This is a genomic window from Paraburkholderia sp. Ac-20340, from assembly GCF_017104965.1.
Classification (GTDB): Bacteria; Pseudomonadota; Gammaproteobacteria; order Burkholderiales; family Burkholderiaceae; genus Paraburkholderia.
Genome location: NZ_JAAGPR010000001.1, coordinates 277,684 through 335,354, shown reverse-complemented (window position 1 = coordinate 335,354; position 57,671 = coordinate 277,684). Strand labels below are relative to the sequence as shown.

Below are 57,671 nucleotides of genomic sequence, written 5' to 3'. Positions count from 1 at the left end.
CCGCACGCGCGGGCCAGCGCGTCTGGGCCGCCATGACCGCCATGCAGCGATCGCGCATCCTGCGCCGCGCCGTCGAATTGCTGCGCGAGCGCAACGACGAACTCGCCGAGCTCGAAATGCGCGATACCGGCAAGCCCATCGCGGAAACGCGTAGCGTCGATATCGTCACGGGCGCCGACGTGATCGAGTATTACGCGGGCCTCGTGCCCGCACTCGAAGGCCAGCAGATTCCGCTGCGCGAAAGCTCGTTCGTCTACACGCGGCGCGAACCGCTGGGCGTGACGGCCGGTATCGGCGCATGGAATTACCCGCTGCAGATCGCCTGCTGGAAATCCGCGCCTGCACTCGCAGCCGGCAATGCAATGATTTTCAAACCCAGTGAAATCACCCCGCTTTCTGCCTCGCGTCTCGCGCAGATCTATATCGAAGCGGGTGTGCCGCCTGGCGTATTCAATGTCGTACAGGGCGATGCACGCGTGGGCGCGCTGCTGAGCACGCATCCCGCCATCGAGAAAATTTCGTTCACAGGCGGCGTGGAAACGGGCAAGAAAGTGATGGCGGCCGCGGGCGCATCGTCGCTCAAGGAAGTGACGATGGAACTGGGCGGCAAGTCACCGCTGATCGTTTTCGACGATGCCGATCTCGATCGCGCCGCCGATATCGCCGTCACCGCCAACTTCTTCAGCGCGGGCCAGGTCTGCACCAACGGCACGCGCGTATTCGTGCATCGCGCCGTGCGCGAGGCCTTCGAAGCACGCGTCATCGAGCGCGTGGCGCGCATTCGCGTGGGGCAGCCCAGCGACCCCGCCACCAACTTCGGGCCGCTTGCCAGTGCGGCGCAACTCGAAAAAGTGCTGCGCTATATCGAGAGCGGCAAGCGCGAAGGAGCGCGGTTGCTCGCAGGCGGTGCACGTCGGATCGAAGGCGACTTCGCGCGCGGCCAGTTCGTGCAGCCCACGGTCTTTACCGATTGCCGCGACGACATGCAGATCGTACGCGAGGAGATTTTCGGCCCAGTCATGAGCATTCTCGTATTCGATGAGGAACGCGAAGTAATCGAGCGAGCGAACGATACGCTCTACGGTCTGGCCGCTGGCGTCGTGACGGAAAACCTGGCGCGCGCGCATCGCGCGATTCATCGTCTGGAAGCGGGTATTTGCTGGATCAATACGTGGGGCGAGTCGCCCGCCGAAATGCCGGTGGGCGGCTACAAGCAATCGGGCGTGGGACGCGAAAACGGCCTCACCACGCTCGAGCACTACACGCGCATCAAATCCGTTCAGGTCGAGCTGGGACCGTATCAGCCCGTCTTCTAAAAAGCGCCGCAGAGAGGGAACCGCATATGGCCTCGCAGGAGTACGACTACATCATCATCGGCGCGGGATCGGCGGGCAATGTGCTCGCCACGCGCCTCACCGAAGATCCAGACGTCAAGGTGCTGTTGCTGGAAGCGGGCGGCCCCGACTATCGCTTCGACTTTCGCACGCAGATGCCCGCTGCGCTCGCCTATCCTTTGCAGGGACGGCGCTATAACTGGGCCTACGAAACCGACCCCGAGCCGCATATGGACAACCGCCGCATGGAATGCGGACGTGGCAAGGGTCTGGGCGGTTCGTCGTTGATCAACGGCATGTGTTATATCCGCGGCAATGCACTCGATTACGACGGTTGGGCCGCTATCGAAGGTCTGCAAAACTGGAGCTATCTGGACTGTCTGCCGTATTTCCGCAAAGCGGAAACGCGCGACGTGGGCGCGAACGATTATCACGGCGGCGAAGGTCCCGTGCATGTGACGACCAGCAAGCCCGGCGTGAATCCACTGTTCGAAGCGATGATCGAAGCGGGCGTCGAAGCGGGCTATCCGCGCACCGACGATCTCAACGGCTATCGTCAGGAAGGCTTCGGCCCCATGGATCGCACGGTGACGGCGAAAGGCCGGCGCGCCAGCACGGCGCGCGGCTATCTCGATCAGGCGCGCCATCGGCCGAATCTTGACATCGTCACACATGCCGTGACCGATCGCATTCTCTTTAGCGGCAAGCGTGCGCGCGGCGTGGTGTTCATGGACGGCCCCGCGCGCGTCACGCGTCATGCGCGACGCGAAGTGCTGCTCTGCGCGGGCGCGATTGCGTCGCCGCAAATCCTGCAGCGCTCGGGCGTGGGTCCCGGCGAGTGGCTGCGCGAACTCGACATTCCCGTCGTGCTCGATCTCCCGGGCGTGGGCCGCAATCTTCAGGACCACCTGGAAATGTACATGCAGTACGAGTGCAAGGAGCCGGTCTCGCTCTACCCTGCATTGAAACTGCGCAATCAACCCGCTATCGGTCTTGAATGGATGTTGCGCGGCACCGGCATCGGCGCGAGCAATCACTTCGAAGCGGGTGGCTTTATCCGCACACGCGACGATGATCCGTGGCCGAATATCCAGTATCACTTTCTGCCGGTCGCCATCAATTACAACGGCAGCAATGCAATCGAAATGCACGGCTTCCAGGCGCACGTGGGATCGATGCGCTCGCCCAGTCGCGGCCGTGTGAAACTGCGTTCGCGTGATCCGCGCCAGCATCCGTCGATTCTCTTCAACTATATGGCCGAGCCGCTCGACTGGCGCGAATTCCGCGACGCCATTCGCATTACGCGCGAGATCATTGCGCAGCCTGCGCTCGATCGCTTCCGTGGCCGCGAATTAAATCCCGGCGCGGATCTGAAAACCGATGCACAGATCGACGCCTTCGTGCGCAGCCGCGCTGAAACGGCTTATCACCCTTCCTGCTCGTGCCCGATGGGTTATGACAATATGGCGGTGGTGGATGCCGAAGGCCGCGTGCACGGTATCGACGGTCTGCGCGTGGTGGATGCGTCGATCATGCCGCTGATCACCACGGGCAATCTGAATGCGCCGACCATCATGATGGCCGAGAAAATTGCCGATCGTATTCGCGGGCGCGCCGCGCTTGCACGGGTGGAAACGCCTTACTACGTCGCCAACGGTGCGCCTGCGCGCGGCGGTGTGGTGCCGCAGAATCCGGTGGCAAAGCGCAGCGGTCAGCCGGCGACAGTCTGAAACTCGCGCCAACAAAAAAAGCCCCGGCTCTGTCTGTCATGCAGAACCGGGGCTGCGCGTATTCGAACACGCGGTCGCTTAAGGCATGAGTTTGGTCAGACCGGCTATTTGCACAACCGAATCCTCCTTCGGTGTTGCAACCCAGTCCAGCGCACTAAATACGAAAATATCGTAGCCGAAGTCCCAGATCGCTTTAGCCAACATGAGCGCATCGTTCTTTCCATATTCGATATAGATTGGCGGACGGAATGTATCGATGATTTTGCTGGCTCCGCGCAGCACGTCGATCTCCATCCCTTCCACGTCGATCTTCATGAAGTCCACGCGTGGCAAATTCAGGCTATCGAGCGTAATGATGGGAACGGTCTCTTCAGCGGCATCCCATTGCGGCGCTTGCCCGATGAATTCCTTTTGCTGCCCATTGCCAAACTCAATACCGCTAAAGCTGGAAGGTACCGAATAATCAATACGCGGCACCTTCAGTGTGCCCTGTTGCGCACCAACGGCCGCGAGATGGCAATGCACATTCTGGAAATTGTTCATTGCCACATTGCCCGCCAGCATCTGGAACAAAATCCGCTGCGGCTCGAACGTGTGCACGATGCCGCGCTTCGATTCGCATGCCCGCGCGAACTCCAGCGTATGCACACCGATATTCGCGCCCACATCGAGCACCACGCACTCCGGCGGCAATACCTCCACGATCTCGCGCATCAAGCCAATCTCGCGCGGGTCATAGCCGCCTTCTTCCAGCAGCGCCACGCCGGTTCCAAACGCAAAGGACGCCTCGTTACGATTGACCAGCATGAGACCATGCGGCGTGGGCACCAGTACATTGTTCAATTTCTTCAATTCGACCTCCATTTTCCGCATTTATTGTTTCTATTCGACGGCACGCATTAACGATTTCGCTGTACTGCTTATCGATATCGGAACGGGTACAGGAAAAGGCCGTTGAGTATAGGTGCGGAAAAACAGAGGGCGTCTGACGTGGCGCAGAGAAAGCGAAAATTACCAGCCAATGCAAAAAATAAAAAAGCGAGTTCGACGATCCGTCAGAACTCGCAGAGGTCACCCCAACTCAAGCGCTACGCGCTAACCACTCGACTTAACCCACTCTTGCCGCGAAATAATGCGAAGCGGCGATTGTCGCTGCGGCCAGCGCGAGTGCACCATACGGCGCCAGCGACTTCCAGCGGCTGCGCACCGTCACCGCCAGTTCCATATCGTGCGCGCTGCCAGCCGGAAAGCGGCCGCGATCCTGCCAGTAGTGGCGATAGGCAAACACCGGCACGATCAGCAGCACCGCAAAAAGCCCATCGCGCAAGGTGTTTTCGCCTTGCAGATTCGCGCCTGCGCCCACGAACACGAGATTCGCGTAACCGCACACCGCACCGGCTGCGAGCAGCCAGGTCGGGCAACGAAACGGCCGATGCCACGACGGACGGTCCATGCGATGAATCCAGCCCGACTGCAGATTCAGGAAGACGAACAGCATGTAGCAGACGTTCGAGATCGACAGCACCGTCATGTAATCGGACATCGCCAGCAAGACGAGATTGAAGCCAAGGTCCGTCCACATCGCCGCAGTGGGCGCGCCATGCTCGTTCACGCGCGACAGATAACGCGGCAGCCAGCCATCGACCGAAGCTTGATACAGCGTGCGCGACGAACCCATCATCGACGTCATCACGATCAGCAGGATCGACAGCATCAGCATGACGACCATCACATTGCCGACCCACGCGCCGCCGCCGACGATAGACGCCATCGCCGTGCCCACGCCCGTACCGTCGCCGATACGCGGGTCCAGCATCGCCTGCGTGCCGAGCGCCCCCTGAAACGCGAGCGGCACGAGCGTCATGACCACGAGACACAAGGCGCCCGACCAGAAGATCGCGCGCGCCGTATCGCGGCGCGGGTCGCGGAATTCGCGCGTATAGCAGACCGCGGTTTCGAAGCCATACGAAGCCCAACCGGCCATGAACATTGCGCCCAGCGCCATCACCACGCCCTGCCCGTTCCATGCGCCGAAAAGCGATGCGGTGAGATTGCCGCGTGCATCGTGACCCAGCGGCAGCAGCGGAAACAGATGAGTCGCAGGCACATCGCCGGTCACGAACGGAACGATGCCGACGATCAGCAGCGGCGTAAGCGACGCAATGCCAAGAATCTTTTGCGTGCGCGCCGCTTTCGAAGCGCCGCTATGTTGCAGACGGAACGTGATCAGCAAGAACGCGGCGGCAATCAGAAACGTCGCGTTGATACGCAAGGTCAGACCGTGTTGAATAAAGCCGAGATTGGCAATCGTCCAGTGCCACTGACGCACGGTGGCTTCGGGCGGAAACAGCGTGGCCAGCGCATAATTCGCCGCGAGTCCACAACCGAGCGCGAGCATGGGCGACCAGGCAAGCCAGTTGCACCACACGGAAACGGGCGCCACCATCTTGCTGTAACGCACCCAGCCAATCGCGCCATAAACCGAAGCGCCACCCGACTTATGCGGGAAAAGGCCTGAAATTTCGGCGTAAGTCGCGCTCTGGATCAGGCCCATCGTAATCGACGCGATCCAGATCGCCCATGCGGGCTGACCGATGGTCGCGCATACGCCGCCTAGCGTGAATAGCACGCCAGCGGGCACGCCGCTTGTGACCCAGAAGGCGTCTTTCCAGGTGAGTCCGCGCCGCAAACCCGAACCGGGGCTTTCGCTTGCGCGTCCCTGCTCTGCACTGCCTGCTCCTATTCCAGCCTGCTCCATCTATCTCCTCCTTTGTTCAACGCTACTCGAACAAAATTACCGGGCCTATCGGGATTTCCGGCGTAGCGCGGCGCATACACCGAAAATCCGCAGACAAATGGCGTGACTTCGCACACCTCATGCCCGCTGCCATTCGAAGCCTTGTTCAAAGCCTTATTCAAAGCCTTGAATCACGACATCAATGCGTGCCCAGATAGGCACGCACGGCGGGCAATCCCGGCTTGCCGTCGAAGGTCGTCACGCCAGCGAGCCATTTGTCGAGCATCTGCGGATTGCTCTTGAGCCAGGCGGCGGCGGCCTTGTCCGGGTCTTCCTTATTCATGATCGGCACCATCAGATGGTTTTCGATCGACGTCGTGAACTGGAGATTGGAAACGAACTTCGAAACGTTCGGACAACGCGCGCTATAGTCGGGCGGCACGGCCGTGAGCACGCGCGCCTCGCCATAATTCGGGCCGAACACGGCGTCGCCGCCCGTGAGATAGTCGATCTTCATCTGCACGTTCATCGGATGCGGTTCCCAGCCGAGGAACACGATCCATTGCTTGTCGCGAATCGCACGATTGACCTGCACGAGCATGCCTGCCTCGCTCGATTCGACGAGCTTGAATTTGCCCAGGCCATATTGATTGCCGCTGATCATTTTCTGGATCAACGCATTGCCGTCGTTACCCGGTTCGATGCCGTAGATATGGCCTTGCAGCTTGTCGGCGAACTTCGCGATGTCCTGGAACGAATGCAGACCGCCCTGATAAACATAATCGGGCACGGCCAGCGTGTATTTGGCGCCGGTGAGATTGGGCGTATTGAGCACCTTGATCGTACCGGCCTTGACGAACGGCTCGATGATCGGGTCCATGGTCGGCGACCAGTAGCCGAGGAACACATCGATCTGCTTCGACTTGAGGCCGGCGAAGGTGATGGGCACGGAAGCGAGCGTGGTCGTGGGCGCGTAGCCCAGGCCCGCGAGAATGGTCGAGGCCAGCCCGGTGGTCGCGGCAATATCGGTCCAGCCGACATCGGCGAAACGCACGCTCCTGCACATGGCCGGATCGGCCGCGAAGGCGCTGGAGCCTGCGAGCGCCGCCAGCACGGCGGCGCACATCGGGACTTTCCTGAATCGTGCCATTTCTTCTTCTCCTCGGGTTTCATCGGGGTCGATCGATGCTTAATCGTCGCGCGGCAATAAGCGCGCGAACGTAGCAAACGCGACGACGACTTGCGCTGAAACGACAAGTCATGAAACGAAGCATGAAAGAAGCGGGAAGGCTTCGAAAGCCTGTGGTACGGGTTACGGAACGCTGACGGTTCCGCTTGCTTTTCGTTTAGGGCTGGAGAGGCCGCGCGTGGCTGTGCGCGGCCTGTGATGCGGAGGGTTTGAAGCGCTTACTTGGTATCTTCGGCCTTTTGTTCGACTGGTTCGCTGGGGTATTTGAACTGGCCGTAGCGAATCATGAGCACGCCTAGTGCGATCAGCACGATCGCGCCTGCCGATGCGAGCAGGTGAAGTTCGGTATTCATACCGGCGCGCAGGATGAGGTCTCGTGCGATCGATACCATCGCGATGTAGAGCGGAAAGCGTACGGGCAGCTGGCCGGCTTTGAGGTATTGGCCGACCATCGCGAACACTTCCAGGTAGAGGAACATCAGCAGCAGATCGGTCAGCGATACGCCATCCGAATTCACCATGCGGTAGATGAGGTGGACCATTGCGGCCACTGTGCCGATGCCGATGATGAACAGGCCGAATAGTTCGGCAAGCTCCATCGCGCGTTCGAGGCGCACTTTGATCGCTTTTTGTAGCGCGTGTTCGTATTTCATATTCCCTGGGTTCCTTCGATTCAATCCGGTCAGACGGGTGGGTTTTATCGTAGCTTGGGAATGTGAATGTTGGGGTGGGTGGGGGAATGTTGTTGTAAGGATGGGACGGGGGGGGTGGTGGTTTCTTTTTAGGGTTTTTGGTGTGGTGGAATGTGGTTGGTGTTTTTTTGTTTTTGTTTTGGCATTTCTTTTTTTGTTTTGGCATTTCCTTGTGTTCGTGTCGGTCTATTAGCGTTGCCCCTGTGCGGGGCGGCACCTACTTTTCTTTGCAGCGGCAAAGAAAAGTAGGCAAAAGAAAGCCGCTACAAACGCCAGACTGACGCAGTCCACAACCAGCCTTACGCGGGGAATGGTATAGGGGCGTCTGCCATCTCGCACCTTCAAACTGAGTGACAAAGCCGTCATTCATCCCGTTGCTCGCTGCGCGTGCAACGGCCGGGTATGCGGGGGACCCCCCTGAAATTCAAGCGTTTTCGTGAACCCAGCAAACCTTCGGTTTGCGTTTTCGTTATGCCCCTCGGGGCGCGCAGCGTCCCCGGGTGGGCGGGCGCCTTGTCACTTAGTGGTAGGGTGCGAGGGATCGGATGCTCCTATACCTTTCCCCCTGAACGGCGGTTTGTGGACTGCGTCACACTGGCGGTGTGAGCGGCTTTCTTTTGCCTACTTTTCTTTGCCGCTGCAAAGAAAAGTAGGTGCCGCCCCGCACAGGGGCGACGCTAATAGACCGACACGAATTCAAGGAAATGCCAAAGAAAAAGAAAACAAAAAAAAGCTCAAAAACCCACTTCCCTCTGCAACACCGCGACAACAAACCGCACCCCACTCCCCATCAAACTCTCGCGCCCGGCCCCAAGAAAAACGGTCCCCTCCACATCCCTGGCAACCCCAACCGCCCCATCACACCTCCCAAACCGCACCTGCCAGGTCGCCTGCAAAGGCACAACACGATGGGTTTTAGCGTCCTGCTCAGCCGGAATCGCCCCCCCATAAACGCTAGCCACAGAAAGCTCATCCAGCGTCGCCAGATTAACCTTATCGACCGCTTCGACAACACAGCGCCTGGAAGCCATCTCAGCCACTCCAGCCACAAACACAGCCTTCTGCCCGGCCTTGAGCCGCCCCACATCGTTCTCGCCAACAAACGCGTCACCCTTAACGCCAACCGGCGCAATCACATCGTAAACACGCTCCCCACGCGCAAGCCACGCCCCAGGCACCGGCGGGTCGCCCGCCTCCTGCACCGTCCCATCAAAAGGCGCCCGCAGCGTCAACTGCGCTATCTCCGCCTGCAATCCCGCCACCGTCTGCCGCGCCGCATCCCACCGCCGCGCCAGCGCCGTCCCTTGCTGCTGCAAGCGCTCATCAAAAGGCTGCTGCGCCACTTCCCAACGCAATTGCGCTTCATCGGCCTGCGCGGCCTTGAGCTTGTAATCGAGGTCCGGCGAGACCAGCACCGCCAGCGTATCGCCCGCATGCACGCTCGCACCGTCACGCACCGGCGGCACAGCCGCATCCAGATAGCCAGGCTCGACCGTATACACGCCCTGCGCGCGCTGCGGCCCCAACACAGCGGGCGCGCTCACGCCCGCGTGCCACGGCAGCACGAAAAAGCCCACCAGCATCGCGCCGATCAACGCACTGCGCAAAGTCTCGCGACGCCAATGCAATTCCGTACGCCGCCGCCAAGTGGCCGCCGCTTCGCGCCATACCGGCCGCACGATAAACCAGCCGAATTCCACGCAAAACAGCACCATGCCCAGCAGTTTGAAAAACGCGTGATACACCACCAGCGCAATCGACATAAAGACGATCAGCCGGTACAGCCACGTCGCAAACGAAAAGCCGATCAAAAAGCGCCGCCGCGACGCCGTGCACGGTTCAGGCTGCGGATCGCCGAATCCGAATAGCCATTCGCGCAGCCACCAGCGCCCCAGCGCAAAAGCGCGGTCATGCAGGTTCGGCATGTCGAGCCAGTCGGACAGCAGAAAATAGCCGTCGAAACGCATGAATGGGCTCGCGTTGATCGCAAGCGTGGCAATCCATGTGGTGGTGGCGAGCAGGAATGCACCCGCGCGCAACGAGCCGTCGGGCAGCACGCTCCATGCGAGCGTAGCGACCGCCGCCAGCGCGATTTCGCTGAGCATGCCGGCCGCGCCAATCCATAAGCGATGCTGCCGCTGCGGCACTTTCCACGCTTCGGTGGTATCCGTGTACAGCACCGGCACCATCACGAGCAGCGCAACGCCCATCGTCGGGACGCGGCAGCCGTAGCGCTGCGCCGTATAAGCATGGGCGAATTCGTGCAGCACTTTCGCGCAGCCCAAAGCAACACCCACGCCGATCAAGCCGCGCCAATCCGCGTAATTGTGGAAGGTATGCAGGAATTCGTCCCAGCGGCGCGAGGCGAGAAACAGGCCGATCAGCGCGCACGCCGCCACCGCCAGCCAGAATGCAGGCCGGTAGGCAAAGGCCGCATAACGCGCGGTACGGCGCAAAAACGTCATCGGATGCCAGAGCGGCACGCGGATCATCAGATAGTGCTTGAGCAGCCACATCGCGCTCGTGCTGCGCTGGGCGTCGGCGTGTTGCTGCAGACGTGCGGTGTCCTGCGCGTGGGTGGCGATCAGCAGGTTCTGCTGGCGCAGCATGCGCAGCAGCATCTCCATATCGTCGAGCGTCACCGTGAGCGTGGTCTCGCGATTCACGCTCTCGACAATCGCGCGCGGGTCGTCGAGCGGCCAACGCGCGAGCAGTTCGAATGCAGGCCAGCCAATCTGGAAGAAGCGGTTCGCGGCCGGATCATGGAGCATCCACGTCGGCGCGCCTTCAGGCGTGGACGCGCCGCGCGTGAGCGTCAGCTCCTGGCGTAAGGGAGGAAGTCGGGACATGTTGCGAAGTGCCTGGCGTCACCAGCCAAGCCATTGCCGCGCCAGCGCCAGCGGGCGGCGCAGCACGTAGTAGATCGCCGGCACCCACGATCCGTGGATGCGCGCCGTGCCCATCGCGCCAAGCGGCGCATTCGCCTCGCCCGCCGCGAAACTCGCGCGCACGCGATAGGCCAGCACGCCTTCGGGCGTCGGTTCGGCGCGATAGGCGATCGAGTCGATGTGCGCGTCGTAGCTCGCCAGCGGCGAACTCTTCGGGTAAAGCGTGAGCGTCGCGCCCGGCTTCACGTCGATGTTATCGGCGACGGGCAGCCAAGCGGTCAGTTCCACATGCGACGGATCGGCGATCAGCAGAATGCGCTCGCCCACGGCCACCGCCTTGCCGGTCCATTCGTTCGGATCACTAAATACCGCGACGCCCGCGCGCGACGCGCTCACCTTCACGCGCGCGAGTTGCTGCGCGGTGTAGTCGAGCGTCACCTGGCTCTGGTCGAGCTTGCCCTTGCGCTCGGCCATATCGAGTCGCGTGCGGTCGTCGGTGACGGCAAGCTGGGCGGTCTGGCGAAACTCTTCCTGCGCCGTGTCGAAGTCCTTGCGCGCGACCGCATAGCGCGATTGCAGCGTGGTGGCGTCGAGTCCGAGCAGCGGCGTGCCGCGCTGCACCGGCTGGTTCGGCTGCACGTAAAGCCGGTCGATCACGCCGTCCAGCGGTGCACGCACCACGAACGGGTCTTTCGGCGTGACTTCGGCGGGCGCGAGCACGGTCAGGCGCAGCGGAATCATGCAGGCCAGCGCGAGCCCGATCAGCACGCGGCGCTGCGTGCGCCCCGGCTTGAGCAACGCACGCGCGCGTTCGAGCCACGAGGCGCGCGGCGCGAACGCGTCGAGCGCATGACTCCAGACCAGGCCCAGTTCTTCGAGCAGCGCGCAATCGGTCGCGCTCCACGCGTCGTCGCGTGCGAACACCACGCCGCCATGCGCGCGGCCATCGCGGCTCGTCAGCGGCAGCCACGCGCCGTGCGCGGGCCACCAGGCTTGCCATTCGTCGGCGACATGCGGGGCGTCGGCGCGCAGATCGTCGGCGGTAAAGGTCCGCACGTGCGGCCGCGCGGGCAGCACCGGCGCGGGCTGTCCTTCCACGCGTGCGGCGGCTTCGGCATCGGGCGCGGCGGGCGCCGCGCGCGCCAGCGCCTTGCAGAGCGCGCCCAGCCACTGCACGTAAGGTGCGTTGGCATCGCTTTGCGGCAAGCCCGACACCGCGGCAATCGCGCCCGGCGCACTGCCGCGCCACCACGCCGCCTGCCGGTACGGCAGCAGCGCAAGCGTTTCGTTGACGATGGTGAAGCCGAGCGTCGCCTCGCTGCTGGCCGCGCGTGCGCGCGCGCCCAGTTGCCAGAGCACCGCCAGTTGTTGACCTTCGATGCGTACATGAGGCGCGCTGCTTTGCGCGCCGCGCTGTTCTCCGCGCTGTTCTGCGCTCTGTGCGTTGTTTTGCGCGGTATCCTGCCCTGCGCCGCTGGGCGTGCCCGACTCGCTCATGATTTCAGTGCGCCGGGAAAGTGGCCCAGCCGCTCATGCCGGGCAGCAGGTCAGCCGCGTTGGCGCTGAGCGCGGCCGTCACATCGACCGTCTGCGTCACCGGATCGACGCGCGCGCCAATCCGTGCCACCTTCGCCGGATAGGTCTTGCCGGTTTCATCGACCTGTACGCTCAGCGGATGGCCGGGCTTGAGCCACATCAGCCACTTCGACGGCACGATCATCTTGAGTTCGAGATGGCTCGTATCGACGATCGTCAGCAGCGGCTTGCCCGCCTCGGCGAACTGCTGCGGCGCGGCGCTGCGCTTCGACACGCGGCCGTCGAACGGCGCGGATATCGTGCATTTGCGCACCGTCGCCTGCATATAGGCGACTTCGGCGGCGCTCGCCTTATGTTTGGCTTCGGCCTGCTGCACTTCGAGTTCGCCCACCGAATGCAGCGCCACGAGTTTGCGGTTCACGTCGAGCAGATCGCGCGCGCCATCGGAATCGGCCTGGGCTTTGCGCAACTGCGCGCTGTAGAGCGAGCAATCGAGCGACACGAGCGTTTGCCCCGCGCGGAACGCGTCGCCGTCGCGGAACGGCAGCGCGGCGATCTTCGCCGAGATTTCGCTCGATACGTCCACCTGATCGCGCGACACCAGCTGAATGCGGATCTTGCCATCGGCTGCATCAGACGATGCAGCCGATGCTGCGACGGAAGGCGCCGCACCCCAAGCCGACGATGCCGCGATCAACGCGACGCCCAGCATCAGCGCCACCGGTCGAACACACTGCTGTATTGCACACTGCTTCATTGCTGCGAAACTCCTGCTGCTGCCGCTGCGGTGGTGGTCGGTCCCGGTTGCGCAACGGGCGGCACGCCGCCATGCGCAAGCAGATCCCAACGCTTCTGTTCTTCGCCGATCGATTCCTTGAGCGAGGCAATATCATGCCCGCGAACGTTATCGGGCACCGGGTCGAGGCCGAGCGTCGCCAGCATCTGCCCATAGGCGCTTTCCAGTTCGCCATAGCTTTGATAGAGGCGCAATTCGGACATCATCGCGCTCGTCGCCACGCGAATTTCCTCGAGCTTGCCCTGCGCATTCGCCAGCGTCGCATTGCGCGTGTGCTGGAGAATCTGCTGATCGACATCGTTGAGCTGTTTGAGCAGCACGAACTGGCGCTCCTTCGCGCCCAGTTCGCTACGCGCCACGTGCACCTGCGTGAGCACCGCCATGCTCAGCGCCATACGCTGCGTTTTGGCGACTTCGAGTTGCGCTTCGGCCGTACCGTGAATCGCCTTGTAATTGAGCAGATTCAGCAGATTCCAGCTCACGCTGATACCGGCCGCGCGCCACGCGTTATAGACAAGGAAGCTGTTGCTGTCGTAATGGCCGCCGAGTTCGAGCTCGATACCCGGCAGCATTTTCGCCATCGCCTTATGCGTTTCATTGACGCTGATGCGCTCGTTATAGCCCGCTTCAACCAGCTCAGGGCGACGTTGCAGCGCCATGTCTTCCATCTGCGGCATGGCCATGTCGAACTGCGGCACCGCGAAATCTTCGGTAGCCGCCAGCGTGTAATCCTTGCCCGGCTCCAGATTCATCAGCGAGGCCAGCCGCGGCTTGGCTTCTTCGAGTTGATCGCGCACGGCTTCGAGCTGACGCATCAGGTCGAGCAGCGCGTGCTGATAGTTGAGCGTATCGATCGGCGAACGCAGGCCTTGTTGCTGCGTCGCGCGCGAATCGTCGAGTGCCGCGTGCGCCTGATCGAGCAGCGGCCCGATACGATCGCGCAGACGCTGTGCGCCCACCGCCTGCCAGTAGGCTTCGCGCACCTGCTGCATCATCAGTTGCACGACTTTGCGGCGGCGCTGTTCGAGCACCAGCACGCGGTCGGCCTGCTCTTTCGCTTCGTAATAACTCACGCCGAAGTCGAGCAGATTCCACGAAAGCGTGAGATCGGCGGTGCGATCGTTCTGATCGGTCGAATACGACGGAATCAGCGACTGCTCGTTCGTGTACAGACCTTGCGACGACGAAGCGAGCGGATGATTACGGTTCGTATAACCGGCCTGCGCCGTGAGTTTGGGCAGCAGATCGAAATTCGACAGATCGAGCTGACGCTGCGCGAGCGCCTCTTCCATCATCTTCAGCCGATGATCGAGGTTGTAGCGGATCGCGCGCGCCATCGCTTCGTCGAGCGAGATCGGCCCTGTCACGGGCTGCTGGTTCGCGAACATCGACGTGCGGTCGGCCTGCGCGGTTTGCGCGCGTTCGGCGTCGGTGAACGGAGTGGGCTTGATCGCACAGCCCGACAGCCACAACAGGGCGACGGATACCGCGACCAGCGTGGGGCGCGGTGCACGCACCGCAAGCGACAGGGATTTCACGACAGTTGATCTCTTTTCCAGGATTGAAATATCGCTAAGGGACTGCGCGTTCATGCGTGCTGCCCTGACGCGGTAGGTTGTGCATCGTGAGCAGCCGTCTGCGCCGCCAGCGGGCGCGCCACATGCAGCGCCGCGTGCGCGCTCGCGAACTGCGCGGCGAGCGACGGCTTGGCCAGCGAAGCGTGCGGCGCGGGCTTCGTGCCCGGGCTCTTGTGTGACGGCGTGGCCTTGTCCGCCCGGGCATCGTGCGCGCTGTGCCCGTTGTTGCCTGCATCGAGCGAAACCACGACTTCGCGGCGCGTGACATGACCGAACGCATCGCGCACCGACACCATCACGCGCACCTCATGCACGCCCTTGGGCGGCACGCCGCTCAGTTCGCCGCTTTGCGCGTCGTAGTGCAGCCACGCGGGCAACGGTGCGCCATCGGCCTGCGTGATCACCGCATTGGTTGCGGACGCATCGATCATGCGCGTGCCGTGGTTCGCCGTCATCGACATCAGCGAAAGCGCGAATGCGCCATCGGCGTGCGTGAGCGCCTGCACCTGCAATACCGGCAGCCATTGCGCGGAGTCCGTGGCGTCGCGCGCATCGGCGGGCAGCAGCGAATCGAGCGCGTCGACGTGCGTGTCGCCCAGCGAGCGCCCGTGCACGCCATCGACCGTGAACGTATGGCTCGCCGGCACCACCAGCGTGCCGACGTCCGCGACCGGCGCGAGCGAGTCGAGCACGATGAGCGGATTCGACACGCCGTCGTTATGGCCGCTGTCGTCGTTGGCGATCAGCGGATTCGCAAACGGCGTGCTCACCGGCGGAGGCGCGAACGACGGCGTCACCGGCGGCCTGACCACGGGCGGCTGCGGCAGGATCGGCGTGCCGACCGGATCGGCCACGCCCGCGATCTGCACCGTGCGCGTAGCGGCCGCGCTGGTGGAACTGGCGTCGCTCACGGTGAAGGCGATCGTGCGCGTGCTGTCGTGGCGCTCGGCCTGCGTATCGCGATAGCCGATGCTGTTGAGCGCCGCCTGCCATTGCGCCAGCGTCGCCGTGCCGCTCGCCGAAGTCAGCTTGAGCACGCCCGTGGCGGCGTCGTAGCTGCCGGTGATATCGCCGGTGGCGGCGCTGGAGGTGAAGATCAGCAGATCGTGCTGCGCGTCGAACGTGCCGCTGAAAGCAATGCTCGCCGAAGTCGGCGGCGTTGCGTTCAGATCGGTCAGCGTGATACCCGTGCCGATATCGAGCGCCGGAGCCTTCGCGCTGGCCGTGTACGTAAGCGGAGAACCGTCGCCGGCGCTCACGATCAGCGTCTGATGCGTGGCCGTGACGCTGACCGTGCGCGCGATGGTTGCGCTCGACTGCGTGCCGTCGCTCACGCTGAAGCTGATCGTGCGCGTATCGCTGTTGGGTACCGAAGCCGTATCGGCGAAATACACCGAGCGCAGCGCCGCCTGCCATTGCGCGAGCGTGGCCGTGCCGCCAGCCGACGTGAGCGTGAGCACGCCTGTGGCGCTGTCGTATGAACCCGCGATATTGCCGGTCGTGCCGTTGCTGCTATCGGCGATGAAGCCGAGCACGTCTTCCGCGCTATGCAGATTGCCGGTGATCGCCACGGTCGCGCTCTGCACCACGTTGCCGAGCGGATCGGTCAGCGTCAAACCGCTGTCCACGGTCACGTTCGCGCCCGCTGCGTTGTCGCCGCCAACAAACGTCGCGCCGACGCTGCCCGTGCTCGTGAGCACCGGCGCGGAACTGCGCACGTCGATCGTATAGCCCAGCGCCGTGCTGGTTTTGGTGCCGTCGTTGGCGGTAATCGTCAGCGTGCGGGTGCCGGCCGTCACGCTCGTGGTGGTCGAAAACTGGATGCTGTCGAGGATCGCGTCCCACTGCGCCATGGTCTTGCCGCCCGACGCCGTGATGACCAGTTCGCCATTGGCCGTGTTGAAGGTCACCGAAAGACCCGTGCCCATGGTCGCGGCGTTGTAGTTCAGCGTCAGCGTGTCGCCGCTCTGGAAGCCCGAGGCGAAATCCACCGTGATGGTCATCGGCAGCGAGGGCGTGGTCAGGCTGTCGCGGTCGCTCAGCGTCATGCCGCTGTCGATGTTCTGCGCCGATGTGCCCTGCAGATACGAGATGCCGCTTTGCGTACCGGCGAGCACCGGCGTCTGGTCCGTATCCACCACGCTCACGATCTTCGTCACCGTCACGCTGTTCTTCGTGCCGTCGTTCACGCTGAAGGCGATCGTGCGGTCTGCGGCGTCCGGCGTGATCGCGGTATCGGTATAGGTCACCGAGCGCAGCGCGGCCTGCCATTGCGCGAGCGTCGAAGCGCCCGCAGAAGAAAGCGTCAGCACGCCCGTGGCGGCGTCGTAGCTCCCGCTGATATCGCCGAAGCTGCCCGCGCCCAGCGCCAGCACGTCTTCGCCCGCGTGGAAATTGCCGCTGATGGCCACGGTTGCGGAACTCATCGTCGGGCTGTCGAGGTCGGACAGCGTGATGCCCGTGTCGATTGCCACCGGCGTGGAGGCCGTGTTGTCGCCCGCCGTGAAGGTGGTCGATCCGCTGCTGGCCGCAAGCAGCGGCGTCTGGTCGGTGCCCACCACACTGACGTCGCGCGTCCAGGCCGTGCTGGTCTTCGTGCCGTCGCTGACCACGAAGCTGATCGTGCGCGTTGCGCTGCTGGGCGTCACCGCCGTATCCGTGAACGTGAGCGAGCGCAGCGCCGATTGCCACTGCGCGAGCGTGGCCGTGCCGCCATTCGACGAGAGCGTGAGCACGCCCGTAGTCGCATCGTAGACGCCGACGATATTGCCCATCGACGAGCCATCGTTCACGAAGCCGATCACATCGCCCTGGTTATCGAAATTGCCGATCGAAACCGTAGCCGATGCCAGCGTGCTGTTATCGCGGTCGCTGAGCGTGATGCCGCTGTCGATCGTCACGGGCGTGGAGGTCGCGTTGTCCGCCTGCGTGAAGGTCACGCTGCCGTTCGAGCCGCCGATGAGCGGCGTCTGGTCGGTATCGCTCACCTGCACGCCCACGGTGTAGGCCGTGCTCGACTTCGTGCCGTCGTTGACCGTGAAGGCCACGGTGCGCGTGGAGGCCACCGGCGTCACCGCGCTCGACGTGTACGTGACCGACTCCAGCGCATTGCTCCACTGCGCGAGCGTTGCAACAGCGCCCGACGAAGTCAGCGTCAGCACGCCGGTTCCGGCGTTGTAGCTCGCCACGATGTTGCCGAACAGCGACGTGTTGGTGTTCGTGAAACTCAGGATGTCGCTGCTCTGGAAGTTGCCGACGATGCTCACGCTCGCCGAAGCCAGCGTGGTGTTGTCCAGATCCGAAAGCGTCAGGTCGCTCGCGAGCGTCACTGGCGTGGACGTGGTGTTGTCGGCCGCCGTGAACGTCACATTCGCCCCGCTGCCGCTGAGGACCGGCGTCTGGTCGGTGTCCGTCACCGTCACAGTGCGCGTTGCGACCGGGCTGGAGAGCGAGCCGTCGTTGATCTGGAAGCTCACGGTGCGCGTTGCGGAATTCGGCGTAACGGCCGTGTCGGTGTACATCACCGAACTCAGCGCCGATTGCCACTGTGCGAGCGTGGCCGACGCGCCATTCGACGACAGCGTGAGCACGCCCGTGGCCGCGTTGTAGCTGGCGGCGATATTGCCCATCGTCGAGCCGTCGTTGGTGAACCACAGCACGTCTTCGCCCGCCTGGAAATTGCCGGTGATCGACACGGTGGCGCTCGCGAGCGTGCTGCTCAAGGCGTCGCTGAGCGTCAGCCCCGAATCGATGGTGACCGGCGTGGACGCCGAATTGTCGCCCGCAACAAACGATGCCGATCCGCTATCGGTCGTCACCATCGGCCCGCTCGCCACCACGACGTCATGGGTCAGCGCCGCGCTGCTTTTTACGCCGTCGTTCACCGAGAACGAGACCGTGCGCGTGCCGCCGCTCGCCCCGCTTGCGGTCGAGAAACTCACTGCGTCGAGCGCGGCCTGCCATTGTGCGAGCGTCGCCGTCGCGCCCGAGGATGAAAGCGTGAGCACGCCCGTGCCCGCGTTGTACACGCCGACGATATTGCCGAACGAGCCGGTGTTCACGTACGACAGCGCATCGCCGTTCACGAAGCCCGACGAGATCGAGATCGTCGCCGTAGAGAGCGTCGTATTGTCGAGATCGCTCACGCTCAGCCCGCTGTCGATCGCCGTGGCCGAAGCGCCCGCCACATACGAAGTCGAGCCGCCGCTGTCGCCCAGAACCGGCGTCTGGTCGGTGTCCGTGACGGTCACGGTGCGCGTTGCGGTCGGGCTCGACTGCGAGCCGTCGTTGATCTGGAAGCTCACGGTGCGGGTCGCCGAATTCGGCGTGACGGCCACGTCGGTGTACGTCACCGAGCGCAGCGCCGCTTGCCACTGCGCGAGCGTGGCCGAAGCGCCCGTCGACGACAGCGTGAGCACGCCCGTAGACGCGTTGTAGCTGGCGACGATATTACCCATCGTCGAGCCGTCGTTGGTGAACGACAGCACGTCCTCGCCCGCGTGGAAATTGCCGGTGAGCGCAACCGTCGCGCTGGACAGCGTCGTGCTCGCGGCGTCGCTCAAGGTCAGACCCGAGTCGATGGAAACCGGTGTGGACGCAACGTTATCTCCCGCCACGAAAGCCGCCGAACCGGAATCCAGCACGATCGACGGACCCGCCGTGACGGCCACCGTGCGATGCAGCAGCGCGCTGGATTTCGTGCCGTCGCTGATGCTGAACGTGACGTCGCGCGTGCTCGATGTCGTGCTCGTCGACGAACTGAAGCCGATGGAATCGAGCGCCGCCTGCCACTGCGCGAGCGTGGCCGTCGCGCCCGCCGACGACAAGGTCAGCACGCCGCCCGTATAAGCCGCGCTGATATTGCCGAAGCTGCTGGCGTTGGCCGTGAACAGAAGAATGTCGCCGCTCGTGTAGCCCGAGGCGATGCGGATGGTCGCCGAAGCGAGCGTGGTGTTATCGGCATCGCTGAGCGTCAGCGCGCCGTCGAGCGTCACGGCGCTGCCGCCCGCGACATAGGACGTGCTGCCGCCGCTGTCGGCGAGCAGCGGCGTCTGGTCGGTGTGCTGCACCGTGACCGTGTGCGTCGAGGTCGTGCTGGTGTGCGTGCCATCGTTCATCGAGAACGAGATCGTGCGCGAGCCGCTCGCGTACGCCGAGGTATCGGTGTATTGCACCGATTGCAGCGCCGCCTGCCATTGCGCGATGGTGGCGTTGCCGCTCGCCGAGGTCAGCGTGAGCACGCCGGCGCTATAACTGCCGGCAATATCGCCGGTCGAGGCGCTGGTGGTAAACGAAAGCACATCGCCAGTGGCGTCGTAGCCGCTCGTGATCGAAACCGTCGCGCTGTGCGCGGTGCTGCTGAACGGGTCGCTGATCGTGATGCCGCTATCGACGGTGACCGGCGTGGAGGTGGCGTTATCCGCCTGTACGAACGTCGTGCTGCCGCTGCCCGAAGTCAGCGAGAACACCTCGGTCAGCGCAACCGTGTGCGTGACGGTGTTGCTGTTGGCGTAGCCGTCGTTCACGGCGTAGGTGACGGTGCGATTGCCCGCGGTCGCGCCGGTCGAGCTCGAAAACGTCACCGCGTCCAGCGCCGCCTGCCATTGCGCGAGCGTCGCGGTATTGCCGGAGGACGAGAGCGTGAGCACGTGCGTCGAGCTGTTGTACGTGCCCGAGAGGTTGCCGTACAGCGATGCATTCGTATTCGAGAAGCTCAGCACATCCGAATTCTGCGCGCCGCTGCTGATCGTCACCGTGGCGGTTTGCGGCGCGAGGCCGTTGGCATCGGTCACGGTGACCGTGCTGTCGATGACCGTGACGCCCGAGCCCGCCGTGTAGTTCGTCGTCGCGTTGGTCGTATTGGTCAGAACGGGCGCGGGGTCGCTGTACACCATGCGGCCAAGGTTCAGCACCATGTTGCCGCCCGTGATCGTGATGGTGCTGGCGTTGGCAAACGAACTGTGACCGGCGAAGCTGATTTCTTCTGCGGTGTATAAGTCGTCGCTGTTGATGACGATGGCGTCGGCCGTATTGCCGTCGGCGGTAATCGTCACGTTGGCGTCGGCGAGCACGTCGATGTCGAGCGTCTCCAGATTGATCTGCTTGCCGCCCGCGAGCGAGATCGTGACCGAATTGACGCCGCCTACCCCTTGCGTGTCGATAATCAGCGCGCCGGAGTTTGCGCTCGCCGCGGAAAGCGCCTGCATGTAGGGGTCCGTGCTCACGGCCGTTTCCACCGCCACATTGGTCGTGTAGGTGATGCCGTCCAGCGTGAACGAGGTCACGCTCGAATTGGTATCGAAGGACACGTTGAAGTTCTCGACGCTTTGCGCGAGCAGGCCGTCGTATTGCCGCTCGGCCGCCGCCGAAACGATCACGTCGGTGTGCACGTCGCCCACTTGATATTCGAGCGTCCAGTCGCCGCCGAGCGCGCTCGCGCCGGTCGGGTCCGTTGAGGCCGCAACGTTCAGGTGCGTGAGCGCCGCGATCTGCTGGACCAGCGCCTGGCCCGATGCGTCCTGCGCCACGTCGCAGCCGTAGATCAGGAAATCGCCGCCCGGCTTCATCGCCGCGCCGATCGCGGAAAGCTCCGCGCTGTACTGCGAGAGATCGCCCAGATTCAGCCACGCCGAACCGGCCTGGATTTCGCCATCGGCGCCGTGCGAGATCAGGTGAATCGCGCTCACGCCCGAATGCGTTTGCAGGTATTGCGCGATCTGCGCGAAGCCGTCGCTATTGGCGTCGAGAATCACGACCTGCGTGCCCGTGGGCAGGCCCGTGAGCAGCGACTGATAGTTCGCCACGCCCGGATCGACGAATACCACCTGATGCGCGCCGCTGGTGTCGCGCGCCGTGACGGCCGCTTCGAGTGCGGTGACGGTGGCGGCCTGGGTCGTGTCGGTGGTGGCGGTTGCGCTGCTCGCGGTGCTGCTGGTCGTGCTGTTTTTCGTGCCGTCCGTGGTGCCGCTCGCGGTCTTCGCGGTCTTCGCGCTGGACGCCTGCGACGAAGATGACGAAGACGACGCATCGCCGGTCGCGGTGCTCGTGGTGTTCGTCGTGGCCGGATGCGTCTCAGCCTGGCTGCGATGCGCGCCTTCGTGCGCATGCTCGTGCGCCGCTTCATGCGTATGCGCTGCAGGCGCCGCCGCGGCCACCGACGCGTCATACACCACACGCGGTTCGAGAGCCAGCATCAGCGGCGCTGCGGCAGTGCGCGGCGTACGAACGATTGCGCTGGTATTCCAGCGCGCCAGGATCTGTTTGACGATCTTCTTCATGACGATGACTCCACGCGCGAACCGCGACGGCAATACGAGTGACGCGTGCTTAACCGCGCGAGGGGAAAATCCCGTTCAGCGAAATAATGAAATTCACGCCCAGATACGGGTTGCGCAGGCCAAGCGGCAGGCTCTGTCCGGTGGGCTGCACCGTGACCGTCGGCGCACTGGCACTGACCGAAACGTTGAAAGGCTTGAGCGTGACGTTGCCGTCGCCCGACACGTAAAAGTTGCTCGTGCGCCCGCCCGAACTCACGGTGCCCAGCACGGTGTTGCTGCTCGGCTCGCCCTGCAGGCCCGTGGTGGCCGTCGAAGCCGGAATGTTGACCGGCGCCGTCATGGGCGCTCCCGGCGTTGCCGTGGCCTGGTGCGTGTGCGCCGGCAGTTGCGCCTGCGTGAGCGTGACGTTTTCGGTGCCTGCAGCCTCGCCGAGTTCGATCGCCGACAGGCCCAATCCCTGACCGAAGCCCACCGGCGCGCGGCCGCGCAGATCGGGCAGACCGAAGGTCTGGACGCCATTGCCGCCATAGGTCGTGCCGAGCAACGCGAACAGCGCCTGGTTCTGCGTAATCGACATCTGCTGCCCCTGGCAAAACGCCCAGCCTTGCGGTGCGAAATTAAAACCCACCATACGAATTTCACCGATGAACGGATCGGACATGCTGCCTCCAGAAAAAGTGGTTAAGACATGCAGGAAAAACGGCGGACTGTGCCGGGCAACTTGCCTAGCAGGCTGCGTCCGCGTTGTGGGCCGCTTCGTTTGCGGGTTGGGAATTCGAGGTGGGTTTCTCGCGATGCACGATCGCGCAGAGCACGCCTGCGCCGCTTTTCATCGGCATGATCGGCGTGGCGAACAGCATCCACGTATGGCCGTTATCGGCGATAAAACGGTAGGTATCCTGCGCAAGCTGAATCTGGGGAGGAAGTTCGAAGTGCGCGCTGTAGCATTCGTACCCGTCGTTCATGGGCACGCCTTCGGGTGCCGCGATAAGACGTGTCTGCACCAGCGCGAGCGCCGCCTCGTCTGCCGAGGCCAGCGTAAAGATATGGCCGAGCGCAGCACGCAGCTCGGCATGAGTCGGTATATCTGACACGGCGCCCCCCGGCGGTCGGCGCGACAAACGGCGTATTCCACGCCGCCAGCCCTGCGCGCCTGCATTCTCTCAGTTCGATACGGCGTCTTTATCAGCGCCGGACCCTTCTTGTGCTCTTGCTTCTGTTCCTTCTTGACCGGTTTACGACCGGTTGTCATTATTCTTTAGTAATCCTGCTCGATTGGAAACATCAACCCCGAGTGAATTTCATGCGGGGCGCAGGCGCGCCGCATCGACTCATAAACCCCGTTTTCACCCGTTGTCACAAAACCCAGCCGCTGGTACAGACCACGCACGGGATTGTCGCGCTCGACATGCAGGCTCACGGCGCGCCGTTGCTGCCACGCCTGCGCCAATACCGTGTGCATCAGCTGCGTACCGAGACCGCCGCCGCGCCACGCTGGCAGCAGCGCAATATCGATCAGGCGCCATTCACCGCCCGTCGGCTCCTCGCGCAAAGCGTAATAAAGCCGACCGACGGGCACGCCATTCAATTCGACGATATTGAAACGACCGTTCGGATAATGTTGCCGGTAATACTCGTGCTGTAACTGAAACTGCTGCCGCAAAACCTCGTCGATGCGCTCGGGCTCCCAACCGCTGCGCGCGAATTCTTCTACCCGCGTGCTGACGAACACCTCACAAAGGAAATCCCGGTCGGCCGCCGTTGCCGCGCGCAGCGCCAACCCGTCGGCGTCAAAGGCCTGGCGGGCGGTGCTTGCCATGATCGAGAGGCTAATCGTGCTAGACATCGGGATGCCTGTTCACGCCCTTTTTGTAAGGTATACAAACGATTGGTAAGACATTTTGCGCCGGAATTGTAGTCAATTGTTAATTGACCAACAACCAGAAAGTCATCGGGCGAGATGAGTAGAAACCCCAGTATCGATGCTTAAACCGCTATTCATGCGCCGTAGTTAGTAAGGAATGGCAAATGGCGCGTCACAGGTTTAGTGAGGATTAAAAAAGTTAGATCGAGTGCGCAAACGAATGTGCAAACGTTTGCATGCAGGCTCGCGCGTTCCGATCCTTTATTTCAATGCAAGATAGATTTTCCGGATTCAGGCTGGCGCGGCGAGGCGCGCTGATTGAACATGGATCACCCCACCACTTCACCCCGGGAGCGAGCCATGAAGTTTCATCCGATGTATGCGATTTTTGCCTGTGCGGCGGCGCTCTGGAGCACCGGCAGTTTCGCAGCGGCACCGCAGTCGTCGTACTCGACCGAGGTCCATCTGTCGAGCGGCAAGGATCTGATTTGCGGCGTCAACCAGGCCGCGCCGGCGGGCGGCGCGGTGTCGCTCACAGCAGGAGAGCAGGCGCAGGCCGATGTGCTGGCCACCCAGCGCCTGCGCCTGTTGAGCGGGCCGTCTTCGCCTTATCCTTCGGCGTACACGGCGCCGACCGTGGCCTGCGCGAGCATGAGTTGAGACTCGGCAAGCGGGCGCGCGTGCGCCTTGATCGACGTGTTGCTTAGAAGCGCGTACGCACGCCCGTGGTGACTTCGACCTGATTGGTCGCGCCGTAGGTCGAACCCACGGTATAGCCGCCGTGCAGTTTCATATAATCGCCTGCCAGATAGACTTCGGTACGTTTGGACAGGTGATAGAACACCGAACCGTATAGCGTCTCCTTGAAGCCGTTGTGCAAACCGCTGGTGGGATCGAAGGCGCCGATATTGGCGTTCGGAATATCGCCATCCGCGTTATAGGCCGCGTTGTGCGTGCGCATCTGCTGATAGCCCAGTTCGTAATCGAATGCGCCCTTCGGCACGAGCTTGAGCGAGACGGTCCACGCATTGTCCTGACGCTGGCCGAGCGAGCCCTGATTGCCCCAATAGCGGAAGTAACCGGCGTTGGCGCGCACCATGCCAAATGTGTAATTGCCGCCTACCGAGAACGCCTGATTCGTGAAGCCATCGCGATTCACATGGCTATAAAACGTGGACGCGGTATAAGCCGGGCCGTTGTAGCCCAGCGCGAATTGATAGGTTGAATTGCTGCCGAAACTCGTCGAATTGCCGAATGCGTAGCCAGCGCTGGCAAAGATGCCATTGTCGAACAGTTTCTTCCACGCCACGCCGTTGCTGTAGCGCGTGCCCGTTGCACTCCCCGCGTAGAAAATCATCTGCTTGAAGTTATTCGCGTTGGTCCAGCCGCCCTCTTCCGTCGTCAGCTTGGCATTGCCATAGGGATCGCCGTAAATCGCCGATACATCCCGCGCAATGGTGTTCTGGAAACCAGCCGTGAATTTACCGAAGCGATCGTCCTGGAGCCCCACCCACGCATCGCGATCGAACAATTGGCCGGGGTCTTCCATCTGCCCGTCGCTCACGCGATATTCGCTTTCGAGCCGGAAAATCACCTTCGTGCCGCCACCGATATCTTCTGCGCCCTTGAGGCCCCAACGGCTGCCACTGAACCACGGTTCGCCGCCCAGACCCATCCCGACTACGTGATTACCGGCGGCGTCCGCGTGCGTCTGATAGGTGGGCACGCTCAGATCCAGCAGGCCATAGAGTTGAACGCTCGATTGGGCGTGCGCGCTGCCTGCCGCCAATGCGCCGGCCGCCACGGTCAGTGCGAGATGTTGTTTCTTCAAGATTGTCTCCTCAGAGTGCTGCGTTGAAGTTCTGATGGTTCCGCTGCGAACGCGGTCGGTTGCTTGCCGGTTTTCGTCGGCTTGCACCGGCTCGTTTTGCGTTCAACGGATGAGACGAATCCTAGAGGGTTGAATCCTTCGCGCTCCTTTCCCGCATCCTTTGGATGCCTAAGTGAATTCACCAATACTTAGGCGCTTTCGATGCGTTCGTGTTCGTGTACCGGCACGGCTTTCGCGCGCAGGATATAACCCAGGCCGCGCAGCGTCATGATCTGCGCGCTCGAATCCGCAAGATGCTTGCGCAGGCGGTGAATATAGAGGTCGATGGCATCGGCGCTCGGCTCGTCGTCCATGCTGAAGATCCGTTCCATCAGCACATGCTTGGAGACGGTCTTACCTTGCTGAAGCATGAGCGCCTCGAGTATCGAATGCTCGCGGCGGCGCAGGTTCAGCACGGCATCGTGATGGCGGAATTCGCGCGTATCCGAAACGTATTCCAGATCGCCGCAAGTGAGACGCCCCGACTTCTCGCCCGTTTGCCTGCGCACCAGCGCCTTGATGCGCGCCACCAGTTCGCGGCTATCGAAGGGCTTGACCACATAATCGTCCGCGCCCGCGCTGAAACACGCCACCTTGTCGTCGATCGAACCGTGCGCCGTGAGCATGAGTACCGGCACGTTATCGCGCCGCCTTCGCAGGCGGTTGAGCACGTCCTTGCCGCTCATGCGCGGCAAGCGCATATCGAGCAGCACGACGTCGTAGCGCTGGGTATGCAGCACCGAATCGGCGGCTTCGCCATCGGCTACTGCATCCACGGTGAATTGCTCGGCGCGCAACAGATTGACGATCCAGTGCGACAGTTCTGCGTTGTCTTCCACCAGCAGCAGTTTCATGTTCTCTCCTCACTCACGCCAGAGCGGCAAACGCACGGTCACAATCAGTCCGACGCGCGCCGCGCCGGATGCGATCGTCACCGATCCACCATGCGAGCGCGCAACCTGATGCACGATCGCAAGTCCCAGCCCCGTGCCTTCGGTATCGTTCGCCACGCGATAAAAACGCTCGAATACATGTGCGCGCGCTTCGGCCGGAATGCCCGGGCCGTTATCGATCACCTGAAGCACCGCTTCATCGCCTTCTCGGCGGCATAGCGCCGTCACGCTGCCGCCGCGTTGCGTATAGCGGATCGCGTTATCGATCAGATTGGAAGCCAGCGACGCGATCAACCCCGCATTGCCCGCTACGCTCACGCGCTCGTCGAGTTCCGCGCCCAGATCGATATCGCGATGCTGCGCGGCCTGAATCAATTCTTCGAGCACGGACGACAACACCGCGGCAAGCGACACGCGCGTCGCAACGCCCGGCGACGCCATCGATTCCGCCTGCGCCAGCAGTAATAACTGACTCGTTAATTCAGCCATTTTCTGGCTGGTGCGATGTACGCCCTTGAGCGCGGCGAACAGCGCCGGGTCGCGCGCGTCGCACTGGCTTGCGAACTGTGTTTGCGTCGCCAGCAGCGTCAGCGGCGTGCGCAGTTGATGCGCGGCATCGGCAATAAACTGGCGTTGGGTCGACGCATGCACCTTGAGACGCGCAATGCACTGATTGATCGCATCGACAATCGGCCTGAGTTCCGAAGGCAAATGATCCGGGCGAATCGGTTCGAGTTGCGTGGGTTCGCGATCGGCGACATCGTCTTTTAGCCGCATGAGCGGGCGCAATTCGAGTGTAAGCCCGAGCGGTACGAGCAGCATGACGAGCGCGAGCATCAGCCCTTGCCGCAAGAGTTGCGGCCGCCACAGCACGTCGATCATGGCCTGACGTGAGGCCATCGTTTTGCCGACGATGACCGTGACGCGTTCGGCATGACCGGAATCGTAGAGCAGGCGCTCGTAGGCCACGGCGCGAATGGGCATGCCGGCATAGCGGCTGTCATACCAGGCGGGCAATGCCAGGCCCGCAGGCGGCGCGGGAAGATCGGGCGCGCCCACCAGCAAACGCCCTTTGCCCGCGAGCACTTTATAAAAGACCTGATCCTGATACGGCGATTCGAACAACTCTAGCGCGGCGGGCGGAATCGTCGCAATCAACGCACCGTTATCCCAATCGACATCTTCGATAATCGTGCGCGCCGAAGCCAGTAACGCACTGTCCTGCAGCAGATTGGCGGTCTGTCGCGCGGCATCGTAGGACACGCCGCCCGCCACCAGCACGAAAGCCGCCAGCGGCAGCAACAACCACAACAGCAAACGCGCACGCAGGCTATGCACCATGTCACGCCCTCCAGTACAAAACCGTCCCGCGTCGGACGCGGGACGGCAATGGCCGTTCTTCTCTTTTCTGCACGACCGTTATTCGAGCATCAGAATGCGGCGGGCCGCCATCTCAGCAAACGCTTTTCGAGTGCGCTCAGCAGATAATCCGTTGAGAGCGCAACCACTGCGAGGACGATCATCGCGGCGAACACGCCACTCGCATTGAATGCGCCTTGCGCCGTTGAGATCAGCAGGCCAATGCCCTGCTTCGAGCCGAGGAATTCACCCACTACCGCACCGACCAGCGCAAAACCGAAGCTCACGTGCAGGCTCGCCAGAATCCACGAGAGCGCCGATGGAATCACAACCGACGTGGTCACCTGGCGACGCGACGCGCCGAGTATCTGTGCGTTCGCGATCATGTAGCGATCCGCTTCGCGCACGCCCTGAAACGCATTGCCGAACACCACAAAGAACACCATGACCACCGCAAGCGCGACCTTCGATGCCATCCCCAGGCCAAGCGCAATCACGAACACCGATCCCAGCACGACACGCGGAATCGAATTGGCGACCTTGATATAAATGCTGAACACGTCCGAGAGCAGCTTGTTGCGGCCCAATAACACGCCGCACACCACGCCGCCAGCAGCGCCAATCAGAAAACCCAGCACGGTCTCTTCCAGCGTGACCCACACCTGCAACAGCAGCGGCCCTTGCGAGGTTCCATTCTGAAACCAGTCGACGATCTGCAGATAGATCAGCGAAGGCATCGAGAAGAAGAACGGATCGATCCACTTGTGGCGTCCCGCAAGTTCCCAGCCGCCCAGCACGACAACGAGCACAAGCACGCGCAGGCCGATCACGAGGGCATGACGCTGCCGTATGCGGCGTTGTGCGAGGCGCTCGATCTGCGCGAGCGCATGGCCATCGAGCGACGCACTGGATGGCGACGCGGACATATTCGGTGAAGGCATGGATGCAGTCATGGGCGGTTTCCGGAGTTCAAGCGTGTCAGGCAATTTGCACCTCTTCGCGCAGGTCATGCCAGATATCGCGGGAGATTTCGATAAAGCGCGGTTCGTAGCGGATTTCCGAAGTAATGCGCGGGCGCGGCAGGTCGATTTCGTAGACCTTCTTGAGCGTTGCAGGGCGCGCCGTCAGCACGAACACGCGGTCGGCCAGGGCAATCGCCTCTTCGAGATCGTGCGTGACGAACACCACCGATCCCGTGCCGCCCCACAGTTGCAGCAGTTCGTCCTGCATCAGCGTGCGCGTCTGCATGTCGAGCGCCGAAAACGGTTCGTCCATCAACAGGATTTCGGGCCGGTTGATGAAGGTCTGCGCGAGCGCCACGCGCTTGCGCATGCCACCCGAGAGTTGATGCGGATAATGCTTGCCGAACTTGTCGAGACCGACGCGGCGCAGCCACGTATTGGCTTCGTCGTAGGCCGCGCTTTTGGAGCGGCCGCGAAACAGCGGCCCAGCCGCCACGTTGTCGAGCACCGAACGCCACGGGAATACCGCATCGGCCTGAAACACAAAGCCGATGCGCGGATCGATGCCGTTCACGGGCGCGCCCATCACGCGGACTTCGCCCGCAGTCGGCTTGAGCAGGCCCGTAATCATGCTGAGCGTGGTGGATTTGCCGCAGCCGGTCGGACCGACGATCGCGACGAATTCGCCCTGCGCTACGGCCATGCTGAAATCGCGCAAGGCGACCGTCGCCTTGCCGTCCGGCGCGATAAAGCGGCACGACACCGAGCGAAACTCGATCGCAGGCGTGGCGGTGGAAGTTGGAGCTTGCTTCATGAAAGGCATCTCACGATAGATCGGGCGCCACGACGGGCGCCAAAGCCGCGCTACGCGACGCAGTTATTTCGCAGTGACGAAGTCGTTCGTCCACGTTCTGGCGAGGTCCACGTGCTTGCCCTTCACCGAAGGATTGAAGCTCGCGAGTACTTTGAGCACCGTCGTGGGACCGTCGGCGGGCATCTTGCCGTCGGACGTGTACATCGGCAGCGAAGCCTTCAAGGCGCTCACATAAAGCGTCTTGTCTTTCTGATAATCGTCGGGCATTTTCGCGGCGATCTCTTCCGCGCTATGCGTGTGGATGAACTGCATCGTGCGCACGAATGCATGCGCGAGTTTCGCGGCCTGCGCCTTGTGCGTAGCGGCCCACGCGTCCTGCACATAGAGGCTCGCGGCGGGATAAGTGCCGCCGAGCGCGGCGCGCGTGCCGTCCAGCGTGCGCATGTCGACCAGCACCTTCGCATCGCCGGATTTTTGCAGCGCGGAAACCGTGGGCTCCGTGGTCATGCCCGCATCGATACGCCCTTGCTTGACCGCAGCGATAAAGCTTGCGTCCGCGCCCACCGGCAGCATGGTGTAATCGGTCGATGCAATGCCGTGCTGGCCCGCCAGATACTGCGTGAGAAAGCTCGTCGACGAACCCAGCCCCGTTACGCCCAGCGTTTTGCCTTTGACATCGGCCATCGATTTAACGCTATCGGCCGATTTCGACGACACCATTTCCACTTCGCCAGGCACCTGTCCGAATACGACAATTGCTTTGACATCCTTACCTTTAGTCTGAAGGTCGATAGTGTGATCGTAGAAACCCACCACGCCCTGCACGGCGCCCGCCAGCAGTTCGTTTTCCGCATCCACGCCGGCGGGCTGCGAAAGCAGCTCCACGTCCAGCCCTTCATCCTTGAAATAGCCTAGTTGCTCGGTCAGACGCGCAGGCAAATAGATCAGCTTGGTGATCCCGCCCACCATGATGGTGATCTTGTTGCCGGCGTCATCGGCCGCGCGTGCGTGCGGCGCGGCCATGGCGAACAGCAGGCCGGTAGCGAATGCAAGAGCAGGCATAGCGCGGCGCCACGCGCGAGAAGTGGTTTGCATCGACTGTCTCCATTATTGTTGGCCTGCAACACGATGCTGCCGGCTCTCGATTAATGAAGGCATTCTAGCGATGCGAACCCTTCTCCCTGCTTTCGCAAAAGCCCCTGAAACATGCGGGATTTCCATGAGTCGCAGGGTTTATTCAGGCTTTTTCTGTTGAATGACAATTGTTGTTATTCAGTGCAATGCAGCATGGCCGCACGAGGCATAGTCAGGCTTAGGGAATCCTTAAGGTCAAAAAAAAGGCCGGTAGCCGAAGTCACGGTCGATCGACCATGCTTCCTGCTACCGGCCTGCCGGGCTAACGCCGGATTTAAAACCCGGCGTTATATCGCTGCGTTATTGGTCTGCCAGCGCTGCACGCACCTTGCGGACTTCGCCCGCGTCGACAGCCGCCGCGCGATTCGACCAGCCGCTGCGCACGAACGTAGCCAGCGCGGCCACTTCATCGTCATTCAGGCGAGCCGCGAAACCGGGCATCGGCAAGACCGAAGGCGCCTTCGCCGTGGAAGGCGTTTTCGCGCCCGCGAGCATCACGTGCAGCAGCGCATCGGGACTCGACGCATTGACGATGCTTGCGCCATCCAGACGCGGGAACACGCGCGGCGCACCGTTGCCATGTACGAAGTGACACGCGCTGCAATTGTCGAGATAGAGACGCTCGCCCAGCGTGAGGTTCTTCGCCGCCGTGAGATGCGCCGCCGTTTCGTTCGCTGCAGAAGGTGCGCCCGCAACGGTCTGCGCACTGCCCAGGCTCTGCAGATAAGCGGCGATTGCGTTCAGATCGGCGTCGTTCAGATGCGAGGTGCTGTTGTACACCACCGACGTCATTTCGCCCGCCACCGAAGCCTGGCTATTACGCCCCATCTGCAGATAATCGACGATATCCGCGCGCGACCACTTCGCGATGCCACGCAGCGGCGGCACGTTCCAGCCATTGAGGCTGCCGCCCGCAAGATAGCGCGCGTCGCTGCCATCGAAGGCCTTCTCGTTCATCGCGATACCGCGCGGCGTATGGCAACTGCCGCAATGGCCCAGGCCTTCGACCAGATAAGCGCCACGCTGCACTTCAGCGTTCGCGCCTTCCGGTGCCACGAAAGGTTTGTCCGATGAGAACGCCCAGTTCCACAGCCCCATACCCCAGCGCTGGTTGAACGGGAAGCTCAGCTTCGTGAGCGGAGCAGGCTCGTCGCTCGGCGCCACGCCCTTCATGAAATAGACGTAGAGCGCATGCACGTCTGCGTCGGTCAGCTTCGCATACGACGGGTAAGGCATCGCCGGATAGAGATTCGTGCCGTCCGCGCGAATGCCCTTGCGCAACGCATTCGCGAATTGCGCTTCCGTGTAATGGCCGATGCCGTTGCGCGTGTCCGGCGTGATATTGGTCGAGTAGATCGTACCCAGACCGCTCTTGATCGCGAGACCGCCCGAATAAGGCTTTCTGCCTGTCGTGCTATGACAGGCCATGCAATCGCCCGCACGTGCGAGGTATTCGCCGTGCTGGATCAACGCGGCCTGCGCGTCCTGAGTCTGTCCTTGAGCATGCGCCGCGGCCATGCCCATGCCTGCTGCAACCGTCATGATTGCAGCCGTCAAAGTCTTGAATAGTTTCATGGTCATGCTTGCACGAGCGGGCCGGGGTTCTTGAGGTACTGCTCCTTGATCGCGCGCGCGGCCATCAGCGTGATCGCGCCAATCGTGGCAGTGGGATTCGCCTGGAAGTTCTGCGGGAACGCATTGCCGCCCGGCACGAAGACGTTGTGCACGTCCCAGCTTTGCAGATAGCGGTTCAACGCGCTGGTTTCCGGCGAATCGCCCATCACCGCACCGCCCACGTTATGCGTGGACACATACTTCGTGATATCCCAGTGCGAATCGAGCGACAGGAAGCTTTCCGAATAACTATCCGGGTTCAATTCCTTCGTGACGTCCAGCACGATCTTGCGCAGATGCTGCTGCAATTTCAGTTCGTTCTGTTTCCAGTCGAACGTAATACGCAGCAGCGGCTGGCCCCACGGGTCTTTATAGTTCGGATCGAGATCGACGTAATGATCGCGGTACGACATACAGCTCGTCGTGATGCTGATCTTCATCGAATGGCCGTACCAGTCCTGCATGCCCTCTTTCCAGCCCTTGCCCCAGGCAGGCGTGCCATGCGGCAGCGCGGTGCCGATCGGTGCGCCCGAAGACTGCGAACTATGAATCTTCGCGCCGCCGATAATCCCGAGCGAAGGCCCGTCGAAATTACCCGGTGAGACATCGTTGAACATCTGACCGGTCGCGCCGGCCGTGGCGAACGGATTGAAATTCTTGTCCTTGAAGAACAGCGTTGCGCCGCCATTACTCAGGAATGCGTAGTTACGGCCGATCGTGCCCTTGCCCGTGACCGGGTCATAAGGCTTGCCGATACCCGAAAGCAGCATCAGCCGCACGTTCACGAACTGGAAGCCCGCCAGCACGACGATCTTCGCGGGCTGGAACACTTCGTTGCCGTGCTCGTCCGCGTAGGTCACGCCCTTCGCGGTCTTGCCGTCCTCGTGCAACTCCACGCGCAGCACATTCGCGTTGACGCGGTACGAGAAGTTGTCCATGCGCTTGAGCGCATCGAGCACCGCCGTTTGCGGCGAAGCCTTCGAGAAGTTCAGACACGGATACTTGCTGCAGAAGCCGCAGTAATTGCACGGCGCGATCTGGCAGCCATACGGGTTCGTCCATGCGCGCGAAACGTTCGCCGAAGGATTCGGAAACGGGTGATAACCGAGCTTGCGCGCCGCCGTAGCGAACATCGACGTATTGAGCGTGTCTTCCAGCGCGGGCAGCGGCGCAGGATTCGAGCGCGGCCCTTCGAACGGATCGCCGCCTTCCATGATCTTGCCGCGCAGATTGCCGGTATTCGCCGAGAGGCCGCAGACCTTGTCGAAGAAGTCGTAATACGGCTCGATTTCGTCCCACGTGAACGGGAAGTCCTGCACCTGCATGCCTTCTTCGAGCTGGCCTTTCTTGTAGGCCTGATCGGCGTAAGTCTTGAGCTTGAGGTCGGTTGGCGTCGGACGGATCAGCACGCCGGTCCAGTGCAGACCCGAACCGCCCACACCCGTGCCAGGCACAAAAGCGCCCCATTTGCGGGTCGGCAGCGCGGTGTCGTTAGCCGAATGCCGCACGGTCAGCGCGCCATCGCGCGGCGTGACCATGACCTTGTTACGCACGGCGTAAGCGTATTGATCGGCGGGCTTCGGGTACGCGAAGTCGCTATTGCTGCGGTCCTCGCCGCGCTCCAGCGCGCGCACTTTCAGGCCCGCCTGCGCCAGTTCCATACTCATGAGCGAACCGGCCCAGCCCAGCCCGACGACCACGACGTCTACGGCGTCATTAGTGATGTTTGCCACGTTATTCCTTGAATCTGTCTGTCTTCAGTCGATCGGCAGCACCGCGTCAGGCGCGCATGCCGGTGAGGCTCACGGGGCCGAGCGGGTATTTCACGTTATGTTGCGTGACCCACTCCAGAAAGCTCGCGCGTGCGCCCGGAAAGCCAATCGCAATCCACGCTTTCATGCCTTTATTGCCGCCGTAAATCGGATCGGACAGATAGCCGTTCTTCGAATCCGAAAGCATTTCGCCAAAAAACTGACTGCCTTTGAGCGCCGGTTCGCCAAACTGCGCGAAGTCGATCTCATTGGCCTGCATGGCCTTGAGTGCGGCATCCTGCTTGTCTGCATCGAGTTCGCTGAAACGCTTCTGATGCTGCTGCTCGCACCATGCGTCGACGGTCTTGATACCGCGCTGATAAATCTCTTGCGGCGTATAAGGCAGTTGATAGCCGAGCGTCGGCGGCGCCTTCAGATCGAAAGGGCCTTGCAGATAGATTTCGTGGCCGAATTCGCCGTGCAATTGCTGATCGATAAAGATCGGCACATTGGTTTCGAGTGCGCCGGGGCCGCGGCCATCGGCGGGAATCAGACGATCGCACGCTGCCAGCACGAAGCGCCATTCATCGGCGGAAAAGAACGCCGGGTGATAGGCCGCGAGGTCAGGCGCGGCGATTTCCGCAACCTGCGCAGCGCTCATGCCATGCACGGCGATACCCAAAGCGGGCAACGCGAGCAAGGAAGAAACAAGGAATTTTCGTCGTGAGAATTGTGGGGACGACATGATCGAGCCGCTCCTTATTATTTGTTTGAATCTGCAAAGCGCACGCCATACGGCGGCGGCGCATTGTAGGGGTTGTGCCGGACAGTGCGCGGGATAGGCAATCGACACCCCGCGCATGCAGGCTTAGAAGGTTTCCCAATCCTGATCGGCGTTCACTGCCGCAAGAGCAGTTTCACGCACGGGGGCGCTGGCTTGCGGCTCTTTGGCCGCTTTGGCGAGCTTCGGCTCGCGCGGTGCGGGCGCTTTGGCTTTGAAAGCCACGGACGCACGGCGCGGCGCGGCGGGCGGCGTAGATGCGGTTTGCACTGCCGCTGGCAACGGCGCGGGCTGGACAGCATACGCAGCCTGCGAGGAAAGGCTGAACACCGAAACAGCCGTGCGCAAACGCTCGGCCTGATCTTCCAGCGACTTCGACGCAGCCGCCGCTTCTTCCACCAGCGCCGCGTTCTGCTGCGTGACCGTATCCATCTGCCCCACCGCCTGATTCACTTCGGCGATGCCGGTGCTCTGTTCCTCGGCAGCGGCCGAGATTTCGCTGACGATATCGGAGACATGGCGAATCGACTGCTTGATCTGCGCCATCGCCGAGCTGACTTCCGAAGCCTGACGCGCCCCGCCATCGATTGCCGTGGCCGAAGCGCCGATCACCTCCTTGATCTCCTTCGCCGCTGCCGCCGAGCGCTGCGCGAGGCTGCGCACTTCGCTGGCCACCACCGCAAAACCGCGACCCTGCTCGCCCGCACGCGCGGCTTCCACCGCCGCGTTGAGCGCGAGAATATTGGTCTGGAACGCGATGCCTTCGATCAGCGTGGTGATATCCGCAACCTTGCTGGAATTCTCGCTGATACGCGACATGGTGTTCACCATGCCTTCGACGGTCGTTGCGCCCGCATCGACCACTTCGATGGCCGTGGTCGTGAGTCCCGCAGCCTGACGCGCGTTTTCAGCGCTCTGGCGCACCACGGTCGTAATCTGCGTCATGCTCGAAGCGGTTTCTTCGAGCGAGGCGGCCTGCTGTTCGGTACGCGCCGAAAGATCGGTATTGCCCGCGGCAATTTCGCCCGAGGCCGTCCGTACGCTATCGGTTGCATCGCGGATACCGCGCACGGTGCTGGCAAGCTGATCGCGCATCTGGCGCAGCGAATGCAGCAGGCTGGTGCGATCGCTCGCCGCCGTGTCGATCGGCATGTCCAGGCGGCCATCGGCGATATGACGGGCAATCTCTTGCGCGTAAGCCGGTTCGCCGCCAAGCTGGACGAGAATGCTGCGCGTGATCAGCACGGCAAAACCCACTGAAATCACGAGGCCGAATAGCGAAGCCGCAATCAGCGTATTGCGGCCCGCGCTATAGGTGGAGTTCGCTGCGGCGGCCGTAGCGGCGGCGCGGCTCACTTCGTAATCGCGGAACTTGCCGAGCACATCGGTCCAATCGGAGAGCGCCGGGCCGGTCTGCTTCGAGAGCATTTCAGGTGCGCCCGGATCGGCCTGCATGCCGAGTTCGGCATTCTTCTTGACGAGCGGCTCCGCCACCTGACCAAGCTGGTCGATCTGCGCGATGAAATCGCGCTCGCGCGCATCCGTGGTGTCGTTCTGCGCAAACAGGGTCTGCATGCGCGTCATGGCGTCGTGATAGTCGCCCAGCTTTTCGTCGACGTTGCGCTTTTGCGTTTCCATGTCGGCGGGATCGTGCGCGACGATCAGGCGTTGCATCGCCAGCGACGCGCCCTGCGCCTTGCCCAGCGCGCGGCCAAGCAGGCCGATCTGCGCGGTGCCGACATTGAGGCCCGAATAGATGACCGTATTGAGCGAATGCAGGACGAACAGTGCCGAGCCCACCACGACGGCGAACAGCACCAGCAGCGCACCGAAACCCACGGTGAGGCGCGTACCCACCCTAAGTCGCGAAAGTTGCATAAGAGACAAACCCCAAGAATTAAAAAATTGTCTCTTCCGTTTTACTGTCGCCACCTGGACCAAGGTGCTGTCGTTCTTGTTAGCCGATGCGCGGCCGCTGTTACGTGTCTTTTATCTGTCTGGCGCGCGCATCGCTTGCCACGGCGCGGCGCTTGTATCGGCGCTCGGCTCGTTTTTCCCTACCACTTCTCACCGTGACAGGCGCAGTAACGGCATTTGAAAGTAAAACTTTAGTTAAAAAGCCGCACGAGTGAGTTTTATTGGATCAATGTGACGGCCGTGTGAGCGATGAGCGCAATTAAATCGCGCTGTAAAGCTTGCGTAAGCCATGCGGGAAGGCTGACAAAACTGTAATTCGAAAACCCCAAAGTGGCCCCAATCCGCCCCACTACTCCTTACATCGCCTTACCCCAAGCCGCGCTATCGTTCAGTCTGACGCGCCAATCGCTCCAGGCGCGATGAAAAGGATTCCCACCGTTGGACAGTACCCATTTCGATTGCACGAGTTGCGGCAAATGCTGCACCGATCTGCGCCTGCCGCTCACGTTTGCCGAAGCGACCCGCTGGATCGAGCGCGGCGGCCAGGTCGACCTGCTTTGCGAAGCGATTCCCTGGCCAGCCGAGCCCGACGCGAGCAACGCCTACGCCGCCTATAAGCGCGCACGCACCTTCGCGGCCATGAGCGGCGAATTGCCGGTGCGCGTGGGCATTACGCTGGCCGCGACCTTCTCCGGCCCGTGCCCGAATCTCGGCGCAGACTTGCGTTGCGGCATTTATACGGAGCGGCCGCTCGTGTGCCGCATCTATCCCGCCGAAATCAATCCGTTCTACGCGATGAAGCCGGAATTCAAACTCTGTCCCGACGAAGCGTGGCAAGCGCCCACGCCGTTTGCCGTCGATGGCGTGCTGATGCAGGCCGACACGCGCGATGCGATCGACGCGAGCCGGCGCGCGGACGAAGCCTCGGTCGAGATGAAGCGCGCGCTTTGCGAACGTCTGGGACTTCAGCACGCATCTGTAGCCAACGAGGGATTTGTGGTCGCGTCGCCCGAACGCGAGCGTCTGCTCGCGGCGCTGCGCGATGTGCAGCAGGACGCGCGCGAACCTGCAGCGCAAACAGTGTGGACGCTGGTGTCGAACCGGCGCGCAACCGTGGACACGCTAATTGAAGTAGGTGCGCGTGGCACCATGGATAGCGATGCGAATCGCGAAGGCTGCCATTACCTCGGCTTGTAAGGCCAGGTCAGGCCCGCTCACGCCCATTCAGACCTGCTCCTGGCGCGAATCGGCTTCATCTTCGGCGGCGGCTTCGCTTTCGCTGTCACTTTCATGCTCGCCGTCCGCCGCGAATACGATCTGGTTGCGGCCCGAACGCTTTGCGCGATACAGCGCGCGGTCGGCGGCGTCGATCAGCGCGCGCGCCGCCGCACCTTTATCGGCCGATGTGCCCGGCGTCACTGCCACGCCGATCGACAAGGTCACCGGCACCTGCGCGCCGTCGTTGCTGCGCACGACCAGCGCTTCCACCGCACGACGCACGCGCTCCGCCACCACGTTGGCATTCGAGCGGTCGCCTTGCAGCACAGCCACGAATTCTTCGCCGCCGAAGCGCGCGACGGTTTCGCCCAGCCGCACCGCCGAGCGAATACACGCGCCCACCGCGGCCAGCACGCGATCGCCCACGGCGTGACCGTGCGTATCGTTGACCAGCTTGAAATGGTCGAGATCCATGAATAGACACGCCACCGCCACGCCATGGCGCGCCGCGCGCTGCAATTCCTCTTCGAGCCGCATTTCGAAGTAGCGCCGATTCGGCAATCCTGTGAGCGAGTCGGTCATGCCCAGATGCTTGAGCTGTTCGCGCTGCGCCACATTGACGAGTCCCGCGCTCACGAAACCCGCGAAACGCGCGAGCAGATCGGTCGCCATGCCGTCGGCGAAGCGCTCGCGGTTCTTGCCGATCAGGCTCAAATAGCCGAGCGGGCCCGAACGATGGCGCAGCGGCAGGATCGCGACGCTCGCATCGTCCGATATCGAACCGAACAAGGCGGCGCGCACTTCGTCGCTCAGCGCATCCACGGCGCCGAGCATCGGCGATGCTTCGGGGAGGTCGAATTCGGCGGTACGTCCCCAGCGCAAGTGATCGCTCGCCGGTGCGGACTGCGCGACGGCCGCGTGCAGTTCGGCCGCGAGGCGCGCGCCTTCGTCGAGCCATAGCGTGGCCGCGCCGAGATCGAAAACCTGCACGAGTTCGCCGGTCAGAATGTCGAGAAAGGCCGCGAAATCTTCGGCCTCGATCAGCAGCAACTCGACATGCTGAAAGCGCTGCAGTGCGCGCTCGTTATGCTGGACGGTGTTCACGAGCAAACGCAGGCGTTCGCCGATGGAGGTTGATTCGGTCACAGGAGCACCGGGGATGGATATGCCGTGCTTATCGGCAATTTCACCACGGGCCTTTAATCCGTTTCAGGCAATGATTCATTTTGCGCAAAGCGCCTGAATGCGGACTTTACGCAAGCTTATTTGGATTGCGTTTCGGCGGCCTTTGCAATGGCGGCGGCCGCGTGTGCATCGGCATCGAGCAACGCGCGCAAGGTCACCTGACTCGAACCGTCCACCGCCGACTGCGCCCCCATGCGTCGCGCGCGCGGTTCATGCGCATGAATGGTCGAGCGCACCAGCGGATAAATCTGCGTATCCCAGCGGCGGCCGTTGAATACGCCGTAATGCCCCACGCCGGTTTGCACGTGATGGGTTTTCATATACGGCCGCAAACCCGAACACAATTCCTGCGCCGCCACGGTCTGCCCTACTGCGCAGATATCGTCCTTTTCGCCTTCCACCGTGAGCAATGCCGTGTGCCGGATCGCGTGCGGCTCCACCAGCCGCTCGCCCACCTTGAGTTTGCCCAGCGGCAGCGCATATTCCTGAAACACCGAACGCACGGTCTCCAGATAAAACTCCGTCGTGAGATCGCTGGTGGCGAAATATTCCTCATAGAAAACGCGGATCGCCTGCGCTTTTGCAGCGTCGCCATGGGCGCGTTCCCGCCGCATTTCATCGAATGAAGCCAGATGCCGTTCGAGATTCATCGACATAAACGCACTCAATTGCACAAAGCCCGGATATACACGCCGATGCGCGCCCGCAAAACCGCCCGGCACCGCGCCAATCAGATTGCGCTCGAACCATTCAATTGGCTTGCTATTGGCGAGGTCGTTAACCGAAGTGGGATTGACGCGGCAATCGATCGGCCCGGCCATCAGCGTCATGCTCGCGGGCTGCGCGGGATCGTTGTCGGCGGCCATCAGCGCGACCGCCGCGAGCGCGGCGACCGTGGGCTGGCAGATCGCCACCAGATGCGCATCGGGGCCGATGCGGCGAATAAACGCCATCACGTGCTCGACGTATTCGTCGAAACCAAAGCGCCCCGCGGCGAGCGGCACGTCGCGCGGATTGTGCCAGTCGGTGATATAGACGTCGTGGTCGGCGAGCATCGTGCGCACCGTGCCGCGCAGCAGCGTGGCGAAGTGGCCGGACATCGGCGCGACCAGCAATACGCGCGGTTGTGGCGCAAGCGCTGCGTCCATGTTCTTGCGAAAGTGCAGCAGCGTGGCAAACGGCGTGCGTTTCGCAACCTCTTCGGTCACGGCCACGCGTGCGCCATTCACCAGCACCGAATCGATATCGAAGGGCGGTCGCGCATGCGTGAGTCCCGCCATCTCCAGTTGTTCGCACCAGGCGTCGAGTTCGCGTGCGCCGTATGCTGCGCCCAGCGTGGGCCATGTCGCCAGCACGCTGCGCGTGAGCGACGCGGCGGCGCGCCACGGGCGCATCAGATCGGCGAACGCTTGATACATCGGATAGGCAAGCAGATTCATGGCGGCTGTCGTGCGGGCAAAGTCCCTGCATGGCAGGCAATAGCTATGCCAGTACGCGCCGCATTGGCATGAGCCTTGCACCTGAATCGATGCACCCATCGGCGCTATCGTTGCTTCACGCAGCCTCGCGATGCTCGTGTGCCTCAGCGTAGTGCATGACGCCGACATTCACGGTGCGCCGCGCCCGCGATGTGTGCGTTGCAGGGTATTCGGCAAGGCGCAATGGAGTATTGAAGTACTGGAAATCCGTGGTCAGGAGACCTGCATGAATCAGACGAATACGAGCCTTACGATCAGCAGCCGCAATTACTCTTCGTGGTCGATGCGCGGCTGGCTGCTCGCGAAACTCGCGGGCCTCGAATTCGAAACCATCACCGTACCCGTCGACGATGCCGCAGCGCGCGCCGAACTGCTGCTGCTTTCACCGTCGATTCTCGTCCCGTGCCTGCACCACGACGGCAGCGAGATCTGGGACACGCTGGCTATCTGCGAATATCTCAACGAAATCAATCCGCAGGCCAAGCTCTTGCCCAAGGACCGCAAGGCGCGCGCACATTGCCGCTCCGTGTGCGGCGAAATGCATTCGGGCTTTAGCGCGCTGCGTTCGGCGCTGCCGATGAATCTGCGCGGACATTTTCCGAACTTCCGCATCTGGTCGCGTGCGCAGGACGATATCGAACGCATCGTCACGATCTGGCGCGAGTGTCTGGCGCAATATGGCGGCCCGTGGCTATTCGGCGAGATTGGCGCCGCCGATGCGATGTACGCGCCGGTGGTCACGCGCCTGCTGACCTACGAAGTGCCGATCGACGCCGATATCGGCGAGTACTGCATGCGCGTGCTCAAGCAGCCTTATGTCGCCGAATGGATTGCCGCGGCGCAAGCTGAAACTATCGATATCGACGAACTCGACATGGAGTTCTGATCGCGCATGATTTCGTGCATGATTACCCACATTATTTCGCCATACGAATTATTTCAAAGGCGCACACAAACCCTGCACCGCTGAAAAGAACGACGCCACCAGTCGGCTCTCGCGCCGTTCCCTGAGACAGCACACGTGGATGTGCGTTGAAATCGGATCGCCCGCGATACGCACTTTGCGCAAACGCTCGTCTGCTACGTATTCCGATTCGGACACCGTTCCCACACCCAGGCCGCGCGCCACGGCTTCGCGCAGCGCCTCGCGGCTGCCGATCTCCATCGCCACGCGCGGTGTCGCGCCAATTTCAGCCAGCGCTTCTTCCAGCGCCAGCCGCGTGGTCGACCCGGCTTCGCGCATCAAGAGGCGTTCGCTCGCCAGCTCCGCCAGTTCGACCGTGCCGCGCTGCGCGAACGGATGCGCCGCATGCACGAACACCACCACCGGATAACGCGCGTATAGCTGCATGTGATAGCGCTCGTCGGCCGATGCGCGCGCGACCACGCCCACATCGCAGGCGTACGCATCCAGTTCGCGCATCACATGCTCCGAATTGCCGAGCGCCACCGAGAGATGCATGTTCGGATGCCGCGCGTGATATGCCTCGATCATTTCCGTCACATGAAACGGCCCCACTGCGCCGATTTTCAGCGAGCCATGCGTGAGCGCGCCACTATCGCGCAGCAGCGAGATCGCGTCGTTTTCCAGACCGCCAATCTGGCGCGCGATCGGCAAAAGATCGAGACCCACTTCAGAGAGTTCGACGCGGCGGCCGCGCCGGTGAAAGAGTTGAACGCCGTGTTCCTGCTCGAGCGCCTGAATCTGCGAAGTCACGGTTGTCTGACTCATATTGAGCGCGCGTGCTGCTGCCGTGAAGCCGCCGTGATGCACCACCGCGATAAAGGCGCGGATCTGGGTCAATGTCATATAAGCGTCATTTTTTATCGATCGGAATTTTCGGTGGCAACACCGAAATTCAACGGGTATTTCGATCATAGCGGCGTCATGTGTCAAAACTATTCTGTTGCTCACACCGGGCCGAAACCCATTCGAATCCAGCGACGATTCGTCTGATCTAAAGCCCACACCCCGACCCCACTGGTGCGAGCATGACGACTTCTCTCAACGTTCATTCCCTTCACGACGCCGCCGAAGCACGCGTGCGCAATCCGCGCCGCCCAGCGCCTTATCAGGGCCGCCTGACCACCGCGATTTTCGATTGGGCCGGCACGGTGCTGGACTTCGGCTGTATCGCGCCGGTCGAAGCCTTCTGCGAAGCGTTCGCGCTCGCACAACTGCCGATCACCGTGGCCGAAGCACGCGCACCGATGGGCGCCGCCAAACGCGAACACATCGCCCTGATCCTGCGCGATGAAAGCGTTCAGGCACGCTGGCAGGCGCAGTTCGGCCGCGCTTCGAACGAAGACGATATCGACACGCTTTACGCCTCGTTTCTGCGCATCGACGAAGTCAACGTCGCCAAATACAGCGCACTGATTCCCGGCGCGCTTGAGACGATCGCGGCACTGCGCGCACGCGGCATCGCCATCGGCAGCACGACGGGTTATCCGCGTGAAGTCATGAAGAATCTTCAGCCGATCGCCGCCGCGCACGGTTATGCGCCGGACTTCTGCTGCACCGTGAGCGATGTGGCGCGCGGCCGGCCGTGGCCCGATATGTGCCTTGCCAACGCGCTCGCGCTGGGCGCGGCGCACGTGCAAAGCTGCGTGGTGGTGGACGACAGCCCCACGGGTCTGGAAGCCGGTCTCGCCGCCGGAATGTGGACCGTCGGCATCGTCGCGACCGGCAACGAAGTGGGCCTTTCGCTCGCGCAATGGCAGGCGCTCGACGCTGCTGCACGCGAAGCGCTGCTCGCCCCCGCGCGCGAAAAACTCGCCCGCACCGGCGCGCATTTCCTCATCGACAGTATTGCCGAACTGCCCGCCGTGATCGACGCAATCGAGCGCAGCATGGCCGCCGGGGAAGCCGCATGAACGCCTGGCATTTTCATAACCCGGTGCGCGTGCGTTTTGGCGCGGGCTCGCTCGATGAAATCGGCGAAGCCATCGCGGGCCGCCGCTACGTGATCGTCACTTATCCCGACGCCTTGTTCGCGGCCCTCGCCGATCGTATCGAAGCCCGCAACGGTGCTGCGCTCGCGCGCATCGATTCGGTCGAAGCGAATCCTTCGGTGCCGATGCTGCGCCGTGCGTGCGAGCAACTCGCCGCGCTGGAAACAGCGCCCGAAGTGCTGATCGCGCTGGGCGGCGGATCGGTGATGGACAGCGCGAAAGTGCTGGCCGCCGAACACGGCGCGTTCGAACCCGTGCTCGCCTACCTCGAAGGCGCCGCTTCCACTGGCCGTCGCGCGCTGCCGATCATCGCGATTCCCACCACGGCCGGCACCGGCAGCGAAGTGACCTGCTGGGCCACTGTCTGGGACCCGGCGAACGATCGCAAGCTCTCGCTTTCGCGCGAAGACCTCTACGCAGAAGCGGTCATCGTCGATCCGAGCCTGATGGTGGGCTTGCCGATGCAGCCGACCATCGCCAGCGGACTGGACGCACTCTCGCACGCGCTCGAAAGCATCTGGAACGTACACGCGAATCCCGTCACGCGCGGTCTCGCGATCCACGCGGCGCGCGAATTGATTTCGGGCCTGCAACGCGTGAGTACGAATCCTCAGGATATCGAAGCACGTGGCGCGATGGCACTGGGCGCGCTGCGCGCCGGCCTCGCGTTTTCGAATACGCGCACCGCGCTCGCGCACAACATCTCGTACGCCATCACGCTCTCGCGCGGCGTGGCGCACGGCATTGCCTGCTCGTTCTGCCTGCCCGCCGTGATGGCCGCCGCACTGGGCGTGGACCCGGATTGCGACGCCGCGATCGGCGAGATTTTCGGCGATGTCGATCAGGCGCCCGAACGCCTGGCCGATCTGCTCGACACGCTGGGCGTCGCGCAGCATCCCGCCGCTTATGGCGTGGATGCGGCGCAATGGGAAACCATCGTCGATCAGGCTTTCGACGGCGCGCGTGGCCGCAACTTCATTGGCCAGCGCGCCAACTTCCCGCACATCGATTTCACCTCGCGCGCGCAAGCTGCCGCCGCGCACTGATATTCATCGCTCAGGAGATTCCAGCGTGACTATGCAAAACCCTGTGCCGCGCACCGTCGAAACCGACGCGCTCATGCGGCTCGACAACATGCCCTGGACGCGCTTTCATACGCTGATGCTCGTCGCGCTTGGCGTGGGCTGGGCACTCGATTCATTCGAGACCAACATTATCGGCAGTGTATTCGGTGTCCTGAAGACTCAATGGCACCTCAGTTCCGCGCAGGGCTCGCTTGCCGTGAGTATCTGGGTGTTCGGCATGCTGGTGGGCGCGATTGGCTTCGGTTATCTCGCGGATCGTTATGGCCGCAAGAAACTCTTTCTCGCCACGCTGCTCTGGTACGCGTTTTTCAGCGTCGCCACGGTGTTTTCGTGGAACTACGAGTCGTTCCTGTTCTTCCGCGCGATGACCGCGCTCGCCGTGGGCGGCGAATATTCGGCCGTCACCGCAACAATGGGCGAATTCATTCCCAAGCGTCATCGCGGCCGCACCGATTCATTGATTCTCTCGGGCTTTCCGGTGGGCGCACTGATTTCGGCCGCCATTTCGTATTTCGTGCTCAACCACCTGCCCGGTGCGATCTCGTGGCGCGTGGGCTTTGGCTTCGGCACCACCATGGCGTTGCTGTTCTTCTGGATTCGCCGCGTGATTCCCGAATCGCCGCGCTGGCTGCTGCAACAGGGTCGCGTGGAAGAGGCGGAAGCCATCGTCGAGCGCATCGCCGCCAGCGCTGCGCAGAGCAAGCTCACGCAACAGGAACGCGCACAAGCCGCACAGCGATACCCCAAGACCACACTCGTACCGATGCACCCCGCTTTCTGGCGCAATGTGCGTGAGCTGTTCGGCGCGTACCGCATGCGTTGCGGCCTCGCCAGCGCGCTCAACTTCTCGCAGGCCGCCGTGGTGTATGGCGTGCTTACGCTGATGGCGCTGGTGATCCTGCCGTATATGAAGGTCTCGGCCGCCGACATGCCGATCTACTACGTCTACGGCAATGCGGCCGCGCTCGCAGGCGGCCTGACCGCCTCCGTGCTGGTCGAAGCGTGGGGCCGCCGCGCCTCGCTGTTCGTGAGCTACACCTTCACGACGCTCGCCATCATCGTAATCTACGCGATGCATACGCTGCCCGGCATGGTGATCGGCTACTGCCTGATCCAGTTCGGTGTGACGTGGGCGTATATCTCGGGCTATGTGGTGTCGTCGGAAATCCTGCCTACGCGGATTCGCGCCACGGGCCTTGGCATCTCCGTCGCGGTGGGACGACTGGGCGCCGTGATCGCGCCGCTGATGCTCACCAATGTGTACGCGGCGTCGGGCACGCCTTCGGCAGCGCTGATCGGCCTGCTGCTGCTCGCCCTGCCCGGCCCGATTGCGGCAGCCGCGTGGTGGATGATGGGCCGCGAAACGCGCAACGTTTCGCTCGAAGAAGGCAGTGTCGATGACGGTTATGCCGTTCAGGCAGATGGCGTGCCCCGCGTGGCCTGATAGCGAAATGTCTTGTGCTGCTTGATGCGGCGCCCGGTTCATAAAGAACCGGGCGCCGTTTTCTTTTGGGCGACAGACATGCCGGGATCGCTTCTTGCTGAGATGAGCGGCTTAATAACTGAATGGTGCGCCCACCCACTATTATCTGATTTGACAATAACGAAGCCCATGAACCGGACCATGACAAACCAGCAAAGAGAAACGTAAAAAAGGTGCAATAGCGCGCCACCAAGGATTAACTCGCCGCTATGCGCTCACTCCTTGTCGAAAAAGCGAAACGCAATCGCGCATTCGCTGCGACAACGCTCGCCCTTATTCCGCACAAGCTCCGCTACGCCGGGCATTCGTCATATTTATCGGCGGCTAATGATGCACCTGAATTGCCAGTTTAATGACGTGCGGAAGTTTTTTCCCAATCGACAATTGAACACCTGAGATTAGTCCATTTTTTATCGCAAGATTTTCCTTTTCGTTTAATCGTTCATATTATTGAAAGTCTCTCTGAAAAACTTTTTTACATGTTCGCATCGCTTCATCCATTCGTCACCGATTAATATTTTACCCAATACGAATAAAACAGAGGCGACGCCATGCACTACACTACGCGGTCGATTTCTGCAGTACGGCCGGGCATGATTTTCGGGGCCCGGCACCAGCATTCAGCAGCCCCTTCTCTCGCGTCGCGCGCCCAGCGCAACGACAGGCCGATGTGCGTGCACGCCCACGCGCCGCCTTTGCCTTGCGTGCAGCCTGCACCGCTGCACGCATCGTTCTGACTCACTGACTGATCGCCGCAAGCGCGCGTTCTAACGCCGCGCCTGCTCCTTGCGACGGACTCGCGGTCCGTTGCCGGTCCAACTCGTCCCGAGAGAACTGCACTTGATCTCCAGCACGCATCGCGCGCCGCGCGCGCTCATTCTCCCCGCCATCTGCTTCGGCATACTAATCAACACGTCAGCCATGGCAGCCGACGCCGTGACAGATGGCTTTGCGCAACTGAACCGCAGCGTTCCGGTCACGCGCGTCGTCACCTTGCGCGAGCTGGGTCTGCTCAGCGCCGTCACGCTCACCGCGCCCGATACGCGCCGCGAGTTCTTTCTGCCCGTGCCCGCCGATGTACCGATCAGTGACGCCACGCTGCAATTCGACGGCGGCTACGTGCGCGGCGATGGCGGCCGCACCACCATGCTGCTTTCGCTCGATGGCTCGCCGGTCGCCTCGCGCGCGCTCGACAAGTCAGAAGGCGGCGTGAGCGTCAATCTGGGCGTGGACGGTGCAGCGCGTTCCGTGGGCTTCGTGCGGCTGGGCCTGGGCTACGCATCGGTCATCAACGACAACGTCTGTACCGATCAGACCGCCATCGGCAATGTGTTGCGCGTCGATCCCTCCACGCGCCTGAGCTACCGTTTCGATCCCGCCGACGTGCGCGATCTGCGCACCGCATGGAGCGCGCTGCCTTACGCGCCCGTTCTAACGGTAGCGGGCGCGCATCTGGACGCCGCCTCGCTCGACACGGCCTGGCGCACCGATGCCCTGCTCCAGCGCGACGGCAAGCGGCCCACCATGCAGGCCGTGCCCGCCGTGGGCCAGCCCGTCGATCTAAGCGGCCTGGACGCAAGCGCGATACCCGCCACGCTGCGTGCGATCCCCGCATTCGATGCGCTCGCAACGGCTTTCGGCGCGCCGGATGCGAGCCATCATGTCATCGCCAGCGAAGCCGAACTGGGCGCATTGCTCGCGCTCGCGCCGCGCAATGCGTTCGGCCCCGACGTGCTGCTCGCCGACGCCGCCTTGCGCGCGCGCTTCAACGCCGCGCTCGACGCCTTGCGCGCCCAGGTGGCCACGAATGCGCCTGGCGCATTGCCCGGCTTCGACGCCTGGCGCGCCAACACCGCCGCGCAGATCGTCGCGCCGCTCGCGGCCGGTGAAGCACGCGTGGCGCACTACGGCGGCCGCGCGGTGATCGTGGTGGGCGACAACGCGGGCGCGAGCGTGCTTGCGCATAGCTGGCGTCCCATCGACGTATCGCAGCGCGTGGTGGTGCATCATATCGATCCGGGCGCGCACCTGCACGGCGACACCATTCTGCTTTCCGACCTCGGCGGCGAACCACGTAGCGTCGACGTGCATTCGATCGACTCGTGGGAAGCAAGCTTCGATCTGGCCGCTGCATCCGGCGAAAAAAAGCTGCCCGACGAAGTCGTGCTCGATCTCGCGGCGTCGCCCACGCTCTCCAACGGCGCCGCCACGGCCACGGTCTATTTCAACGACGTGATGATCGGCGCGAAACTGCTCGATGTGGATGGGCATCGCGAACGTCTGCGCCTGAAGATTCCGCGTTACGCGCTCGCACGCACCAACAATCTGCGCGTGACCTTCCGACGTCAGCCGGACGCGGGTTGTCAGGCGCGCCAGTCCTATCCTGTGGCGGTGCTGCCCAGCAGCTATCTGAAGCTCGCGGACGGCACGCCAGGCGCCGATTTTGTAGGCATGGCCGCGCGCTATGCATCGTCCGCCACGGTGATCGTGCCGCAGGCGTATCTGAACGATGCGCTGCATAGCGTGCCGCGTCTGGCCGTGCTCACGGGCGCCGCGGGCGTGGCACCCTTGCCCGCGCATTTCGAAGTCGTCGCCAATGGCCAGACTGCGCATCCCACGGGACCGTTCCTCGCCACCGATGTCGGCCTGGCCGACGAAAGCGACCCGGTCGCCTTCTCGCCCGACCGCCTCCAACTGGACTCGACCAAGGGCGACAAACTCATCGACGTATCCGGCCTTTCGCGTCTCGCGGTGCTGAGCGTGGGCACCTCGGGCGACGCGCACGGCATCGTCTATCGATCGACAGGCACCGCGCCCGTGCTCACCGACAAGCTCCAGCTCTCGCGCGGCAACATTGCGGTGGTGGACAGCACCGGCGTACTCAAGCGCTTCGACACCATCAATCCCGACGATCTCGCCGCGACAGGCACGGGCAGCACGGCATGGGTCACGCACCACTGGACACGCTGGGGCATTCCGTTCGCGCTGATGCTGCTGTTGCTCGCCTTGATCGTCATCGCGCACTTCGCCCGCAAGCGCCGCACCGCACAGACCAGCGAAGAACGCCGCGCCGCCGCCCAACAACCGCCGACCGGCGCGAGCAACGGTAATGGCAATAGCGATGGAAATGGCGTCAATAAAAATGCGCCGCCGCGAGACAAGCCATGATGCTCGCCACGCTCGGCTTTTATGGGCGCATCGCGCTCGCGGAGTATTACCAGTGGCTCGAACACGCGGCCTTCATCGTGTCGGCGATCATTCTGGTTTCGAGTCTCGACGATCTGTTTATCGATCTCTGGTACTGGATTCGCGAAACGGTGCGCCATTTCACGGTCAAGCGGCAGCACAAGCCGCTCACCGTCGCGCAACTCAAGCAGCGCAGCGAGCAGCCGCTCGCGATCATGGTGCCCGCGTGGCACGAGCACGATGTGATCGCCGCGATGATCGAGGACCTGGTGCGCGTGCTCGATTACCGCGCGTATCGCGTGTTTGTCGGCACCTATCAGAACGATGCGGCAACCATCGCCGAAGTCGAGCGCATGCGTCACCGCTATAAGCATCTGCATCGCGTGGAAGTGCCGCACGATGGCCCGACCTGCAAGGCCGATTGTCTGAACTGGATCGTGCAGGCGATTTTCCGCTATGAATTCGAGGCCGGCACCGAATTCGCGGGCATCGTCATGCACGACAGCGAAGACGTATTGCATCCGCTCGAATTGAAGTTCTTCAATTACCTGCTGCCGCGCAAGGACATGATCCAGTTGCCGGTGGCGTCGCTCGAACGCGAATGGTGCGAGCTGGTCGCGGGCACCTATATGGATGAATTCGCGGAATGGCACGCGAAAGACCTGGTGGTGCGCGAAAGTCTCGTGGGCACGGTGCCATCGGCGGGCGTGGGCACCTGCTTCTCGCGCCGCGCCATGCTGGCCTTGATCGCCGATACCGAAGCACAACCCTTCAACACCGAAAGTCTCACCGAGGATTACGACATCGGCGAGCGCATCGGGCGCATGGGGTTGCAGTCGATTTTCGCGCGCTTTCCCGTGCAGTTCGTCACGCATCGCACGACATGGTTCGGCCTGGGCCCCGAGCGTGAAGTCACCATGACGATGCCGCTGTGCGTACGCGAATATTTCCCGGATACGCTTCGGACTGCGTATCGACAACGCGCACGCTGGACACTCGGCATCGGCCTGCAAGGCTGGACGATCACCGGCTGGACCGGCTCGCTGGCGAACCGCTATCTGCTGATGCGCGACCGCAAAGGCATCGTGACATCGTTTGTCGGCATGGTGGGCTATCTGCTGGTGATCCAGTTCACGCTGTTCGCAATCGCTTCGCTGCTTGGCCTCACGCCCGATCTGTTCCCCTCGCCTTTTATCGATTCGCCGTGGATGAGTACGCTGCTCACGGCGAATTTTATTGCGCTGCTGCTGCGCGTGACGCAACGCGTGATCTTTACGACGCGTCTTTATGGCTGGGAGCATGGCGTGCTGTCCGTGCCGCGTCTGGTGATCAGCAACTTCATCAACTTTCTGGCGGCACTGCGGGCGTGGCGGCTGTTTCTCATTCATCTGGTCACGGGCAAGCGTCTCACGTGGGACAAGACGATGCACGATTTCCCGAGCGCCGGTGGCTTGCGCAATACGCGACAGACGCTGGGCGAACTGCTGGTCTCGTGGCAAGCGATTGACCCAGACACGCTAGAGCGCGCGCTGCACGAAGAACATGCGCGAGAAGCACCGCTCGGGCGCGTGCTGATGGCCAATGGCTGGCTGGACGAGGAAACGCTCGCCGAAGCCGTGGCGTTCCAGACCGATCTGCCACGCGGCGAGTTCGCGCCCGCGCGGCTTGACGACCCTGCTAACCAGGTGCCCGTGGATGTGCTCGTGCGTCTGCGCACGCTGCCGCAAGGGATCGACGAAAGCGGTCATGCCGTGTTCGTGGCCGCGAGTCTGCTCACCGATACGGCGCTCGACGAACTGCACGCACTCACGCAACGCACGGTGGCACTGCATATCGTGCGCGAAAGCGAGGTGACGGCCGGACTTCGCATTCTGCGCCGCGTGGAAGAACCACTGCTCGTAGATGCCGATGGCGAAGTGGCCGTGCTTTCTCCAGTGGAATTGGGCGCCACCCGCGGCGTGCCGCTGCTGGGCGACCTGCTGATCGAAATGGGCCTTGTTTCAAGGGCTAGATTCGATGCCGCCTTGCAGGAATATCGCCCCGATCGCGATGGCCGTATCGGAGACTTCATGGTGGCGCGCCACATCATTTCGCGCGAAGCGCTGCAAAGCGCCATCGCCGCACAACAACAACTGCGCGACGCGCAAACGGGAGGCCGATGACGCGCGCCGCACCTGCACGATCAACCGAACGCCGCGCGCCGCGCGCGGCCGCTGCCGGATGGCTTCTGGCAGCGCTCACCGCCCTGCATGCCCCCGTGGCTTTTGCCGATCATCCGCTGCCTTTGGCGCTTTCGGGCGCGGCGTATCAGGTCGCGCGCGAAGCCTATGCCGCGTATGACGCGCACCGTTATGAAGAAAGTGCATCGCTGGCGAGCGAAGCCATACGCCAGCGGCCCGATGTGGCCGAGTTACGCGTGTTGCGCGCCAATGCACTGGCGGCGGGTGGACACCGCGATGAAGCACAGCGCGAATTGAGCGATGCGATCCGCGATCTTGGGCCGATGGAAGCGCTGGTCACGAGGCGCGCGCAGATCGCGGCGGCCGGTGCGGGCGGCGCGAGCGATCTGCCAGGCCGCGCCGGTGTAGAAGCACGCGCCGCTTATAACGCGTACGGACGCAAGGACTACAACGCCGCTATCGACGATGCGCAGAACGCTATTGCGCTCGCGCCCGATGTCGAACGGCTGCGCTATCTGCTGATCGATTCGCTTTCCGCAGCAGGTCGCGACGACGAGGCGTGGAGCGCCGCGCAGGACGCATCGGCACGTTTTGGCGAGACCGGAGAACTGCGTTCGCGGCTCGCATTTATTGGCGCAAAGCTCGCACCGCAAGTATCGATTGCCGCTTATGACGCGCGCCAGCGCGGCGATCTGGATGCCGCGCAAAAGCTGGCGCAACAAGCGGTGACTTACGCACCGGACCGAAGCGCATTCCGAATGCAACTGCTCGATGTGCTGTTCGCGCGTGGCGATCTGGCTGACGCAGAAACCGCTGCCAGCGCGGCGATTCAGCACGACCGCACGAATCCGCTCGCATGGACGTTACGCGGCTATGCCCGCGCGGCCCAGCATGAAAATGGCGCGGACGATGATTTTTCGCAAGCAATAACGCTTTCAGAAAATAGTTCGGATAACCAGGAAAGCGACGACGCGAAACGCGCCGCGCGCGATGCCCGCACCGCACGCGCCATCATCGCCGATGTACGGTTGGCGCAGCATCGGCCTCAAGATGCGCTAGACGTACTCGCACCGCTCGAAAAGGCCCATGACGATACCGACGCCGTCATTGCCCTGCGACGCCAGCGCGCCCAGCGCATGCTTGCGTCACACGCGCAACGTAACGTGGCGGACATCGACCCGCTCGCGCGCCCGATCTTCGATTGCCACGACGACCGCTTCGGCGCTGCGTGCGATCTCTACGCCGCCGACCCTGCATTCGCGGACGTTCGCGCCGCGCGCGAAGCCACGGCGCGAGGCGATCACGCCGCGGCCGTTGCTGCGCTGCGCGACGCTGTTGCCGCTACGCCCGACGATCCGCAGCATCGGCTGGAATTGATCGACGCACTGGTTGCGAACGGCGATTCTCGCGCCGCACGCGCTGCCGCCCGCGACGCGCTCGCCAACGGCGTAATCGACGGCATGGACCCGCTGCAGCTTGCGTACCTCGCGCAACGCGCAGGCGATACCCGGCGCGCCTACGCGGCGTTCGCCCAGGCCGATGCCCAAGGCGCGCTGCCCGCCTCCGCAACCGGCGACGCCGGTTACGCCGCCTTGCAGACGCACCATAACGCGCAGGGCGCCGCCTGGCTCGAACGCGCCATCGACCACGGCACGCAGGACGCCGACAACGCCACGCCGATGACCCCGCAAGCCCTCGCCGATGCCCGCAGCGCCCACGCCGATGCCACCCGCAACTGGGGCTTCAACGCCTCGCTCAACTATCGCGGCGGCGGCATCCAGAACGGCCTCGTCGCCAACCCGACGCCCGGTATCGCCAACAATTGGCAAGCGGGCACCGAAGCGTACTGGCGTCCATTTGGCAGCCTCGGCGAACGCGCCTTCGAACTCTATGCGCGCGGCTATGAAAACTTCGGCGTCAAAGGCGATTCGCCTTCGGGCGTGCAGACCTTGCAGGCAGCGCTGGGCGCGCGTGTGAAGCCCTTCACGTCCACCAACGCGATCTTCGCTTTCGAGCGCATCCTGCCGATCGGCTCCAGCGTGCGCGGCGACTGGCTCGCGCGCGCGGCGTGGTCGGACGGTTTCGGCACGACGTTGAGGCAGGACGTGCCGAGTTGGTGGACGGGCATCGCATATGGCGAAGTGGGCCACTATATCGAGCATCCTTCGACCTATGCGACGGCGAATGTACGGCTCGGGCGCACCTTCAGGCTCGATGCGATCGACCCGCGCCTCACGGTGTTCCCGCATCTGGTGGCGGGCGCGGATTACGATTCGGCGATCGACCATAGCGTGCCCGTGGGTATCGGCGCGGGCGTGGCGGCGCGCTTCTGGTTTCGCGGCGGCCCTTATGATGCGCCGCGCTCGTTCGTCGATGTCTCGGTGCAATATCGCGTGCGCGTGGCGGGCGACGATCGCGCGAAAGGTGTGTTCTTTGGCGCGACGTTCTCGTATTGATGACATCGGATGTAATTGGCGCGCTGCGCCCACGCGCCTACTCTTTGCCTGTCGCGCGGCTAAATCGGCCGCGCTCCACGGCAAGGAGCCATCATGTCCCGCTTTCCCCTCTATACAATCGACAACGCGCCCGCACAATCGCAACCCGTTTTGCAGCAACTCCAGCAGGCATTCGGCGTGATCCCGAATATCGCCGGAAAAATGGCGGCGTCGCCGGTGCTGATTAACGGCTTTATCGGCCTGTTCCAGCGCGTTCACGCCAGCAGTTTCAGCGAGACGCAGATCCAGGTGCTGCTGCTCACCAATGCGGTGACGAACGCAAGCGAATGGGCCGTCGCATTTCATAGCGCACTCGCCTTGCAACAAGGCCTCGATCATGCCGATGTCGATGCGATCCGCGCCGGCGGGGTGCCTCGCGACGCGCAAGACGCGGCACTTTCTACACTGGCACGCACGCTGATCGAAACGCGCGGACGGCTCGCCGAAATGGATCAGCAGCGCTTTATTGGCGCTGGATTTAGCGCTGAACAGATACTCGAAGTGATCGCAGTGGTGGCCGCTTCGACCATTACGAACTACACCGGCAGCGTCACGCAACCAGCGCTCGAAGCGCAATTCGAAGCGTTCGCGTGGCGGGCGAACGGCCGCTGAATTCGTTATAGTCGGAAGCCTCCACGAGGATTCATGGACATCACGATGAAAGACGCCGCTCGTCACAGTTCACGCGAAACCGGTCACGCTTTGGGCGTGCTGCTGCGCTACTGGCGCGACGCGCGCGGCGTCAGTCAACTTGATCTTTCGCTGCAGGCCGGCATTTCGCAGCGGCAGATCAGTTTTATCGAAAGCGGCCGCAGCGTGCCCGGCCGCGAAACCCTCCTCACACTCGCGCAGACACTCGATGTGCCGCTGCGCGAGCGCAATGCGCTGCTGCACGCAGCAGGCTATGCGCCGATGTATTCGGAAGCGCCGTGGAATGCGCAGGAAATGCAGGGCGTGATTCGCGCGTTGCAGCGCGTGGTGCGTCAGCATGAACCGTATCCGGCGATCGTGATGGATCGCTACTGGAATGTGTTGATGACCAATGAAGCGGCGCCGCGTTTCTTCGGGCAATTCATCGACATGCATGCGCGCACGGGGCCGCGCAATATGCTGCATCTGATGTTCGATCCACAGGGTATGCGGCCTTTCGTGCACGAATGGGAGAACGTGGCGCGCAGTCTGCTGCAACGTGTGCATCGCGAGGCAATTGGCCATGTGATCGATGGCGGCACGCAATCCTTGCTCGACGAACTGCTGGCGTATCCCGATGTCCCGCGCGACTGGCGTGCTTATCATGCGCCTGCGGAATCCACGTCCGCGCTGCCGGTTGTGCCTTTCGGCTTCGAACGCGACGGCAAGGTGTTGCGCTATTTCTCGATGGTGACGAGCGTGGGGACGCCCACGAGCGTGGCCGCGCAGGAGATCCGGCTGGAATGCATGTTTCCCGCCGACGATGAAACCGAGGCGTGGCATAGGCAGGCGTTCGGAGGCGAGGACGTATAAGTGCGGTAACGTCAAAGCCGCTCGACAGTGGGCCGCTGCGGGCTCGCATCCTCGTGAAAGAGATCATCGAGATACTGCATCAACTCATCGGCAGCGATGAAATCGGGAATCTCGAAGGCCGCGCGCCGGCGTTTGCCTTCCGTGCCGATCAGGTACGCCACCCACCCGCTTTCGCTTCTCACGATCGCCATCTGGCGGCCAAATACATCGAATCGATATTCTTCAGGCATCGCTCGCGCACTCCCATGCACGTGGATATCGTTAAACTCTCAGACAAGGCGTGCGCACCAGGAAAACCCTATTGCGCACGCCTTGCCCGTCAATGGCCAACGAAAACTTACTGCACCTGCGCCCGCAACGTCTTCGCCGCCGCCACCATATTCGTCAGTGCCGGAATCACCTCCTCCCACTGACGCGTCTTCAAACCGCAATCCGGATTCACCCACAGACGCTGCGCCGGAATACGCTCCGCCGCTTTCTGCATCAGCCGAACGATGTGATCCTGCCCAGGGATATTAGGCGAGTGAATGTCATACACGCCCGGCCCGATTTCATTCGGATAATTGAAGTGATCGAATGCGTCGAGCAATTCCATATCCGACCGCGAAGTCTCGATGGTAATAACATCCGCATCCATATCGGCAATCGACGCAATGATGTCGTTGAATTCCGAATAGCACATATGCGTGTGGATCTGCGTTTCGTCCTGCACGCCGTTGGCCGTGATGCGGAACGATTCGACCGCCCAACGCAAATACTCATTCCATTGTGCGCGACGCAGCGGCAGACCTTCGCGCAACGCGGCTTCGTCGATCTGGATCACGCGCACGCCCGCCTTTTCGAGGTCGAGTACTTCTGCGCGAATCGCCAATGCCAGTTGGTAGCACGACACCGAACGCGGCTGGTCGTCGCGCACGAACGACCAGTTAAGGATCGTCACGGGGCCCGTGAGCATGCCTTTCATCGGCTTGTTCGTGAGCGATTGCGCGTAGGTGATCCACTCGACCGTCATCGCCTTCGGGCGGCTGATATCGCCGAACAAAATGGGCGGCTTCACGCAGCGCGAACCGTAGGACTGCACCCAGCCGAACTGGCTGAACGCATAACCATCGAGTTGCTCGCCGAAGTATTCGACCATATCGTTACGCTCGGCTTCACCATGCACGAGCACGTCGAGTTCCAGTGCCTCCTGCTCGCGCACGCTGCGCTCGATCTCCTTGCGCATCGCGGCCTGATATCCGGCTTGATCCAGCGCGCCAGCCTTGAAATGACTCCGCGCCTGGCGGATTTCGGCGGTCTGAGGAAACGAGCCGATTGTAGTAGTGGGATACGCAGGCAGGTTGAGAATCGCTGCCTGCTTCGGCGCACGAATTACATAGTCATGCTTACGATTTCCGAGTTTGGCGTCGATGCTCGCAAGCGCAGATTTCACAGCAGGATTATTCACGCGTGGCGAATTGCGACGCGTAGCAATGGCAGCAGCGTTGGCTTCGAGTTCCGCAGCAACCTTCTCGCGGCCGTGATTCAAGGCAATGGCCAGCACCTTCACTTCATCGAGCTTTTGCAGCGCAAATGCAAGCCATGAGCGGATTTCAGCATCGAGCTTCTGTTCGCTGGCGAGATCGACGGGCACATGCAGCAGCGAACACGACGGCGCAATCCACAGACGATCGCCAAGTTGCCGTGCAAGCGGCTCCAGCCATTCGAGCGCCGCATTCAAATCCGTCTTCCAGATATTGCGGCCATTGATCGCGCCCACCGACAGCACGCTTTGCGCAGGTAACTTTTGCGCGGCCAGCGCGACTTCTTCGCGGGCGTTGATCGCGTCGATATGCAGGCCATTAACCGGCAGTTCGACAGCCAGATCGAGATTGCCCTGCAATTGCCCGAAATACGTGGCCAGCAGCAGCTTGACCTCACGCGTCTTGAGCGCATCGTAGGCCGTCACGAAGGCCTGCTGCCACGCATCGTCGAGTTCGGTCACGAGCACCGGTTCGTCGATCTGCACCCACTCCACGCCCTGCTTCGCCAGCGCGTCGAGCAGCGCGGCGTAAGCAGGCAGAATGCGCGGCAGCAGCGCCAGCTTGTCCGAATCGTCCTTCGCCTTGCCGAGCCATAGATACGTGACCGGTCCCACAATCACCGGCTTGGCGTTCACGCCTTGCGCGCGAGCTTCGGCAAGCTGTTC

General features: G+C 62.5%; 39 protein-coding genes and 1 pseudogene (2 of these 40 only partly in view). 13 read left to right on the top strand and 27 right to left on the bottom strand.

Annotated features, from left to right (window positions below; genetic code table 11):
• Together betB and betA are read left to right on the top strand one after the other, a co-directional pair.
• Positions 1 to 1,316, top strand: partial view of a betaine-aldehyde dehydrogenase gene (gene betB, locus G3N59_RS01665; RefSeq protein WP_205980732.1) — the 3' portion only. It extends 166 nt beyond the left edge of the window; only the last 1,316 of its 1,482 coding nucleotides appear in the window; the start codon falls outside the window, past its left edge; the stop codon is at positions 1,314 to 1,316.
• Between the two features lie 26 nt (positions 1,317 to 1,342).
• Positions 1,343 to 3,064 carry a choline dehydrogenase gene (gene betA / locus G3N59_RS01660; protein ID WP_205980731.1) on the top strand — a complete coding sequence of 574 codons (1,722 nt, stop codon included), beginning with the start codon at positions 1,343 to 1,345 and terminating at the stop codon, positions 3,062 to 3,064.
• A gap of 78 nt (positions 3,065 to 3,142) precedes the next feature.
• Here the strand turns inward: betA and G3N59_RS01655 are convergent, their stop codons facing one another.
• The 12 genes and pseudogenes from G3N59_RS01655 to G3N59_RS01600 all read right to left on the bottom strand — a co-directional run bounded on the left by G3N59_RS01655 (position 3,143) and on the right by G3N59_RS01600 (position 23,602).
• Entirely contained in the window at positions 3,143 to 3,916 is a 774-nt protein-coding gene (locus G3N59_RS01655; RefSeq protein ID WP_205980729.1) for an FkbM family methyltransferase, read from the bottom strand.
• 256 nt (positions 3,917 to 4,172) lie between these two features.
• Positions 4,173 to 5,747, bottom strand: a pseudogene (locus tag G3N59_RS01650) (APC family permease); the annotation flags it as partial.
• Between the two features lie 253 nt (positions 5,748 to 6,000).
• Positions 6,001 to 6,927 (bottom strand): choline ABC transporter substrate-binding protein, encoded by a 927-nt coding sequence (locus G3N59_RS01645; protein ID WP_205981066.1) that lies wholly within the window; start codon positions 6,925 to 6,927, stop codon positions 6,001 to 6,003.
• 281 nt (positions 6,928 to 7,208) lie between these two features.
• Complete coding sequence (locus G3N59_RS01640; protein ID WP_205980727.1) at positions 7,209 to 7,643, bottom strand: phosphate-starvation-inducible PsiE family protein; 435 nt, start codon at positions 7,641 to 7,643, stop codon at positions 7,209 to 7,211.
• A gap of 773 nt (positions 7,644 to 8,416) precedes the next feature.
• Positions 8,417 to 10,531 (bottom strand): HlyD family efflux transporter periplasmic adaptor subunit, encoded by a 2,115-nt coding sequence (locus G3N59_RS01635; RefSeq protein WP_205980726.1) that lies wholly within the window; start codon positions 10,529 to 10,531, stop codon positions 8,417 to 8,419.
• An 18-nt stretch (positions 10,532 to 10,549) separates the two neighbouring features.
• On the bottom strand, positions 10,550 to 12,067 hold the full coding sequence (locus G3N59_RS01630) for an HlyD family efflux transporter periplasmic adaptor subunit (RefSeq protein WP_205980725.1): 1,518 nt from the start codon (positions 12,065 to 12,067) through the stop codon (positions 10,550 to 10,552).
• A 4-nt stretch (positions 12,068 to 12,071) separates the two neighbouring features.
• The gene (locus tag G3N59_RS01625; RefSeq protein ID WP_205981065.1) at positions 12,072 to 12,818 is read right to left on the bottom strand and encodes an efflux RND transporter periplasmic adaptor subunit; all 747 of its coding nucleotides are present in this window, start codon (positions 12,816 to 12,818) and stop codon (positions 12,072 to 12,074) included.
• A gap of 41 nt (positions 12,819 to 12,859) precedes the next feature.
• Positions 12,860 to 14,494 (bottom strand): TolC family protein, encoded by a 1,635-nt coding sequence (locus G3N59_RS01620; protein WP_205980724.1) that lies wholly within the window; start codon positions 14,492 to 14,494, stop codon positions 12,860 to 12,862.
• Complete coding sequence (locus G3N59_RS01615; protein WP_205980723.1) at positions 14,491 to 21,756, bottom strand: DUF4347 domain-containing protein; 7,266 nt, start codon at positions 21,754 to 21,756, stop codon at positions 14,491 to 14,493. Before G3N59_RS01615 ends, G3N59_RS01620 begins: the two co-directional genes overlap by 4 nt.
• A gap of 49 nt (positions 21,757 to 21,805) precedes the next feature.
• On the bottom strand, positions 21,806 to 22,417 hold the full coding sequence (locus G3N59_RS01610; RefSeq protein ID WP_205980722.1) for a tail fiber protein: 612 nt from the start codon (positions 22,415 to 22,417) through the stop codon (positions 21,806 to 21,808).
• Between the two features lie 64 nt (positions 22,418 to 22,481).
• Positions 22,482 to 22,850, bottom strand: coding sequence for a hypothetical protein (locus G3N59_RS01605; RefSeq protein WP_205980721.1), 369 nt, complete (start codon positions 22,848 to 22,850; stop codon positions 22,482 to 22,484).
• A 164-nt stretch (positions 22,851 to 23,014) separates the two neighbouring features.
• Positions 23,015 to 23,602 carry a GNAT family N-acetyltransferase gene (locus G3N59_RS01600; protein ID WP_241023114.1) on the bottom strand — a complete coding sequence of 196 codons (588 nt, stop codon included), beginning with the start codon at positions 23,600 to 23,602 and terminating at the stop codon, positions 23,015 to 23,017.
• Positions 23,603 to 23,980: 378 nt separating this feature from the next.
• Between G3N59_RS01600 and G3N59_RS01595 the strand changes: the two genes are divergently transcribed.
• The gene (locus G3N59_RS01595; protein WP_205981084.1) at positions 23,981 to 24,280 is read left to right on the top strand and encodes a hypothetical protein; all 300 of its coding nucleotides are present in this window, start codon (positions 23,981 to 23,983) and stop codon (positions 24,278 to 24,280) included.
• A gap of 43 nt (positions 24,281 to 24,323) precedes the next feature.
• On the opposite strand, the gene G3N59_RS01590 is transcribed toward G3N59_RS01595, so the two are convergent.
• The 10 genes from G3N59_RS01590 to G3N59_RS37415 all read right to left on the bottom strand — a co-directional run bounded on the left by G3N59_RS01590 (position 24,324) and on the right by G3N59_RS37415 (position 36,655).
• A complete protein-coding gene (locus tag G3N59_RS01590; RefSeq protein ID WP_205980720.1) occupies positions 24,324 to 25,451 on the bottom strand; it encodes a porin in 1,128 nt (375 codons plus the stop codon).
• 188 nt (positions 25,452 to 25,639) lie between these two features.
• Positions 25,640 to 26,344 (bottom strand): response regulator, encoded by a 705-nt coding sequence (locus G3N59_RS01585; RefSeq protein WP_205980719.1) that lies wholly within the window; start codon positions 26,342 to 26,344, stop codon positions 25,640 to 25,642.
• Between the two features lie 9 nt (positions 26,345 to 26,353).
• Positions 26,354 to 27,724, bottom strand: a complete 1,371-nt coding sequence (locus G3N59_RS01580; RefSeq protein WP_205980718.1) for a sensor histidine kinase — start codon at positions 27,722 to 27,724, stop codon at positions 26,354 to 26,356.
• 89 nt (positions 27,725 to 27,813) lie between these two features.
• On the bottom strand, positions 27,814 to 28,683 hold the full coding sequence (locus G3N59_RS01575) for an ABC transporter permease (RefSeq protein WP_205981063.1): 870 nt from the start codon (positions 28,681 to 28,683) through the stop codon (positions 27,814 to 27,816).
• Positions 28,684 to 28,720: 37 nt separating this feature from the next.
• Positions 28,721 to 29,518 carry an ABC transporter ATP-binding protein gene (locus tag G3N59_RS01570; RefSeq protein ID WP_205980717.1) on the bottom strand — a complete coding sequence of 266 codons (798 nt, stop codon included), beginning with the start codon at positions 29,516 to 29,518 and terminating at the stop codon, positions 28,721 to 28,723.
• 63 nt (positions 29,519 to 29,581) lie between these two features.
• The gene (locus G3N59_RS01565) at positions 29,582 to 30,541 is read right to left on the bottom strand and encodes an ABC transporter substrate-binding protein (RefSeq protein ID WP_241023148.1); all 960 of its coding nucleotides are present in this window, start codon (positions 30,539 to 30,541) and stop codon (positions 29,582 to 29,584) included.
• Positions 30,542 to 30,952: 411 nt separating this feature from the next.
• Complete coding sequence (locus G3N59_RS01560) at positions 30,953 to 32,233, bottom strand: cytochrome c (protein ID WP_346777837.1); 1,281 nt, start codon at positions 32,231 to 32,233, stop codon at positions 30,953 to 30,955.
• Positions 32,230 to 33,999 carry a GMC family oxidoreductase gene (locus tag G3N59_RS01555; protein WP_205980715.1) on the bottom strand — a complete coding sequence of 590 codons (1,770 nt, stop codon included), beginning with the start codon at positions 33,997 to 33,999 and terminating at the stop codon, positions 32,230 to 32,232. The genes G3N59_RS01560 and G3N59_RS01555 overlap by 4 nt, the downstream gene beginning before the upstream one ends.
• A gap of 46 nt (positions 34,000 to 34,045) precedes the next feature.
• Complete coding sequence (locus G3N59_RS01550) at positions 34,046 to 34,762, bottom strand: gluconate 2-dehydrogenase subunit 3 family protein (RefSeq protein ID WP_205980714.1); 717 nt, start codon at positions 34,760 to 34,762, stop codon at positions 34,046 to 34,048.
• A gap of 123 nt (positions 34,763 to 34,885) precedes the next feature.
• Complete coding sequence (locus tag G3N59_RS37415; RefSeq protein WP_346777836.1) at positions 34,886 to 36,655, bottom strand: methyl-accepting chemotaxis protein; 1,770 nt, start codon at positions 36,653 to 36,655, stop codon at positions 34,886 to 34,888.
• A 498-nt stretch (positions 36,656 to 37,153) separates the two neighbouring features.
• Between G3N59_RS37415 and G3N59_RS01540 the strand changes: the two genes are divergently transcribed.
• Entirely contained in the window at positions 37,154 to 37,912 is a 759-nt protein-coding gene (locus G3N59_RS01540; protein ID WP_205980711.1) for a YkgJ family cysteine cluster protein, read from the top strand.
• A 27-nt stretch (positions 37,913 to 37,939) separates the two neighbouring features.
• Here G3N59_RS01540 and G3N59_RS01535 read toward each other — a convergent pair whose 3' ends face one another.
• Together G3N59_RS01535 and phaZ are read right to left on the bottom strand one after the other, a co-directional pair.
• Entirely contained in the window at positions 37,940 to 39,079 is a 1,140-nt protein-coding gene (locus tag G3N59_RS01535; RefSeq protein WP_205980710.1) for a GGDEF domain-containing protein, read from the bottom strand.
• A 116-nt stretch (positions 39,080 to 39,195) separates the two neighbouring features.
• Complete coding sequence (gene phaZ / locus G3N59_RS01530; RefSeq protein ID WP_205980709.1) at positions 39,196 to 40,557, bottom strand: polyhydroxyalkanoate depolymerase; 1,362 nt, start codon at positions 40,555 to 40,557, stop codon at positions 39,196 to 39,198.
• 265 nt (positions 40,558 to 40,822) lie between these two features.
• Here phaZ and G3N59_RS01525 point away from each other — a divergent pair, with 265 nt between their 5' ends.
• A complete protein-coding gene (locus G3N59_RS01525; protein ID WP_205980707.1) occupies positions 40,823 to 41,482 on the top strand; it encodes a glutathione S-transferase family protein in 660 nt (219 codons plus the stop codon).
• A 48-nt stretch (positions 41,483 to 41,530) separates the two neighbouring features.
• Here G3N59_RS01525 and G3N59_RS01520 read toward each other — a convergent pair whose 3' ends face one another.
• On the bottom strand, positions 41,531 to 42,406 hold the full coding sequence (locus G3N59_RS01520) for a LysR substrate-binding domain-containing protein (RefSeq protein ID WP_205980705.1): 876 nt from the start codon (positions 42,404 to 42,406) through the stop codon (positions 41,531 to 41,533).
• 182 nt (positions 42,407 to 42,588) lie between these two features.
• Between G3N59_RS01520 and phnX the strand changes: the two genes are divergently transcribed.
• The 8 genes from phnX to G3N59_RS01480 all read left to right on the top strand — a co-directional run bounded on the left by phnX (position 42,589) and on the right by G3N59_RS01480 (position 55,483).
• On the top strand, positions 42,589 to 43,473 hold the full coding sequence (gene phnX / locus G3N59_RS01515; RefSeq protein WP_205980704.1) for a phosphonoacetaldehyde hydrolase: 885 nt from the start codon (positions 42,589 to 42,591) through the stop codon (positions 43,471 to 43,473).
• The gene (gene psrA / locus G3N59_RS01510; RefSeq protein ID WP_205980703.1) at positions 43,470 to 44,597 is read left to right on the top strand and encodes an iron-containing alcohol dehydrogenase PsrA; all 1,128 of its coding nucleotides are present in this window, start codon (positions 43,470 to 43,472) and stop codon (positions 44,595 to 44,597) included. Before phnX ends, psrA begins: the two co-directional genes overlap by 4 nt.
• Before the next feature lie 31 nt (positions 44,598 to 44,628).
• A complete protein-coding gene (locus G3N59_RS01505) occupies positions 44,629 to 46,080 on the top strand; it encodes an MFS transporter (RefSeq protein WP_241023145.1) in 1,452 nt (483 codons plus the stop codon).
• A 960-nt stretch (positions 46,081 to 47,040) separates the two neighbouring features.
• On the top strand, positions 47,041 to 49,287 hold the full coding sequence (locus tag G3N59_RS01500; protein WP_205980702.1) for a cellulose biosynthesis cyclic di-GMP-binding regulatory protein BcsB: 2,247 nt from the start codon (positions 47,041 to 47,043) through the stop codon (positions 49,285 to 49,287).
• Positions 49,284 to 51,467 (top strand): glycosyl transferase family protein, encoded by a 2,184-nt coding sequence (locus G3N59_RS01495; RefSeq protein ID WP_205980701.1) that lies wholly within the window; start codon positions 49,284 to 49,286, stop codon positions 51,465 to 51,467. Before G3N59_RS01500 ends, G3N59_RS01495 begins: the two co-directional genes overlap by 4 nt.
• Before the next feature lie 95 nt (positions 51,468 to 51,562).
• A complete protein-coding gene (locus tag G3N59_RS01490; RefSeq protein ID WP_346777835.1) occupies positions 51,563 to 53,941 on the top strand; it encodes a tetratricopeptide repeat protein in 2,379 nt (792 codons plus the stop codon).
• A gap of 93 nt (positions 53,942 to 54,034) precedes the next feature.
• A complete protein-coding gene (locus G3N59_RS01485) occupies positions 54,035 to 54,592 on the top strand; it encodes a carboxymuconolactone decarboxylase family protein (protein WP_205980699.1) in 558 nt (185 codons plus the stop codon).
• 33 nt (positions 54,593 to 54,625) lie between these two features.
• Positions 54,626 to 55,483 (top strand): helix-turn-helix transcriptional regulator, encoded by an 858-nt coding sequence (locus G3N59_RS01480; protein WP_205980698.1) that lies wholly within the window; start codon positions 54,626 to 54,628, stop codon positions 55,481 to 55,483.
• Positions 55,484 to 55,494: 11 nt separating this feature from the next.
• On the opposite strand, the gene G3N59_RS01475 is transcribed toward G3N59_RS01480, so the two are convergent.
• Together G3N59_RS01475 and metE are read right to left on the bottom strand one after the other, a co-directional pair.
• Entirely contained in the window at positions 55,495 to 55,713 is a 219-nt protein-coding gene (locus tag G3N59_RS01475) for a hypothetical protein (RefSeq protein WP_205980697.1), read from the bottom strand.
• A 107-nt stretch (positions 55,714 to 55,820) separates the two neighbouring features.
• Positions 55,821 to 57,671, bottom strand: partial view of a 5-methyltetrahydropteroyltriglutamate--homocysteine S-methyltransferase gene (metE, locus tag G3N59_RS01470; protein ID WP_205980696.1) — the 3' portion only. Its footprint extends 444 nt past the window's final position; the window shows 1,851 of its 2,295 coding nt (coding positions 445-2,295); its start codon lies off the right edge, out of view — the gene reads right to left on this strand; it ends in the stop codon at positions 55,821 to 55,823.

What these genes read in the sequence shown, in the direction of transcription:
- betA (WP_205980731.1), top strand. Translation starts at nt 1,343, where the DNA reads ATGGCCTCGCAGGAGTACGACTACATCATCATCGGCGCGGGATCGGCG.
- G3N59_RS01645 (WP_205981066.1), bottom strand. Translation starts at nt 6,927, where the DNA reads ATGTGCGCCGCCGTGCTGGCGGCGCTCGCAGGCTCCAGCGCCTTCGCG.
- G3N59_RS01640 (WP_205980727.1), bottom strand. Translation starts at nt 7,643, where the DNA reads ATGAAATACGAACACGCGCTACAAAAAGCGATCAAAGTGCGCCTCGAA.
- G3N59_RS01635 (WP_205980726.1), bottom strand. Translation starts at nt 10,531, where the DNA reads ATGTCCCGACTTCCTCCCTTACGCCAGGAGCTGACGCTCACGCGCGGC.
- G3N59_RS01630 (WP_205980725.1), bottom strand. Translation starts at nt 12,067, where the DNA reads ATGAGCGAGTCGGGCACGCCCAGCGGCGCAGGGCAGGATACCGCGCAA.
- G3N59_RS01625 (WP_205981065.1), bottom strand. Translation starts at nt 12,818, where the DNA reads ATGCTGGGCGTCGCGTTGATCGCGGCATCGTCGGCTTGGGGTGCGGCG.
- G3N59_RS01620 (WP_205980724.1), bottom strand. Translation starts at nt 14,494, where the DNA reads ATGAACGCGCAGTCCCTTAGCGATATTTCAATCCTGGAAAAGAGATCA.
- G3N59_RS01615 (WP_205980723.1), bottom strand. Translation starts at nt 21,756, where the DNA reads ATGAAGAAGATCGTCAAACAGATCCTGGCGCGCTGGAATACCAGCGCA.
- G3N59_RS01610 (WP_205980722.1), bottom strand. Translation starts at nt 22,417, where the DNA reads ATGTCCGATCCGTTCATCGGTGAAATTCGTATGGTGGGTTTTAATTTC.
- G3N59_RS01600 (WP_241023114.1), bottom strand. Translation starts at nt 23,602, where the DNA reads ATGTCTAGCACGATTAGCCTCTCGATCATGGCAAGCACCGCCCGCCAG.
- G3N59_RS01595 (WP_205981084.1), top strand. Translation starts at nt 23,981, where the DNA reads ATGAAGTTTCATCCGATGTATGCGATTTTTGCCTGTGCGGCGGCGCTC.
- G3N59_RS01585 (WP_205980719.1), bottom strand. Translation starts at nt 26,344, where the DNA reads ATGAAACTGCTGCTGGTGGAAGACAACGCAGAACTGTCGCACTGGATC.
- G3N59_RS01580 (WP_205980718.1), bottom strand. Translation starts at nt 27,724, where the DNA reads ATGGTGCATAGCCTGCGTGCGCGTTTGCTGTTGTGGTTGTTGCTGCCG.
- G3N59_RS01575 (WP_205981063.1), bottom strand. Translation starts at nt 28,683, where the DNA reads ATGCCTTCACCGAATATGTCCGCGTCGCCATCCAGTGCGTCGCTCGAT.
- G3N59_RS01570 (WP_205980717.1), bottom strand. Translation starts at nt 29,518, where the DNA reads ATGAAGCAAGCTCCAACTTCCACCGCCACGCCTGCGATCGAGTTTCGC.
- G3N59_RS01565 (WP_241023148.1), bottom strand. Translation starts at nt 30,541, where the DNA reads ATGGCCGCGCCGCACGCACGCGCGGCCGATGACGCCGGCAACAAGATC.
- G3N59_RS01560 (WP_346777837.1), bottom strand. Translation starts at nt 32,233, where the DNA reads ATGACCATGAAACTATTCAAGACTTTGACGGCTGCAATCATGACGGTT.
- G3N59_RS01550 (WP_205980714.1), bottom strand. Translation starts at nt 34,762, where the DNA reads ATGTCGTCCCCACAATTCTCACGACGAAAATTCCTTGTTTCTTCCTTG.
- phaZ (WP_205980709.1), bottom strand. Translation starts at nt 40,557, where the DNA reads ATGAATCTGCTTGCCTATCCGATGTATCAAGCGTTCGCCGATCTGATG.
- G3N59_RS01525 (WP_205980707.1), top strand. Translation starts at nt 40,823, where the DNA reads ATGAATCAGACGAATACGAGCCTTACGATCAGCAGCCGCAATTACTCT.
- G3N59_RS01520 (WP_205980705.1), bottom strand. Translation starts at nt 42,406, where the DNA reads ATGACATTGACCCAGATCCGCGCCTTTATCGCGGTGGTGCATCACGGC.
- phnX (WP_205980704.1), top strand. Translation starts at nt 42,589, where the DNA reads ATGACGACTTCTCTCAACGTTCATTCCCTTCACGACGCCGCCGAAGCA.
- psrA (WP_205980703.1), top strand. Translation starts at nt 43,470, where the DNA reads ATGAACGCCTGGCATTTTCATAACCCGGTGCGCGTGCGTTTTGGCGCG.
- G3N59_RS01505 (WP_241023145.1), top strand. Translation starts at nt 44,629, where the DNA reads ATGCAAAACCCTGTGCCGCGCACCGTCGAAACCGACGCGCTCATGCGG.
- G3N59_RS01500 (WP_205980702.1), top strand. Translation starts at nt 47,041, where the DNA reads ATGGCAGCCGACGCCGTGACAGATGGCTTTGCGCAACTGAACCGCAGC.
- G3N59_RS01495 (WP_205980701.1), top strand. Translation starts at nt 49,284, where the DNA reads ATGATGCTCGCCACGCTCGGCTTTTATGGGCGCATCGCGCTCGCGGAG.
- G3N59_RS01485 (WP_205980699.1), top strand. Translation starts at nt 54,035, where the DNA reads ATGTCCCGCTTTCCCCTCTATACAATCGACAACGCGCCCGCACAATCG.
- G3N59_RS01480 (WP_205980698.1), top strand. Translation starts at nt 54,626, where the DNA reads ATGGACATCACGATGAAAGACGCCGCTCGTCACAGTTCACGCGAAACC.
- G3N59_RS01475 (WP_205980697.1), bottom strand. Translation starts at nt 55,713, where the DNA reads ATGCCTGAAGAATATCGATTCGATGTATTTGGCCGCCAGATGGCGATC.